Below are 43,898 nucleotides of genomic sequence, written 5' to 3' on the forward strand. Positions count from 1 at the left end.
GGGGGGACCCTGTGGGAGAGTAGGACGCCGCCGAACAATCATTGTGGGAAAGCCCCGCACCTTATGGTGCGGGGCTTTTCTGCGTTGCGGGTCCGTTCACCCCCTTCCATGTGCCTGTCGCCTGCGCCGGCTCTACGGGTTCATCTGTCGAGGCCGTCGAGGCCGTCGGGCACGAGCCGGACAGGAATTCTGGGCGCATAGAGGAGGTGGCGGTCTTCTTGTATCGGGTGGTGATGCTGTGGAAGCTCTTGAGCTGGTTGAAGACGGACCCTGGAGGGCTGCCGCCGTCGCGGCCCGACGGCGGCAGCCCTCCCCGCAGGTTTCAGCCCTTGCGGGGGTAGAAACCGCCGTCGGCGTCGCCGTGGGCCGTGCAGTCCATGGTGCGGTAGCGGTCGACGAAGGTGCCGGTGAGTCCGGTGAACGCGTCGTACGTCTGGTCCAGGGGGAGGTCTTTACTCACCCTGAACCGCAGCTGCGCGTGGACGGACTCGCGGGGCTTCAGCGTCTTCGGGCCGGGGATGGTGCCGCCGGCGTTTCCACCGGCCTGGCGCAGCGTTTTCCAGGTGCGCTGCGAGGTGTCCCAGTACTGCAGATCGCCGTACGGGCTCAGGTCGCGCTCGCCCTCGTTGTAGACATAACTGCCCAGCTTGGCGCTGAGTTCGAACGACTTCAGCTCCTTCGCCGAGGCGTTGGTGAGCGTGGCGGTGTAGGTCGTCCAGTGAGTGCCGAGAGTGATCGACTTGGGTATGCCGAACGAGCGGCCCACTAACGTGTTGTTGTGGGGCTGCCCGAGGTCGGAGCACGTCGGGATTTCCGCGGCAGGGGCGGCCTGGGAGGCGGGCGCGGCGGCCACCGCCACGGGGAGCAGGGCGGCGGTCGCGGCCGAGAGCGACAGGGCGCGGCGCAGTTTCATGAAGGTCTCTTTCCCGGTTCTTCGGACCCTTCGAGCCTCTGTTTCCAGTGCCATTGAGTTCTAAGGCCGTGGATCCTTGGGTTATCAGGTTCTTGGAGAAATGGTGGGGTTTACGCGGTGACGTCCGTGGCACCCGGACCGGCCACGCCCTTCCGGCGGCGCGCGCCGATGACCGCACCCGCGCCGACCATCATCGCGGCTCCGCCGGCGAGAGCGATCGCCGGGAGCGCGGACGAGGAGCCGGTCGTGGCGAGGTGGGCGCCGCCCTGCGGGCTGAGGCCACCGGTGGAATCGGAACCACCTGTACCGCCGCCGGACGCGGCGCTCTGGCTGGGCTCGACCGTGCCACCAGGCTTGCCCGGCTTGGTGGTCGGGGGCTGCGTCGGCTTCGCGCTCGCGGGGAGGATGGTGAAGTCGTACCAGGCTTCCTTGGCCGAACCACAGGAACCGTCGCGGTTGCGGTAGTCGCCAGCGGCGAGTGCGTACCCGGCTCCGGGCTTGGCGTCCTTGACCACGCGGGTGCGCAGTTGGAGCGTGATGGTGCTGCGCGGACCGACGGCGAAGAAGCCGAACAGGTCGTCGGGCGCCGCGTCATGGAAGGTCTTCCACCGCCCCGTCTTGGCGTCGCGGTACTCGGTCTCCAGCTCCCAGTACGGCCGGTCGACGTCTTCGGCGGAGGACACGAGCAGGAAGGGCTGGACCTCCCCCAGGGGCTTGGCGGTGGTGTTGGTGAGCGTCATGGAGAAGGGGGTCCAGGCGCCGCCCGCAGTCAGCTTGGGCGGCAGCCCGTGGACGGCTACCTGCAACTGGTCGGACTCGAACGCGCAGGAACCACCCGCACCATCGGAATCACCGGCGTTCTTGCTTCGACCGGTGGCACCACCCGCGCCGGTGGTCCCCTCAGTGGTTCCTTCGGCGGTCCCGGCGGCTCTCGGCGGCTTCCCTGGGGCGGGACGCGCGGCCCCGTCGCGGTCCTGGGATGCCGAGCCACCGGCAGCGGCCTTGCCCGGGCGCCGCGGCTCGTCCGGGTTACCCGTTCCGCCGCCACCTCTCGTTGCGGAATCCGCTGGCCGGTCCGCCGTTGTTGCGGCATCGGCGGAGTCGGGGGAGGCGGGCGTGCGGGGACCGGCCTCGGAGACCGATTCCGTTGCGAACGAGGCGGCAGGCGCGGCCAGTACGGCGGCGGGGGCTATCACGGCAGCCGCTGCGGCGGCCGTCAGGGCGCGGCGAATCTTCATCCAGCAGACCTCTCGGATTGTCCCAAGTGCCGCCTGGGCGACACAGGTTGACCTTCGTCACGTTCAGGCCGTGCATGACGCGTGGTGTGCGCATGCGGACATGCGTACACCTGTGCCCCATATAGGACCACTCGCACTGCGGAAGGGTTCCACGATCAAGCCACTGAAGTGGCGCATGGGTTGGGAAATATCCTGGGATTTCCGGTGGGGTCCGTCTTCAAAGGTCATCTAGTGGCGGATCACGGTGGGGAGATACGTCGCCATGAACTCAGCGACGATGAGGGGGAGTTACTCGCCCCGCTGATACCGCGGGCCGTCACCGGACGCCTCGGGTTTCCGCGGCACCGCCACCCGATACGAGAAGACCGCCACCTCCTACGAAGCAGCGGTCACACTCGCATCACTCCCGCTCTGGGCGAGATCCGTTGGAAGACGGACCTTAGTTGGCCCTCTCCGCTACCACGGCGACTTCGACGGTGAGGGCATCCGCATTGCCGTGTACGTCCTGGACACGACACCGGCGCGCCCCTGGCGTCTGACGGCAGCGGACCACCTTGCCGCGTCCGGCGGTCTGGCTTGCTGGGGCGCTCTCTGGAAGGTGCTACGGACCGCCTTGGGTCGTATTCGCCAGACGGTGGACCATGTGCATTCCGGTGCGTCGGGCTGCGGGTGCGTGTGCTGAGCGATCTTGGCCGGTGGCTGAAAGTCGGTGTCGGCTGCGGGGGGAGACCCCTGTATCCACGGGATGAGCAACTCGTGTCAGTGGCGGGCTCAGCAGTTTCAAATCCCCCTGTACCAGCGTACGTACTCCTGGTCGGAGAGACAGCTGGCGCAATTGTGGAACGACATCCTCGAACAGGCCGAACTGGTCGAGTCCGACGCGGCGGTGAGTACACACTTCCTCGGCTCGGTCGTGCTCGCCCCGTCCCCTCAGAACGAGGCCACATTCCCTCGTTGGCTCGTTGTCGACGGTCAGCAGCGGTTGACCACTCTGTCCCTCGCGCTGGTGGCGATACGCGACCATATTGCCGAGTGCCAGCCGGACGAGGCGGAGCGGATCGATGAGGAGTACCTCATCAACAAGCGTAAGAAGGGCGCCGATTACTTCCGCCTGCTGCCGACTCAGGCGGATCGGCCGCAGTATGCGGCACATATCCACTGCGTGCACTCGGAACAGGCCTCCGGGGACAGGGTCGCCGCTGCCTACCGATTCTTTCGCCGCAAGTTGGTCGAAGCGGATGATCCGGCGAGCCCGCAGGACGCGCTCCACATCGAGCAAGCGATCACCTCCCGGCTCACCCTGGTATCGGTGACGGCCGAACGCGGCGACAACGTCCACCGCATCTTCGAATCGCTCAACAACACCGGCTTGAAGCTCAGCCAGGCCGACCTGTTGCGCAACTACTTGTTCATGCGTCTGCCGACCCGCGGCGAGCACGTCTACGAGACCCTCTGGCTGCCGTTGCAGGCCAGCCTGAGCAACGACGAGCTCGAACAACTGATGTGGTTGCAACTGGTGCTCGACGGAGACGACCGGGTTCGCCGTCAGGACCTGTACGCCGCCCAGCAACAGCGCTTCGAGCGAAACGGGACGAGCGGGGCGCAGACCGAGGCGGACGTCGCCGCGCTCCCGCACGGCACTTGGACGTCGTACGGAGATCTGGCCGCATTCATCGGATCCGGCGCCCAGGCCGTGGGCAACCACCTCGCCAGGACGGAGGGAGTGGTCAATGCGTACCGGGTGCTCAACGCCGATGGCAAGATCGCCGAGGGCTTCCAATGGACCGGTCAGGACGGTGGCGACGTCCGGGCCCGGCTCAGAGCGGACGGTATCCGCTTCACCGCATCCGGGGCGGCCGATCCGGCCCAGCGCCTCACCAGCGACGACCTCGCTCTGCTGCTCGCCGACCCCAACGGGGAGGACGAGCAGGACGCGGCGGGGGAGGGGGTGGAGGGCGGTAGGCAGCGGGACGAGGAGAGCCGGGCGGCGAGGTTCCTCCGTCAGCTCGCGGCCGATGACGCTCCCGCGACGGTGGCTGCCGTGCAGGAGCTCTTCACGCGCTGGGAGAAGCTCGGAGGCTGGGTCGGCCACGGCGCCGGTGAGGTGACGACCAGTGCGTTCCTCATGCTCGGGCAAGCGGGCAGCCCAGGGCGGGGCGTCTGGCCGCTGACTCTCTATCCGGGCAGTGGGCGCGGTGGTGTGGCGGAGGTCGTGTTCCAGCACCTCGCGAACCGCGAGCCCTTCACGGACCGCGCCCTGCGTGCCGAACTGCTCGCCAAGGTGAACGAGTTGGAGGGTGTCTCGATCCCGGAGGGCAAGCTGGACCTGCGCCCCAGCTTCCGGCTGTCTGTGCTGGAGGACGACCGCAACCGAGAGCTTCTGTTCGAGCTGCTGGCCTGGTTCCGGGACCGCTGGGAGGGCAGGGACGCGGTGTGACGGGGTCTGACGCGGTCTGACGCGGTCTGACGCGTGCTGTTCCGGCCAGGGAGCAGGGAGCAGGGAGCAGGGAGGGGAGACCTCTTCGAGGTCCTACGGGCAGCTGACCAGCGTGCTTCTGAGGATGCGCGACTGCCACCGTCGTCTGGGCGCGGAGCGGGAGTTCACGGCCTGTGTGACCGCTCTGCGGACCGGTCGGAGGCGCAAACGGATGCGGATGCGGAGCCTGGACGCGCGCGGCCGGTGAGCGGGTGCAGCGTGGCGTACTCCAGGGGCGCCGACGGGTCGACGGACACGTCAAGCGGGGCAGGCTGCGCGCCGGACCGGACCAGGAGGTCGCCCACTGCGGCGATCATCGCGCCGTTGTCCGTGCACAGGCGCATCGGAGGCACCCGCAGGGTGATGCCGGCCGCCGCGCACCGCTCCTCCGCCAGCGCCCGGACCCGGGAGTTGGCCGCGACTCCGCCGACCACGACCAGCGTGCCGACGCCGTGTGCGGTACAGGCGGCGACCGCCTTGCGGGTGAGGACGTCGGCGATGGCCTCCTGGAGCGAAGCGGCGCCGTCGGCGACCGGAAGGGGCAGGTCCGCGGTGCGGTGCCGCTCTTCCCAACGCGCCGCCGCAGTCTTCAGACCTGAGAAGGAGAAGCCGTACGGGGCGTCCCGCCGTCCGGTGAGCGGGCGGGGAAAGAGGACAGCGCGCGGATCCCCCGCGCGCGCTGCCCGGTCGATGGCCGGACCGCCGGGGTAGGGCAGCCCGAAGACCCGGGCGACCTTGTCGAAGCACTCGCCGGCGGCGTCGTCCAGGGTGTCGCCGAGGTGGTCGATGCGGTCGCAGGCCAGGTCGCGGACGAGGAGCAGTGAGGTGTGGCCGCCGGAGACGATCAGTACGACGCAGGGGTTCGGCAACGGGCCGTGTGCGAGGGTGTCGGCCGCGACATGGCCGGCCAGGTGGTGCACGCCGTACAGCGGCACACCCAGCGCATACGCCAGCCCCTTCGCGCCGGCCAGCCCGACCTGTAGGGCACCGGACAGGCCCGGCCCGGTCGTCACCGCGATCGCGCCGATGTCGGACATCCGCAACCCGGCGTCGGCCAGCGCGCCGTGCACCACCGGGGTCAGGGCGTGTACATGGGCGCGGGCCGCGATCTCCGGGACCACGCCGCCGAACCGTGCGTGTTCGTCCATACTCGACGACAACGCGTGCCCCAGCAACCGGCCGCCCTGCACCAGACCCGCGCCCGTCTCGTCGCAGGACGACTCGATGCCCAGCACCACGGGTGTTCCAGATACCACGGGCGTTCCAGGCACTACGGGCGTTTCAGGCGCCACGGGAGCGTCAGGCGCCTCGGGTGTTCCAGGCAGCGTGGGCGCTTCCTGCATGGTGTTCCTTTCCTGCGGACGCTCCCGTTCCGCGTAGCACGCATCGCTGCCCTGGTCGGGTCTATTGCGTTGTGAGTGTAACTGCAAATCATATGCAATAAGGGTTGTGGTGGGTTGACCGGGGGTGGTGACGGCTGCTTCGTGAGTGCATTGCGCACCGGGTTGAACACTGGGTTGAACACCGAGTTGCGCACATGGTGCCGGCCCGCTGCCGGGAACAGCGGGCGGGGCTCCGGGCGGTGGCCCAGTTGGCCTGGGGTGGTTCTTCCCGGTCAGGCCGCGTGGGTGGGTTCCGAGGTCCAGGAACCCAGGGACATTTCGGCGGTGATGCCCGGCCCGAAGCCGGCCAGCAGGCCGCGGTGGCCGTCCTCGGGGGACGCCTCGTCGAACATGCGGGCCAGGGCGTCGAGGACCACCGCACTGGCGATGTTGCCGTACTCGGTGAGCGTGGCGCGGCTGAAGCGGAAGGCCTCGGGGGGCACTTCCAGGAAGCGGCTCAGGTCGTCGAGGATGCGGGGGCCGCCGGCATGGACGAGGTAGAAGTCCAGGTTGCCCGCGTCCCAGCGGTGTTCCTTGGCGACCGCGCGCAGTGCCGGGGCGAGCGGTTCCATGGTGCCGGGCACCCGCTTGTCCAGCAGGAAGTGGAAGCCGGTGGAGCGGACCGCGTAGGAGATCCAGTCCTCGGTGTGCGGGATGAGGTACGAACCGTTGCGTTCCAGTCGGACGCCGGTGCCGCCGTTGCCGCGGACCACGGCGGCCGCGACCGCGTCACCGAACAGGCCGTTGGACAGCAGCGATCCGACGCCCAGGTCGGTGGGCTGGTAGCACAGCGAGCAGAACTCGCAGGCCACGATGAGCACATTGGCGTCGGGGTACGCCGTGCAGAAGTCGTGCGCACGGTTGACCGCGGCACCGCCGGCCGCGCAGCCGAGCTGGGCGATCGGCATCTGCCGGGTCTCCGAGCGGAAGCCCAGGGTGTTGATCAGCCAGGCGGTCAGTGCCGGCATCATGAACCCGGTGCACGACACGTAGATGATCAGGTCGATCTGTCGTGCCTCCAGCTCCGCCTGGTCGAGTGCTTGGCGCACCACGGACGGAACGCGGGCCTTGGACTCCTCCTCGTAGATGGCGCTACGAGCGTCGAGCCCGGGGTGTTTGAGCACCTTGTCGATCGGCTGTATCAGGTGCCGGGTGAGGACACCGGTGTGCTCTATCAGCCGGAGGACCAAATTCAGTTGCGAATGGTCCTTGTGCAGTCTTCGTGCCAGTTCGAGGGTGTCTTCCTGGGTGATGACGTATTCAGGGACCGCGATTGCCGGTTTGCACAGAACCGCCATGGGATCCACTCCTTGCAGTCCGTGGTCCGCCCGCGAAACCCCTCGAAAGAGGACGTTGCCCCTGAGAAGGGATACGGGCGGGCCAGCCGACTAAGAAATGAGCTCTCCCCGTGCTGGTGGGTCAGTTGCCCGAAATAACGGTAAGCCAGTTGGGTGCGTTCCGCATGCCGTCGTGGCTTCCGCCCCGGGTTACCAGGCGACCGGCAGCTCCAGCGGATAACGCCAGATAGCCGTTTTGTTCCAGGGCACTTCGTCGGCCGGCTTCGCCAGCCTCAGGTCCGGGAAGCGCTCCAGGAGGGTGCTGAGGGCGACTTCGAGCTCCGTGATGGCGAGCGGGGCACCCAGGCAGTGGTGGCCGCCCCAGCCGAACGTCATGTGGTTGGGACCCTGGCGATCCAGATCCAGCTCATCGGGCCGCTCGAATTTCTCGCCGTCCCGATTTGCCGTCAGATAGGAGACGTGCACGATGTCTCCCGCCCGGATCTTCACCCCGCTCAATTCCACGTCCTCCAGGGCGACCCGGGGAATGCCGACGCCTTTGCGGAACGGAATGAGCCGCAACATCTCCTGGAGCGCCTGCGGCAGCATCTCGGGCCGGGAGCGCAGCTTTTCGAGCTCGGCGGGCCGGGTGAGCAGCGTGTACGCGATGTTGGCGATCTCGTACGTCGTGGTGTCCTGGCCGGTGATGAGCAGGACCATGGCCATCACGGTCAGTTCTTGGTCGTTGAGGATCTCGTCGCCATCGCGGGCCGTGGCCAGGGCGCTGATCAGGTCATCACCCGGATGGCGGCGTCGGTGGGCCGTCAGCTCCGCGAAGTACGCGCGCATGTCGGCCTTGGCGCGGACGGCGTTGTCGCGGTTGTCGAGGCTGGTGTTCATCATCGTCCGGGCGTGCGCACGCAGCTGGGCGCTCTCACCGTCGGGGATGTCGAGCACCTCGCAGATGGTCGTCAGGGGCAGCGGTGACGCCAGGCCCTCCACCAGGTCGGCCGGCGAGCCGCGCTCGGCCATCTCGTCGAGCAGTTCGTTCACGACGAGCTGGGTACGGGCCCGCATCCGCTCCACCTGACGGGGCGCGAACGCCTTGGAGACCAGGCTCCGCAGCCGGCTGCTGGCCGGCGGGTCCATCACGTTGATCGCTTCGTCCTGGACGATGGGCTCGGGCGTCATGCGGGGGAAGTCCCGGCCCACGATGGCGTGACGGCTGAAGCGCCGGTCGGTGGTCACGGTCCGCACGTCGTCGTACCGTGTGACGAGCCACGCCTCGCCCTCCCCGTACGGCAGCTTGATGCGGGCGACGGGTTCATCGGTCAGCAGGCGCTTGAGCGTCGGATCGAACTCAAGGGCCTCGGCGTAGTCGAACGGACAGTTCCAGACCTTGGGGCCGGATTCCATGATGAACTCCCGAAAATCGGAGGGTACGAGACCATTCCGACCCATTATCGGGTAATGGGAGATTCGGGGGTGGCGTAGAGTCCGGGGCATTGCGCCGAATGGGTGGCGCGGCCCGCCGTGTGCTGCGGTTTTCCATGGCGAGTTCCCGTCCACGGCGAGTTCTCATCCACGGCGAGTTCTCATCCACGGCGAGTTCCGGTCCACGGTGAGTTCCCGTCCACGGCGAGTTCCGGTGCGGACCGGAACTCGCCGTGGCGCGTCATACGGTGCCGGCCTGCTCCATTGCGCGGACGTCGGGTTCCGCCGAGTTGCGGATGGCGCCCCATCGTTTTGCGGTCTCCGCGTGGATGAACCAGATGTCGTCCTCGGTCAGCCGCCGCGAGACGACACCGGGAAAAGCCTCCTCGAAGAAGATGTACGGCGGCCGGTTGTCGACGTCGGGGGAGTGGTAGTCGAGTTTGTCGTGCATACCGTGGGCGCGGGTGATCTTCGTGGCCGGGTGGTAGGTCAGGATGTTCGGGCTGGCCAGCATGATGAGGTCGGAGTCGACCAGCTCGCCGACCTCGCGCACGGTCTCCTCGATGGTCGCGCGGGTCTCCCCTTCGAGGCCGAACAGCACCGAGCTGCCCACCGGAATTCCGGCCGCCCGGATGCGTTCCAGCGCCGTGCGGACCTTCGCCTTCCACGGGAATTCGGTGATCCGTCGGATGTTCTTGTGCACATGCTGCATCACCTCCGTCGACATGCTTTCGATGCCCATGTAGAGGTAGCTGCACCCGGCCTCCCGCAGCGCCTCCAGGACCTCGCGGACCTCCTGTTCCTTGTGAAGGGTCGTCAGGAGGTCGGCGGTCACCTGGCAGCCGAACTGGAGACCGCGCAACCGGTCCCAGTCGCCCTCGTCGGTGATCCACCGTCGACACGCCTCGGGGAGCTTCTCCGGTCCCCCGGCATGACGGGCGGCACGCAGCAGTGCGCAGAATTCCCGCATCAGCGGGAAGGACCCGGTCCAGAAGATCGAGTCGTCGAAGAAGACGGCCTGGGCCCCGTAGCTGACGTATTCGCAGATCCGCTCCAGGGCGGTCTCGGCCGGCGAACCCCGGAACCGCTTCAAGCCGCCGACGACCAGGGCGGATTCGGAGCAGAAATCGCAGTGGTAGGGGCAGGCGTTGGAGACGGTCATATGTGCCGTACGGGCCGGAGTTCCGTCCGGTAACGGAAAGACCGGGAAGCGGGAGCGTATGGCGAAACCCTGGTAGGGGGAGGGCAGTTCGGCGAGATCGAACTTCTCGCCGAGTATCGGGAACGCATGCACCGTCGTCGCGTCCAGGGCGCACAGCAGGGAATTACCGGGAACGCGGACGCCGGCCGCACCGAACGACTCCAACACCCGGACCACATCGCTCACCTCGGCTGGCGTGCGATCCAGGTCCATGGCCAGGGCTATCGCCTTCATCAGGAGGTCGAGCGCGAAATGACCCTCACCGCTGACACAGAAGTCGACCACCGCATCCGCGCGTCCGTCGTCGATGGCCCGCAAAGTGCTGCTGTATTCCAGGACAACGGTGCGTTTGGCCGCCGCATACGTCATCGTCTCGTCCATGTGCCGTCCGCCGAACACCACCAGGCAGCCGGGCATTTCGTCCTTGACGATCCGTGCCATGTCCAGCGCGTAGCGGTGGCCGGGGGAGACCGTACTGACCAGGAACACCCGCGGTCGGTGGCGGCGCACCTCGGCGCGCAGCGCCGCACGGGCCTCGGCGTCCCACACCCGGGGGTCGAAGACCGTGGCGTCGGACGTACCGGCGCTCGCCCGCTGTGCGGGCAGCCCGTGCTCCGCGGCCAGTCGGTGGCGCTTCGTCGGGGGGCGTCCCCAGTCGGGGCAGAGGTCACTGAACGGCGTGTCCCGGCCCACGCCGAGCCGTGCGGAGCGCAGCGCGCTGTCCACCGGGACACTGAGCGCGGCATAGAGACACATCGGGTCGCCCGGGTAGGTGATTTCCCCCTCGGGTGACGTCATGACGGGTGCGAGCGCCGCGAGCACCGGAAAGCTGCGGGCGCGCCACGACACCTCATCGGGCCGGGAACAGCCCTCCCGTGCGACCAGTTCGGCGATCCGGGAATCACGCAGGTGCGACAATTCCCGAGCGGAATCCACAGCCATGTCCGCGGCGGTGCGGAAGTAATCGTGAACGACCGTCTGGCGTATGAGCATGCGTAACTCCTGATGGGTGATCAACTCAACGGATGAGCCTTGCCGGCCTGCGCGGCTGTCCCCACGGAGATCTGTTCCGGAGGCCGGACGGACGGTCGGCTCGCTGGAGCGGCGCGCGGAGGAAACTAATCCATTGATCCCGAGGCAGAGCAACCTTTCTACGGTGGTGACCCGGCCGTCCGGTTGGTTATTCCGGGTGCCGGCTCAATCGACTTGTCCGCCATTTATGACCGGCCATACAGTCCGGGGATGGCCGGGAACACCTATCGCGCACTCATGACCCGTCCGGTGCTGAGCTGGGCAGCGGTCGCCGTGGCGGCGCGCATGCCGGTGGCGATGGCGCCGCTGGCCCTGGTCTTCCTCGTACGGGAACGACCCGGCGGCTATGCGCTGGGCGCCGAACTGGCGGCGGTATACGTGGTGGGCGAGGTTATCGGCGCGGCGCTGCTCGGCGCGAGGCTGCGGCCCGCGCGGGCGCGACGCCACCTGGCCGGCGGACTCGCAGCCGGCGCCGCGGCGTTCGCCGGCCTCGGCCTGCTGCCCGATGCCCCGGACCCGGTGCTGGGCGCGTTCGCCCTGCTGGCGGGCGCCGCACCGGCCGCGTCCCCGGGAGGACTGCGGGCGCTGCTGACCGAACACGTCCGCACCGGCCTGGTCGCCAAGGCGCTGAGCGCGGAGGCCACGCTCACCTACGCGGTCTGGGCCGCCGCGCCCGCCGCGGCCGGCGGTCTCGCGTTCGGCGTGGCCTCGTACGCGCCGCTGCTGTTGGCGGCGGCCCTGATGGCGCTGTCCGTCGCCGGGTTGTGGGCCCTGCCGGACGGCTGGGTGGCCGACGAGTCCGATCGCGCGGGTGCCTCGATGGTCCGTACGCTCGCCGCCGCCTGGCCGGTGTATGTATCGGGTGCGGCGGCCATGTCGCTGCTCGCGCTGGCGGAGCTGGTCCTGCCCGCGCTGTTGGAGCAGCGGGCCCTCGCGGTCAGTTGGGCGGGCCCGCTGCTGGCCGGGTACTCCCTGGCGGCGGCGGCCGGGGCGCTGCTGTACGGGTTGCGGAGCTGGCCGGGCCGGCTCCGTACGCAGAGCCTGATCCTGCTGCTGGGCGTCTCGGGCTGTGTGGCGGTGGCGGGCCTCGTCCCGGCGCTGGGTGCCATCGCGGCGGCGCTGGTCGTGGCGGGGCTGTTGCAGGCCGGGCTACAGGTGACCCGGGCGCTGGGGCTCCGCGCGGTGCTGCCGCAGAGCGCGCTGGCCGCCGGCTACTCGATGATGTACTCGGTGGTCGGCGTCGGCTACGCGGCCAGTGCCTCGCTCTCCGGCGCGGTGCTGAGCCTGGCCCCGCCCAGCACCGCGATCCTCGCCGGGGTGGCCCTGACCCTGTTGCTCACCGTCGCCAGCGCGTTCGGCGAGCTACGACTCGTCCGCGCGCGAGAGAGCGAGGAGGCCGTATGCGCCGGGGGCTCAGCGGCGGGGCAGGCCGAGCAAGCCGGTCAGGCCGGTCAGGCCGAGCAGGCGGATCAGGCGGTGGGGGAAGGGCCCTAGGTGTATTGCCCTGAGAGGTTCGGGCCGGGGGCGGTAGGGCGGAGCCCTAGGGGGCGGGGGAACACTTCCCGTAAGCGGAGCCATCCGGCATGGCCCCCGGCGCACCGAGCGCGGCGATCCGGTCCGGCAGGTGTTGCCATACCTCGGGGGTGTAGAAGTGGCCGCCGGGCAGCTCGTCGTGGCGGAAGGGTCCGGTCGCCAGCTTCCGCCACTGCTGGCCCGTCCGCGGGTCGATCACCTCGTCGGAGGCGCCGGTGAGGACCTGTAGCGGGGCGCTCACCGTCGCGCCCTCGCGGTGGTAGAAGGAGTCGCGGACGCGGATGTCGGCCCGCATCAGCTCCAGGGCGATTTCGCTCAGGTCCGGGTCGTCGAGCACATGCTCCGGCATCAGGCCGAACGTCGTCATCCAGTCCATGAGCGCGCCGTCGGAGTCGGCCTGCGCGGGGAACATGTCCTGAGGGGTGAGCCCCCGGCTGGGGGCGTTGGCCGAGGAGACCACGAGCGACGCGGGAGCCGGGCCGCCCCGTTCCTCGATCCGTGCCGCGACGTCGAAGGCCATCCAGCCGCCCATGCTGTGGCCGAAGAGGACGTACGGCAGGTCCGCGGCGGAGAGCACCGCGGAGACCGCGTCCTCGGCCAGCTCGTCCCAGTCGCGGGCGAACTCCTCGGCGAAACGGCCCTCCCGGCCCGGGTAGCAGACCGCTGCCAGCTCGGTGCCGGGCGGCATGACGTCCGTCCAGGCGAGGTACGAGCCGGCGCCGCCGCCGCAGAAGCCCAGGCAGACCAGCCGCTGTGACGCGGCGGGGACGGGGCGGGGGCGGACCACGACGGTGTCCTGCATGGGGTCCCTCTTCTCGGCGGTGGCGCGCGGGTGGGGGAGGCGGTCAACGGGGCTGTGCGGGGGCGGTGTTGTGGGACTCCACCCGGCGGGCCAGGTCTCTCAGCCGAGGGTGTCGGTAGACCTCCTTGACCGAGATCACCACCCCGAGCCTCCGCTTCAGGCGCGCCACCACCCGCAACGCCATCAGCGAGTGCCCGCCCAGCGCGAAGAAGTCGTCGTCGGCGCTGATCCGCCGCTGCCCCAGCACCTCCGACCACACCTCGGCGATCAGTTGCTCGTACGGGCCGTCCGGCTCGGCCCCGGTCCCCTCCGGGGCCTCTGCGGTGTCCGGGGGCTTCGGCAGCGCGGCGGTGTCGAGCTTGCCGTTGGGCGTCAACGGCAGTGCGTCGAGAGGCACATAGCGCGATGGGACCATGAACTCGGGGAGCGTCGCGGCGACATGATCCCGCAGTCGTTCGGCGGAGGGCGCCAGTCGTTCGGCGGAGGGCGCCGCTGCCGGCCCGCGGGCCGGGACGCAGTACGCCACCAGTTGCTCGCCGGCCGGGCCGTCGTCGCGGACCAGGACGACGGCGCCCGTGACGTCCGGGTGGGTGCAGAGCACGCTCTCGATCTCGCCGGGTTCCACCCGGAAGCCGCGGAACTTCATCTGGCGGTCGGCCCGGCCGAGGAACGTCAGGTTGCCGTCCGAGGTGCGTTCGACCAGATCGCCGGTGCGGTACATGCGCTCGCCGGGTCTGCCGAACGGGTCGGCGACGAAGCGGTCCGCCGTCAGGCCCGGTCGGCCGACGTAGCCGTGCGCGAGGCGCGGCCCCGCGAGGTACAACTCACCCGCCACGCCGTCGGGGACCGGGCGCAGCGCCTCGTCGAGGACGTACGGCCGGCTGCCGGGCAGCGCACCGCCCAGGCGCGGGGTGTCGCCGGCGAACCAGGCGGCGGTGGCGTCGACCGTGCATTCGGTCGGGCCGTAGAGGTTCAGCGCCTCCAGGCCGGGCGTCCCGACGATCTCCCGCCAGGTCCGTGCGGGCACCGGTTCGCCGCCCATGAAGAGCCGTAGCGTCCGTCCGTCGGCCCGCGGTGCGGTGAGCGGGCCGCGCAGCACCTCCCAGTGCGAGGGCGTCAGATCGAGGTCGGTGACGCCGTGCTCGTCCAGGACGGCGCCGAGGCGGGCCGGGTCCTGGCGGTCCTCGTCGGTGAGGACGACCACGGTGTCGCCTCGGCAGACCCGCGCCCACTGCTGGACGGACGCGTCGAAGGAGACGCTGGCGTTCCAGGCGACGACCCTCGGCGCGGACGGGTACGCGCCGAACTCCTCAAGTGCCGTGAGCAGGGCGGCCACTCCGCCACGGGTGGCCTCGACGCCCTTGGGGCGGCCGGTCGAACCCGAGGTGTAGATCACGTAGGCGGGGGACGGCGGGGAGACCGTTACGTCCCCGGCCGCGGCGGATCCTGCGAACCCGTGCCCGTCCTCGGCGTCTACCTCGGGCCCGTCCTGGGCGTCCACCCCGTTCCCGTCCTGCGGGCCTTCCCCTTCCCCTTCCCCTTCCCCTTCCCCTGCCCCTGCCCATGCCCCTGCCCATGCCCCTGGCCCCGCCCCGCCTGGGTCCGCCAGATCGATGCACGGGACCCCGGGCACCCGGAGCGGCGACGGCTCCTCGGCGACCAGTGCCCGTATGCCGGCGTCCTGGGCCATGAACTCCAGCCTGGCGTACGGGTAGTGCGGATCCAGCGGGACGTACGCGGCTCCCGCGCGCCACACCGCCAGCAGCGCCACGACGAGCCGTGTGCTGCGGCCGAGAGCGATGCCGACCCGGTCGCCGGCGGCCACCCCGCGGGCGGTCAGCGCGCGGGCCAGCCGGGCGGTACGGCGGTCGAGTTCGGCGAAGGTCAGGGCGCCGTCACTGCCCCGTACCGCGCACCGGTCCGGGTGGTCGGCGACGGCCCGGCGGAAGCGCGACAGCGCATCGACCGGCCGCCGACCGGGGGCAGCCTTGCCAGACTCCATCAAGAGGCTCCTTGTGGCCCGCGGGGACGAGGGGGTGGTGGTGCGGTGTCGGGTCCCGCGGGCCGTCAGGCGAAGGCGGCGGAGGGTTCGACGGTGGGGCGGCAGTCGGCCAGTTGGACGGGGGCGCCCATCGCCACCGCGATCCTGCGGTCGCCGTGGAAGGGGTCGCGGCCGTGCGCGGTGAGGATGTTGTCGACGAGCAGCAGATCGCCGGGCTGCCAGCGTTCGCGGACGGTCGCCGCGTCATAGGCGGCCTGGATGGTCGCCAGGTCCTCCTGGGTCAGCGGGCTGCCGTCGCCGAAGGCGGTGTTGAACGGGAGGCCGTCGCGGCCGAACTCGTCGAGCAGGGTCTCCCGGAGCTCCTCGTCCAGCGACCACTCGTTCCAGAAGACGAGGTGGTTGAACCAGACCTCCTGGCCCGTCGTCGGGTGGGTGATGATGCCGGGTCGCAGCTGGCCGGTCCGCAGGCTCCCTTCCTCCTGCCAGGCGTGGGCGATCAGGTTCTGCGCGCAGTAGCGCTCCACCGCGCCGCGGTCGTCGGAGCCGAACGCGCTCTGCCAGTCGGTGGAGATGTGGTCCGAGTAGCTGCGGCTGAGCAGCCACCCGGCGGTGCGCACCTTCGCCACCAGGTGCGCGGGGAGCAGGCTGAGCACCGTGCGGCAGTCGGCGACCGGCGTGGCTCCGCCCTCCTCCGGCGCGATCAGGCAGGCGAAGAGCAGCAGACCGGGGAAGGTCAGGGTGTAGCTGTTCTCGTTGTGCAGGTGGATCCGCTGGGACGCCGGCAGGTCGGTCGAGGAGTACACCCCCTGGCCGAAGTCGCTGCGGGGGGTGGCCTTTTCGCGGTACGGGGTGGCCTCGGGGATGAGGACGTCGCGGACCTCGGCGACGTCGCCGACCTCCGTGAGGGGCAGACCGCGCAGGTGGACGGCGCCATGGGTGTGCAGCGCCGCGGTGAGTCCGGGGCGGGCGGCGGTCAGCCAGGCGCGCGCCCCTGCCAGGTCGTCGACGCCCCGGACCGTTGCCAGGGCGGGTTTGCCGGGCGTGAGGTCCCAGTCGAGCGACAGGGGGTCCGGCAGGTGTGCGGGACACACGGTTCGATCAGCACCTTTCACTCAGCGCGGACGAGGGTGGTGCGGGATTGCGGGATTGCGGGAATGCGGGGTCGCGGGGTTGCGGGAATTGCTTGATCGGTCGTGATTCAGCCGCCGTAAGAGCCGAGCGCGGTGTTGGCCGCGAGGTCCAGCCGGTCCACCATCCAGGATTCGAGGCTGCTGTCGCTGCGCTCCGCGGCGGCGCGATAGCGGGCGATGCGCTCGGGGGTGAGCTGTATTCCGACCGAGGCCGTTTTGCGGGCGGCGGCCGGTTCGGTCCCCCGGACGGCCCTGACGTTCGCCCGTAACTGATTGCGTGACCAGCTGAATTCCTGGGCCCGGTTGAGCCAGTAGTCTTGCTCATGCGGGAGCAGCGACGCCACCTCTGCATGGTGGTTGAAGCTGAGGGTGTCCCGCCGGCGGGACACCTCGAACCTTCTGGCCACCCAGGCGTAATTGCGCAGCGTCTGGTAATCGAGGCCCACTGCGTCGACCGCCCTGCGATATCGGTCGGTGTAGCGCCATTGGCCGTAGACCAGCCAGTCGCCCAGGCACCAGGCCGAGGAGTTGGCGACGGCCGAGATCCGCCGGCCCGCGCTCTCCCAGACGTCGTAGCTGACCGCGGTCGGGATCTGGAGGCCGACCCGGGTCACCAGGACGCCCTTCGACGCCCCGCGTCGGGGCCGTGCTGAGGCTGGTGCGAGGGGTGAGGGGGGTGCCCCGGCCGGGCCTGCGGCGCGCGGTGCGCCACCGTCCAGGGCTGCGGACGATGTGCTCAAAGCTTCTCCTCGGTGCAGATGCTGCGAACCGGACGGCTCCGCGCAACGGCCGAACCGCTCCTCGGGGCCGCCCGTGGCGGAAGCGCGTCCGTGAGGTGCTCCAACGGGCCGGGAAGCGGCCCGGACTTCAGAGATTGCCGGGATTGCCGGGATTGCAGAGATCGGCGGGGTCAGCGGATCACCGGGATTACCAGGATTACTGAGACTCCCAGGACTCGCGAAACCAGTGGGATTGCAGAGACTGGTGGGAATGCTGAGAGTTTTGGAAATGCAGAGGCTGTCGGGATTGCCGTGACTGTCCTACCGGCCCTGAGGAGTGGCTCCCCTAGAGCGAACCGGGCTGCGACATGGTGGTGCGACCCCAGGCCGAGTCGGCGAGAACGGCGCCCGGGGAAAGGGAGTCACGGTGGCCCGCGCTGGTGACGGCCGGAGTGGAACAATCAATTCCGTATCCGGTGGTGGTGGCCAGGACGGCGGCGACGGTAAGAACGCGCAAGATGCGACGCATTGTGGTCCCCCATTGTGCGGCCATGGTTGTGGCTGGCGCCGCCATCCTCTTCGGCCTGGCCGGATCGTTGGTCTGCACAAGGGGTGCACAAATGTAACCTGCACACTTGTGAACGAAGAAGAACTGGGTCGATGTCAGTGCAATGGGGGTGATTTGCCCTCGGGTCGCGTATGCGGCGATGCGCTGGGTTTCTATCGGCGCATTCTGCGGGAGGGCGCGGCGAGCCGGGAGACCGCGCCACCGTGTCTGAACGCGCTCGGTCTCGTGGCCGATGACCCTCGGACGCCCGGTGCCGCCACCGCGGTTCCGCCCGAGGCGGCGGCGATCGCGGCGCTCCGTCCGATCGAGGAGGCCATCGCCGCGCAGCAGCGGACCTACCGCTCCCTTCAGGCCACCCTGTCGGTCTTCGGCCGTACCTATGACGACGCCAGGAAGGACGAGCAGCCGACGCTCACCGTGCTCACCGGCGCACAGGTCATCAGCAATGCGCTGGAGGCCGCCGTGGACGCCTGCCGTGAGGAGCTGCTGACCACCCAGCCGGGCGGGGGGCGCCCGGAACACCTGCTCGGTGAGGCGCTGGAGCGCGACGTCCGGATGCTCACCCGCGGCGTCCGGCAGCGGACGATCTACCAGCACACCGTGCGGACGCACCCGCCGACGCTGGGCTACATCGAGAAGGTCACCGCCGCCGGCGCCGAGGTGCACACCCTGGTCGAGGTGTTCGAGCGAATGATCATCTGTGACCGGGAGGTGGCGTTCATCCCCACCTCCGACGAGCGCAGCGACGGCGCGCTCCAGATCCGGCACCCCGCGCTGCTGCGCTTCCTGGCCGTGCTCTTCGACAATGCCTGGGCCCGGTCGGTGCCGGTCGAGCCGGGCGGCGTACCGGCCCGGTCCCCGCTGATCACCTCCGACGTCCAACGGGCGATACTTCAGGCCGTGGTGTCCGGGGAGACCGACGACTCCATCGCCCGCCGGATGGGGATGAGCCGCCGCAGCGTGGCCAAGCACATCAGCCGGGTCTCCCAGCAGCTGGGCAGCGGCAGTCGGGCCCAGCTCGGCTATCTGCTGGCGACCTCGGGGCTGCTGTGGCTGGGGCAGCCGCCCCGGTTCGCCCCGCCGGAGCGCGGCTTCTGACGGGGCGTGGGCGGCATCGGCGGCGGGGCGCCCGGACGGGCCGGCGGCGCGGCGGGTGCGCTCACCGTGCGGCACCCGACCGGTTCGCCTGCAACTCGACGGCCTCGTACAGCGCCTTGATGTTGCCGCTGCCGAAGGTACGGGCGCCGAGCCGCTCGATGACCTCGAAGAAGAGGGTGCCGCGCGGGTGCGCGGACCGGGTGAAGATCTGGAGCAGCTGTCCGTCCTGGTCGGCGTCGGCCAGGATGCCGAGGTCCCGCAGCTCCTCGACGGAGTGCCGGGCGAGCGTCAGCCGGCCGGGTATCAGGTCGTAGTAGGTGCTGGGGGTGTCCAGGAAGGCGACGCCCCGGGACGCCAGCAGCCGCACCGACCGCACGATGTCGTCCGAGGAGAAGGCGAGGTGCTGCACGCCCGCCCCGCCGTGGGCGCGGAGGAACCGGTCGATCTGGCCCGGCTCCCGTGTGGTGTCCGGCTCGATCAGGGTGAGCGTGACGGTGCCGGCCGGGTTCTGCACCACGATCGAGTCCATCGCCTGGGCGCCGACGACGATGCGCTCGGTGAACACCGCGGCGAAGCCCAGGGCGCGCACGTAGTACTCGACGGTGGGGCCGAGCCGGCCCGGCTCCAGGCACACCGCGAGGTGGTCGACCTCGTGCAGCCCGGGGTCCGGGTGACCGGGACGGCCGGGCACCGGCGACAGCCCCGGGAGCAGGGCGGGGTTCGACCCCTCCGGGCGCTGGACGAAGGTGTGCGCCACATCGCCGAACCCGACGACCGACGCGGTGACCACACCGTCCCGTTCGACCGGCCCGGCCAGCGGCGCTGCCCCGCGCCGCACCGCCTCGTGGAAGGCGGCCGCGGCATCGGACGTGCGCAGCGCGATGTCGCAGATCCCGTCGCCGTGGCGCTCGACGTAGCGGGCGACGGGGTGATCGGCGTGATCGGCGGAGGTCAGGACGCACCGGATGCGGTCGGTGCCCACGGTCAGGGCGTGCACGTCCGCCTCCGGCGGGCCGGGGGACCTGGCCAGCACGGTGAGTCCGTAGCGGTCGGTGAACGGTTCGGCGGCCTCGGCGAGGTCGCGCACCGCGAAGCCGATGTGGTCGATGGCGAGTCGGTCGAGCGGTCCGTCGGCGGCGTCGGTCACCGTGCGTCTCCTTGCCTGGGGGATGCGCTCTGTTCGCCGATGAAGGCCGCCAGCCGGTCCAGTCCCCGGTCGATCTCGTCCGGTGTCAGTTGGCTGAACGACAGCCGGATCTGGTGGCGGGCCACGCCGTCGCCGTAGAAGTGGTGGACCGGGGTCCACAGCACCTTGTGCTTGCGCGCGGACAGCGCGAGCAGGGCGTCGTCGGCGGGGAACGGCACGGTGAGGATGACGAAGAAGCCGCCGGTGGGCGCGTTCCAGCTCACCGACGGCGAGGAGCCCGCCGGGAACCGCTCGGCCAGGCCGTCCAGCACCCGCCGTAGGTTGTCCTGGTAGACGCGGGTCTCACGGGCGTTGGCGGCCCGTAGATCGCAGTCGTGCGCGAGCAGCTTGCCGCCGATGACGGCCTGCGCGAGGGGCGCGGTGTTCACCGTCAGCATGCTCTTGATCTTGGCGAGCTGATCGGCGAGCGTCTCGCTCCGGGCCGGCCGCCCACCCTCCGCAGGCACCGGATCCCCGGCTCCGACGTCGACGGTCTGGTCCGCGACCACGAAGCCGATCCGCGCCCCCGGGATGCCCGTCTTGGCGTACGACCCCAGGTACACCACGCGACGGGAACGGTCCAGGGCCTTGAGCGTCGGCGGCCGGGCGGCCGCCTGGTGGAACAGGCCGTACGGATTGTCCTCCAGCAGCAGGAAGTCGTGCTCCTCGGCCAGTTCCAACAGCCGCTCGCGGGTCGCGCGGGGCATGCTGGCCCCGGAGGGGTTGGCGAAGTCGGGGACCACGTAACAGGCGCGCGGCCGCCGACCGTCCGCCTTCGCCCGCTCGACGACCCGCACCAGGTCGTCCAGGTCGATGCCGGCCGCGGAGTTCTCCACCGGCAGCACCGGCAGCTCCGCGAGCTCCGCGGCGCCGGACAGCCCGACGTAGCAGGGGACGACGGCCAGTACGGCGTCCCGCTCGGTCCGGCGCAGTGCCCGCAGGGTGAGGAAGAGCGCCTCCTGGCAGCCGACCGTCACCACGATCGACTCCGGGTCGGCCTCGATGCCCTCGTCGACCGCCAGGTTCCGCGCCACCAGGTCGTGGATGATCCCCTTGGTCCGGCCGTACTGGAGGAGCGTGCGGCGGACCCGCGCCTCGTCGCCGCCGCTCGTGGCCCGCAGGTGGGCGACGAACCGGTCCAGGTAGCGGTGCACGTCCCCGAGGTCGAAGAAGCCCTCGTAGGGCCGCCCGGCCGCGAACGAGACGGCGTCCGGGTACTCCTGTGCCACGTCGTTGAGGAAGGTCATCGACGCGATGACCGGGGAGCCCAACGACGCGTGCAGTCCGGGCAGTTCCAGGTCCACCGCGGTCAGCTCCTGGCGTCCGGCGCCGCCGACATCGCGGCGACCAGGGAGGTCGGCCGCAGGTCCGTCCAGTGCTCCTCGATGTACGCGGTGCACTCCGCCCGGCTGCTGTCGTCGAGTCGCACCTCCCAGCCCCGCGGGACCTCGGCGAAGGACGGCCAGAGCGAGTACTGGCCCTCGGCGTTCACCAGGACCTTGAAGGTGCCGTGCGCGTCGTCGAAGGGGTTCATGGCGGGTCAACTCTCCTGGGGGTCGAGGGTGAAGGAGCCGAGCCGCCGGTCCGGTGCGGCGACCGCCTCGTGCAGCAGCCGGGTGTACCGGTCCGCCAGCCGTGCGACGCTCGCCCGGTCGAACAGGTCCGTGGCGTATTCGAGGCTGACGTCCAGCGCGCCGGGCGCTCCGTCGTCGTCGGTGCGGCTGATGAGGTCGAAGGCGAGGTCGAAGCGGGCCGCGCCGGTGGCCGCGAGCTGCCAACGGTGCGCGGCGCCGTCCAGTTCGAGCACCGGGTCGGCGGTGTTGAGCAGGCCGAAAGCGATCTGGAACACCGGGTGGTGGGCCAGGCTCCGCGGCGGGTTGACCGCCTCCACCAGCAGGTCGAACGGCACGTCCTGGTGGGCGTAGGCGGGGATCCACGCCGCCCGCACCCGCTGGAGCAGCTCGTGGAAGGTGGGGTCGCCGGAGGTGTCGGTGCGCAGGACGACGGTGTTGACGAAGAAGCCCACCAGGTCGTCCAGGGCCGCGTCGGAGCGCCCCGCGGTCGGGCTGCCGACGACGATGTCCTCGCCGCCGCCGAGGCGGGTCAGCAGGCCCGCCAGCGCCGCCTGGAGGACGAGGAAGAGGGTGCTGCCGCTCGCCCGGGCCAGCCCGTCGAGGGACCGGCGCAGCGCCGCCGGGATCACGAAGTCGACCACTCCGCCCACGCCGCTGGCGCACTCCGGCCGCGGTCGGTCGCCGGGCAGCGGAGTACAGGGGGGAATTCCGGCCAGTGTGCTGCGCCAGCGAGCGAGTTGCCGGGCCAGCAGGCTGTCCGGATCCTTGCGGTCGCCCAGCACCTCGCGCTGCCATGCGGCGAAGTCCCGGTACTGCACGGGCAGCGGTGCCAGTACGGGCGCCGAGCCCGCGCTGCGGGCGGCGTACGCCCGGGACAGATCGCGGAACAGCGGGGTGAAGGACCAGCCGTCGGCGGCGATGTGGTGCAGCACCACCAGCAGGACCTGCTCCCCGCCGGTGCGGAAGAGCGTGAGCCGCAGCGGGAGTTCGCGCTCCAGGTCGAAGGGGGCGCGGACCGCCTCCGTCAGCAGCGCGTCCAGCTCGGCCGGCCGGCAGTCGGTGACGGTCAGTCGGACATCGGCCCGGGACGGATCGAGGATCAACTGGTGAGGGGTCTCGCCGTCGGCCGGGAAGACCGTGCGCAAGGCTTCATGACGGGCCGTCACATCGGCGAGGGCCGCGTGGAGCGCGTCGGGGTCCACCGGTCCGGACAGCCGGAAGACCAGCGGGATGTGGTAGCCGGGGTCGGCGTCCGCCATCAGCTGGTAGAGCAGCCACAGCCGCCGCTGGGCGTGCGAGAGCTCCACCCGACCGCCGGGGGGAGCGGCGACCAGCGGGACGCCGCCCCGCCCCTCGCCGGGCTGCCGGCCCTCCAGTCGGGCCGCCAGCGCCGCGGCCGTCGGCGCCGCGAACAGGTCCTGGAGCCCCGGGCGCACGCCGAGCGCGGCCGCGATGCCGGACGCCGCGCGGGTCGCCGTCAGCGAATGCCCGCCGAGCCGGAAGAAGTCGTCGTCGATGCCGACCCGTGCCACCCCGAGGACGTCCGCGAACACCTGGCACAGCACCCGTTCGGTCGCGGTGCGCGGCGCCCGGCCGGCGCCCTCGAAGACCGGCGCGGGCAGCGCCCGTACGTCGAGCTTCCCGTTGTTGGTCAGCGGCAGCCGCTCCACCACCACCAACGCCGCGGGGACCATGTGCCCCGGCAGGGTGGTGCGCAGCGCGTCGAGGAGCTCGGCCGGCCAGTCGTCGCCGGGGCCACCGGCGGCGGTCGGGGCGGCCGGGGCGGCCGGGACGACGTAGCCGACCAGGTTCCGGTCGCCGTGCTTGTCCGGCACGGTGACCACCGCGGCCCGTGCCACATCGGCACGCCGGGTCAGCTGGTGCTCGATCTCGCCGAGCTCGATCCGGAAGCCCCGGAGCTTGATCTGGCTGTCCTCACGGCCGAAGTACTCCAGCAGCCCGTCCGCCCGGCGGCGCACCAGATCGCCGGTGCGGTACATCCGGCTGCCGTCGCCGGCGAACGGGTCCGCCGGGAAGCGGCTCGCGGTCAGCTCCGGCCGCCCCCAGTAGCCGCGGGCCACGCCGCGGCCGCCGAGGTACAGCTCGCCCACCACCCCCGGCCCGACCGGGCGCAGCCGCTCGTCCAGGACGTGGGCGCGCACCCCGGCCAGCTCGGAGCCGATCGGGATCGGCCCGTCGCCCACCTCCGTCACCAGGTGGCGGGTGGCGAAGACGGTCGCCTCGGTCGGGCCGTAGACGTTGACCACGGAGTGCGGCCCGGAGGCACGCAGGGTCCGCTCCACCGCGCTGGGGGAGGCCACCTCGCCGCCCATCCACACCTGGCAGCCGTGCGCGAAGGCGTCCGGGGACTCCTCCGTCAGCACGTTGAACATGGACGGCGTGATGAAGGTGGAGGTGATCCGCTCCTCGGCGATGGTCCGTACCAGCTGCGCCGGGTCCAGGCGCCCCGGGGGCGCCACGACCACCCGGCCGCCGCGCAGCAGCGGGACCAGGATCTGGTACACCGAGGCGTCGAACTCCAGCGGCGACTGGAGCAGCACGCGCCGGTCGATGCCGGTCCAACAGGCGTCGGCCGCGAACGCCACCACGTCCTGGTGGCTGATCGCCACGCCCTTGGGGCGGCCGGTCGACCCCGAGGTGTGGATGACATAGGCGAGTTGCTGCGGCAGTACCGGAGCGGCGGCGGCCTCCGGCGGCGCCTGGGACAGCAGCCCGTCGAGCGTCCGGACCTCCGGCCCGTCGCGGCCGTCGGCGGCGCGGCCCGCGAGGAGCGCGGCGGCGCGCTCCTCGGTGTCCACCAGGACCAGCCGGGTGCCGCACTCGGCGATGACGGTGTGCAGCCGGGCCGCGGGGGAGCGGACGTCCAGCGGTGCGTAGGCGCAGCCGGACTTGAGCGTGCCGAGCAGCGCGACGACGACCTCGACACCGCGCTCCATGAGGATGCCGATGCGGTCCTCGGGCGATACCCCCAGGCCGGCCAGCGCCCTGGCGAGGGCATCGCTCATTTCGTCGAGTTCGCCGTAGGTGAGCGCGACATCGCCTTGGCCGACCGCGGTGGAATCCTTGTTCTCGCCCACGCGCGCGGCGAATACCGAGGTGATGGTGCCCGGCGCTGGAGACAAGCCGAATCCCCTTTCGGCGCGGTGAGATGACCCTGTTCTGCATTCGACTTTCGCCGTCTTCGGGCGGCAGCGGACGGCAACGTAGGTGGGTGTCCGAATCAGTGTCAAGGAAGGGTTGATGTCCCGCCGGCGGGACAACGCCCGTGCTTGTGCGGATTCCCCCGGACGGGTTGAATGGCCGCCGAATCGCCTTTCCGTTAATTCCCCGCGTAATTCAGCAGAGCGCATTTGGGGGCGTCTGGAGTGCAGCGACGGGATGTGTCCGCGAGGAACGCCGAGGCCGCGGCCTGGACCGATCCGGACTCCCTCGACCTGGCCGCGCTGTCCCGGCGCGACGGGGAGAAATGGTCGGTCGCCAAGGACGGTGTGCTGCCGGCCTGGGTCGCCGACATGGACTTCCCCATCGCGCCGAGCATCCGGCAGGCGGTGCTCCACCGCATGGACACCGACCTCGGCTATCCGGCCTGGTACGACGAGTCCGAGGGCGGCCCGCTCGGCGCCGCCTTCGCCCACCGGGCACACCGGCGGCACGGCTTCGCCGCCGATCCCGCCCACGTCCGGCTGTTCACCGACATCAACCAGGCCATGCAGGTGGTCCTCCAGCTCGGCACCGCGCCCGGTGACGGCGTCGCCCTGCACACACCGGTGTGCCCGCCGTTCGAGGACACCATCGGCAAACTGGGCCGGGTGGCCCGTACGGTCCCGATCCGGATGCGCGACGGCGCATGGCGGCTCGACGTCGACCACCTCCGCGACACGGTCACCGGCCGGCGCGGCGGCCCGCCCTGCCGGGCCCTGTTCCTGGTCAACCCGCACAACCCGACCGGGCGGGTGCTGCGCCGCCGGGAGCTGCTCGACATCGCCGCGCTCGCGGTCGAGCACGACCTGCTCGTGGTCTCCGACGAGGTGCACGCCGACCTGGTCTACCCGGGCCACCAGCACATCCCGTTCGCCTCGCTCTCCGACGAGGTCGCCGAGCGGACGGTCACCCTCACCTCCGGCAGCAAGACCTTCAACCTGGCGGGTATCCGCTGCGCCGTCGCCCACATCGGCGTCAAGGCCGTCCGGGACGCCGTCGACGACCACCAGGGGCTGCTGTTCGGGCAGGTGAGCGCGCTCGCCGTCGATGCCCTGAAGGCCGCCTGGACCAGCGCCGACGGCTGGCTGGACCGGGTGATGACGGTGCTGCGGCACAACCGGGCCACGGTGGCCGAGCAACTGCCGCCCGGGGTGGCGTGTGTGCTCCCCGAGGCGACCTACCTGGCCTGGCTGGACTGTCGGGCGCTCGACCTGGGGGAGGAGCCCTCGGACTTCTTCGCACGGGAGGCCAGGGTGCTGCTGATGCCCGGCTCGCTGTTCGGGAGCGAGGGCGCGGGGTTCGTCCGACTGAACTTCGCCACCCCGCCCCGGATACTCGCCGAGCTGCTGCGCAGGATCCGCGGCGCCCTCGGGCACTGAGACCGAACCGACCCGCCCCGGCGACATCGGCCGACGCCGCTGCCCGGCAACCAGTCTGTTCTGCAACGGATGAGGTCACCCATGACACTGGACGGTCCCGGCGCCGCGCCGCGCGGTCCGCGCGAGGAGATCCTGAGCGGTCTCTTCGCCGAGATCCTCGACGTTCCCGAGGTGGCGGCCGACGACAACTTCTTCGCGCTGGGCGGCACGTCGATGCTCGCCGTCCGGCTGATCGGCAGGATCCGCACCGTCCTCGGCGTGACGATCGGGGTGCGGACGCTGTTCCGCTGCCAGACGGTGGCGCGGCTCGCCGCGCACCTCGACGCCGACGACCCGGTCCGCCGCCCGGTGGTCCGGGTGTCGCCGCGGCCGGCGTCGGTACCGCTCTCCGCGGGCCAGCGCGGCCTGTGGTTCCTGGACCGGCTGGTGGGGCCCAGCGCCACCTACAACGTGCCGGTGGTCACCCGGATCAGCGGACGGGTGCACGAGGGGGCGCTGGCCGTCGCACTCGGCGACGTGGTGGCACGGCACGAGGCGCTCCGGACGCTGTTCGGGACGCAGGACGGCGAGCCGACCCAGCACGTCCTGCCCCCTGAAGAGGCCCGACCCGGGCTGCCGGTGACCGACTGCGCCCCGTCCGAGCTGGCCGCCGCGGTGGCCGCCGCCAGCGCCCACGTCTTCGATCTCACCTCCGAACCACCGCTGCACGCCCGGCTGTTGCGGATTGGGCCGGAGCGTTGGACGCTGGTCCTGGTCGTCCACCACATCGCCTGCGACGGCTGGTCGGTGAGCCGGCTCGGCCGGGACCTGTCCCGGGCGTACGCCGCCCGACTGCACGGCCGGGCGCCGCAGTGGGAGCCGCTGCCGGTCCAGTACGCCGACTTCGCCCTGTGGCAGCGCGCCGCGCTCGACGAGGAGTCCGCGCCCGACAGCGCGGTCTCCCGGGCGCTGGCCCACTTCCGCGCCGCGCTCCGGGAGCTGCCCGAGGAACTGCCGCTGCCCACCGACCGCCCCCGGCCGCCCCGGGCGAACTCCGCCCACGGCACCCTGCGGCTGCCCGTCGACGCCGCTACCCGCGCGGGCGTCAAGCGGCTCGCCCGCGACGGCCGTGCCACCGAACTCATGGTCGCCCAGGCGGCGTTGGCCGCGCTGCTGACCCGGATGGGAGCCGGCACCGACGTCCCGCTCGGCACGGTGGTGTCCGGCCGCACCGACGGCGCCCTCGACGAGGTGATCGGCTTCTTCGTCAACACCCTGGTGCTGCGCACCGACACCTCCGGCGACCCCGCCTTCGGCGACCTGCTGGCACGGGTGCGGGAGGCCGACCTGGCCACTTTCCCGCACCAGGATCTGCCCTTCGACCGGCTCGTCGAGGAGTTGCAGCCGCCCCGCTCGCTCGCCCGGCACCCGCTGTTCCAGGTGATGCTCTCCTGGGCGTACGGCGGCGACCTGGGCCTGGAGCTGCCCGGCGCGGTCTGCACGACGGACCGGGCGCGGCCCCAAGGCGCCAAGTTCGACCTGGAGTTCGCCTTCGACGAGCGCGTGGACGACGGCCGGCTGGAGCTGTCCCTCACCTACCGGACCGCCCTGTTCGACCCGTCCACCGCGCGGGCGCTGGGCGAGCGGCTGCTCCGGCTGCTGGACCGGGCCGCGGCCGATCCCCACCGCCGGATCGGGGAGTTGGACCTGCTCTCCGACGCGGAGCAGGAGCGGGTGACGGGCCGGTGGCAGGGCGCCGAGCGACCGTCGGAACCGGGCTCGGTGGTCGCTGCCTTCGCGGCGCGATCCGCCGCCGCGCCCGAAGCGGTCGCCGTTGTCTGCGGCGAGACCACCCTCTCGTACGGCGAACTCGACCGCTGTGCCGAGGAGTTGGCGGCCCGACTGCGCAGGTCCGGGGTGACCGCCGACGTGCCTGTTCCGCTGCTGATGGCGCGCTCGGCGGACCTCCTGGTGGCGCAGCTCGCCGTCCTGAAGGCCGGCGCGGCGTACCTGCCGCTGCACCCGGCCCACCCGGTGACGCGGATCAGGGCGGCCGTCGAGGAGGCCGGCAGCCCGGTGCTCCTGGTCGACGAGGCGCATCGGGACCATCCGGCGACCACCGGGCGGCCCGCCGCCCTGACCGTCGGCGCCGGCCCGACCACGGCGGTCCGGACGCCGCCGGCCGGCCTGCCCGAGGTACGGCCGGACCAGCTCGCCTACGTCATGTACACCTCCGGGTCGACCGGTGAGCCGAAGGGCATCGGCACCACCCACCAGGGCGTACTGGACCTGGCCCGGGACGCGTGCTGGGGGCTGGGCCCCGGCGACCGGGTGCTCTTCCACGCCCCGCACGCCTTCGACGCGTCCACCTACGAGATCTGGGTGACGCTGCTCAACGGCGGCTGTGTGGTGGTGGCCCCGCCGGGCGGCGTCGACGCGGCGGCCCTGACCCGGCTGATCCGCCGGCACGGGGTGACCCATGTCCATCTGACCGCGGGCCACTTCCGCGCGGTGGCCGAGGACCGCGCCGGCTGCCTCGCGCCCGTGCGCGAGGTGCTGACCGGCGGCGACGCGGTGTCCGGGCAGGCCGTCGCCCGAGTGCTGGCGGCCTGCCCGGACACCGCGGTGCGGGCGCTGTACGGACCGACCGAGACCACCCTGTGCGTCACCCAGACCGCCTGGCAGCCCGGTGAACGGGCCGGCGGCACCGTCCCGTTGGGACGCCCGATGGACAACACCCGGACCTACGTGCTGGACGAGGCGCTGCGCCCGGTGCCCGCCGGAGTGGTGGGGGAGCTGTACCTGGCGGGCGCGGGCCTGGCGCGTGGGTACGTCGGGCGGGCCGCACTGACCGCGGAGCGGTTCGTGGCCTGCCTGTTCGACGGCCCGGGCGAGCGGATGTACCGCACCGGCGACCTGGTGCGCTGGGACGGCGAGGGCCGGCTGCACTTCCTCGGTCGGTCCGACGACCAGGTCAAGATCCGTGGCTTCCGGGTCGAACCCGCCGAGGTGGAGGTCGCGTTGACGGCGCTGCCCGGGGTCGGTCAGGCCGCGGTCGTGGTCCGCGAGGACCGGGCCGGGGAGAAGCTGCTGGTCGGCTATCTCGTGCCGCCACCGGACGGCCCGGCCCTGGACACCGCCGCGCTCCGCGACCGGCTCGCCGAGCTGCTGCCCGCATACCTGGTCCCCAGCGCACTGCTGGTGCTGGACGCCCTCCCGCTGACCGCGAACGGCAAGCTCGACCGCGGGGCGCTGCCGGCCCCGCGGTTCACCGCGGCGGACGGCGGCCGGGCGCCGCGCGGCCCCCGGGAATCGGTGCTGTGCCGCCTCTTCGGCGAGGTCCTGGGCGTCCCCGACGTGGGCATCGACGACGGGTTCTTCGAGCTCGGCGGGCACTCCCTGCTCGCCGCCCGCCTGGTCCACCGGGTGCGGTCCGTGCTCGGCGCGGAGATCGGCGTGCCGGCCGTCTTCCAGGCCCCGACCGTGGCCGGACTGAGCGCGCTCCTGGACTCCGGGACCGGCGGCGCCGACCTCGGCGAGGTGCTCACCCTCCGCGCCGAGGGCGACCTCGCCCCGGTCTTCCTGATCCCCGCGGCGAACGGTCTGAGCTGGTGCTACTCCGCGCTGCTGCGGCACCTCCCGGCCGGGCACCCGGTCCATGCGCTCCAGGACCCCCGGCTCGCCGAGGACCGGCCCGGCCCGCGCTCGGTCCGCGAACTGGCCGCCGGATACCTGGCGCGGATCCGCGAGATCCGTCCCAACGGCCCCTGCGTCCTGGTCGGTTGGTCGTTCGGCGGCACGGTCGCCCAGCAGATCGCCGTCGACCTTGCGGCCCGCGGCGACCGGCCGGCCCTGCTGGTGCTGCTCGACGCCTACCCCGGTGACCTGCTCGGCTGGGGTGCCGAACTCGCCACCGGCGAGTTGGTCGCGCTCGCGCTGGACGGCATCACCGTGCCGGCGCCGCGGGACGGCGGGCTGCCCGCGGCCGGGGCGCTGCGGACCGCGCTGCGAGCCGCCGGCAGCGTGCTCGACTCCCTCGACGACCGGACCGTCGGCAGCCTGCTCCGGATCGCGCGGCACAACGTGCAGGCGCTGGCGGAACACCGTCCGGGCAGGTTCCCGGGGCAGGCGCTCTGCCTCGACGCGGCGGATCAGGCACACCCCGCGGGACCCGCGTCGCGGGCGTGGCACCCGCTGCTCGACGGCCGGGTGGACGTCCACGCCGTCCCCTGCGATCACACCGGCATCGTCACCGCGGACGCCCTGGCGGCGGCCGGGCCGGTGATCGAGGCCGCGCTGAAGGCCACCCACATCCTGGAGTCCCCGTGAACGCTCAGCAGCCCTCCCTCTTCTGGGAGGACGGCGCGGTCGTCACCCTCGATCAGCGCGTCCTGCCCCACACCTGCCGCCGGCTCCGGCTGCGTACGGTGGACGAGGTCATCGAGGCGATCTCCACCCTGGCGGTCCGCGGCGCACCGGCCATCGGCCTCGCAGGTGCGCTCGGCGTGGCCCTGTCCGCGCTGCGGCACCGCGCGCCCGGAGGCGGCCTCGACGAGGCGGCGGTGCGGGCGGACGCCGAGCGGATCGTGTCGGCCCGCCCGACCGCGGTGAATCTGGAGTGGGCCGTCCGGCGCGTGCTCACCCGGCTCGGCGAGGGCGGCCGGGCCGTCCTGGCCGAGGGGCTCGCCATGCTCCGGGAGGACGCCGAGGCGAACGCGGCGATGGCGCGGCGCGGCGCGGACCTGCTCACCGGTCTGCTGCCGGACCGCCCGCTGCGGCTGCTGACCCACTGCAACACCGGCCGCCTGGCCACCACCGCGACCGGTACCGCCCTCGGCGTGATCCTCGAACTGGCCGCCCGGGGGCGGGTCGCCGAGGTCCTGGTGGACGAGACCCGCCCGCTGCTCCAAGGCGCCCGCCTCACCGCCTGGGAGCTGCGCGAGGCGGGCGTGCCCCACCGGGTGTGCGTCGACTCCGCGGCCGCGGCCGCGCTCGCCGCCGGCATGGTGGACTGCGTCCTGGTGGGCGCCGACCGGATAGCCGTCAACGGCGATGTGGCGAACAAGATCGGTACGTACGGCATCGCGGTCGCCGCGGCCCGCAGCCGGGTCCCCTTCCTGGTGATCGCACCGGAGTCCACCCGCGACCCGGCCCTGGCGACCGGCGCGGGCATCACCGTCGAGGAGCGCGGCGCCGCGGAGGTCACCGAGTTCGCCGGCGCCCCGCTGGCCCCGGCCGGCACCGCCGTCTTCAACCCCGCCTTCGACGTCACCCCCGCCGAGCTGATCACCGCGATCGTCTCCGAGGACCGGGTGCACCGGCCCCGGCAGGAGCCGGCCCGGCCCCCGGACGAGCGGCAGTTGGGCACCTCGGTCGCCGCCATGGCCCGCACCCTGTACGCGCGGGAATGGATGCCCGGCACCTCCGGCAACATCTCGGCCCGCTCGGCCGCCGACGGCACGCTCGCGCTGATCACCGCCAGCGGGCGGGACAAGGGCGAGCTGACGGACCGTGACGTGGTCGCCGTGCACGCCGGGACCGCGCGGCCGGTGGACCCGGACGGCCCCCGGGCCTCCGCGGAGACCGCCATCCATGCCGCGGTGTACCGGACCACCGACGCGCGGGCCGTCATCCACGTGCACGCCCCCCACGCGACGGCGGTCGCCGGCCGCTGGGCCCGCGAGGCGGCCGGCCCGGGGACCGCCCTGCTCCCGCTCCGGGACTTCGAACTCCTCAAGGGCCTCGGCCTGAAGGACGCGTCCACCACCGACGTACCCGTCTTCCCCAACCACGCGGATGTCGGGAGGATAGCCGGCGAGGTGGCGGCCCACCTCCAGGGCCGGCCGGAGGCACCGCCCGCGCTGCTCATCGCCGACCACGGCATCACGGTCTGGGGCGAGGACCTGGCGCAGGCCCGCAACCGGCTGGAGTGCCTGGAGGCGATCTGCCGGCTCATCCTGCTGGACACCGGCAACTGGCCGGCCCGGACCACCACTCCCGCCGCCGAGACGCTCCCGGAAGGGAAGACCGCATGACGCTCCTTCAGCTGATGCCGGACGACGCACCGGACACGGTGCTGCTGCGGACCACCGACCCCGCCACTATCGCCGGGGCGCTCGCCGAGCACGGCGTGGAGCTCGACCACTGGCCGGTCCGCGGCCCGGTCGGACCCGACGACGACAGCGCCGAGGTGCTGGGCCGCTACCGCGCGGAGGTCGACGAACTCCGCGCCCGCAAGGGCTTCCGGCTGGTGGACGTGGCCCGACTCCATCCGGCCCCTGGCCCGGAGTGGGCCGAGCGGGCGGCCACGGCCCGGTCCACGTTCCTGGAGGAGCACCGCCACGCCGAGAACGAGGTGCGCTACTTCGCGCACGGCCGCGGCTGCTTCTCCCTCCACCTCGACGACCGGGTCCACGCCGTCGTCTGCGAGGCGGGCGACCTGCTGTCGGTGCCGGCCGGCACCCGGCACTGGTTCGACATGGGAACCCGCCCCGACTTCGCCGCCATCCGCTTCTTCGAGGAAGAGGACGGCTGGGTCGGCGACTTCACCGCCGACCCCATCGCCCGCTCCTTCCCCTCCCTCGACGCCCTCCTGGCGGCCCCGCACCGGCCGGCGGCGCCGTGACCCCCGTGCCCCTCCCCGGCGCGGACCGGGCCCCGGTCCGCGCCGTCGTGTTGGACATCGAGGGCACCATCGGCTCCGCCGACCACGTGCACACGGTGCTCTTCCCCTACGCCCGCGCGCGGTTCGCCGCCTGGTTCGCCGCCCATCGGGGCGAGGACCGGTGGACGCGGGCGATCGAGGACATCCGGGAGGCGGCCGGCGCACCGGGCCTCGACGAGGCGGGCGCGGTCACCGCGCTCCACGCCTGGACCGACGCCGACGTCAAGGCGGCCCCGCTCAAGGCGTTGCAGGGCGAGATCTGGGCGGCCGGCTACGCCGACGGCAGCCTGCACGGCCACGTTTACGACGACGTACCGGAGGCTCTGGCCCGCTGGCGGGCCGCCGGAATCGCCCGCCACGTCTACTCCTCCGGTTCGGTGGCAGCCCAGCGCAACTGGTTCGCCCACAGCAACCACGGCGATCTGACCGGCCTGCTCGACGGCTACTTCGACCTGACCACCGCGGGACCCAAGCGGGCCCCGGACTCGTACCGGACGATCAGCCGGGCGCTGGCCGTGCCGCCCGGGCAGACCCTCTTCCTCAGCGATGTGCGGGCCGAACTGGACGCCGCGGCGGCGGCCGGCTGGCAGACCCTCGCGGTGCGCCGCCCCGACGACCCGCGCGGCCCGGTGGTCGACGGCCACCCCGTCCGCACCGGCCTCGCCGGGCTGGACCCCGCCCCCGCCGCACCCGCCTGCCCACCCCGGGCGCCCTGACGAGAACAGGAACCATGACCACCACCGCAAGCACCCCCACCGCCCCCGTCGCCGACCTCGCCGTCATCGGTGGCAGCGGCTTCTACGAACTCCTCGTCGACGCCGAGCGCCACACCGTGGACACCCCCTACGGCGCACCGTCCGACGCGATCACCGTGAGCGAGATCGGCGGCCGGCGGGTCGCCTTCCTGCCCCGCCACGGGCGCGGCCACGCCCTGCCCCCGCACCGGATCAACTACCGCGCCAACCTCTGGGCGTTGCGCGCACTCGGGGTCCGCCAGGTCCTCGCCCCCTGCGCGGTCGGCTCCCTCCGCCCCGAGCTGGGCCCCGGCGCCGTCGTCGTCCCCGACCAGCTGGTGGACCGTACGAGCGGCCGGGTGCAGACCTTCTACGAGGAGGGCGCGGTGCACGTCTCGTTCGCCGACCCCTACTGCCCGCACGGCCGCGCGGCGGTGCTGGAGGCGGCCGCGGAGACCGGGGCCGAGGCGACGGACGGCGGGACCATGGTCGTCATCCAGGGCCCGCGGTTCTCCACCCGCGCCGAGTCGCAGTGGTACGCCGCCGCGGGATGGTCGCTGGTGAACATGACCGGCCACCCCGAGGCGGTGCTCGCCCGCGAACTCGCCCTCTGCTACACGGCGGTGGCCCTGGTCACCGACCTCGACGCGGGCATCGACGCCGACCACAGCGTGTCGCAGGAGGAGGTCTTCGCGGTCTTCGCCCGGAACACCGTGCGGCTGCGCGGCCTCGTACTGGCCGCCCTCGACCGGCTCCCCAAGGAGCGCGCCTGCGGCTGCCCCGACGCGCTCGCCGGCATCACCCTCCCGTTCCCGCTGCCCTGAGGGATGCCGGGGCGGACGGACGCCGGCCCCGGACGCCGCCCCGGACACCGGGGTGGGGCGGCCTCCGCCCGTCCCGTCCGGCGACATGCCGCAGAAGGCCCAATGGCCCGGTGCGGCCGTTCGGGTGCGCGAGGCTGTGACTCCTGATCACGGTCGTACCAGGAGCCCGTGTGGACAGATCGGGTGAGTCGGTCTTCGAACAGACACGTCGCGATCACCGGTCGGGCAACGGGAGCCCGGCCGGGAACTCCGCGGCAATCGTGGAGAACAGCGGTTTCGAGGTGCCCCGCCCACCCGCGTGGATGCGCTGGCTGCCGGCCGCCTACGTCGTGACCGTCATGCTGGTGGAAATGGCGACGCCCACCACATGGGCGGTCAGCTTCCTGCTCATCGCGCTGCCGGTGGTCGCCGCCTACAGTCTCGGCCCGGTCAGTGTCGCCGCGGTCACGGCCGGCGCCCTCGTCCTGGAGGGCGTGGTGGCCGGCACGCCGTGCTGCACCGGCCACAACCTCCACCAACTGTGGGAGAACCACCACGTCGCCGCGTACCTCGCGACCGGCCTGGTGGGTCTGCTCGGGGTGGCGCTCGCCGCCCACCGGCAGCGCCAGGAACAGCATCTGGTGCGGGCCAACTCGGTGGCCGAGGCCCTGATGCGCACCCTGCTGCGCCCGGTGCCGCACCAGGTGGGGCAGGTGTCCGCGGCAGGGCTCTACCGGTCCGCCGAGGTCGGCACCATGGTCGGCGGCGACCTCTACGACATCCGTGCCACCGAGGCCGGTGAGCGGGCGATCATCGGCGATGTCCGCGGCAAGGGGCTGAAGGCGGTGCGCACCGTCGCCGACATCCTCGGCACCTTCCGTGAGGCCGCCTACGACCCGGGAACCCTGCTGACCGTCGCGGCCCGTATGGAGCGACGGATGGCCCGCGAGGCCCGGGAGATCCGCGACGACGAGCTGTTCGTCACCGCCGTCCTGGTCGAGTACGACGCCCCCGCCGGCCGGCTGACGATCGTCAACCACGGCCATATCGAACCGGTCCTGATCTCCGGCGGCGCGGTCACCGCCCTCACCGGCCCACCGGCCCTCCCGCTGGGCCTCGGCACCCTCGCCGACGAACCCCCCGTCGCCTACACCCACCCCTTCGGACCCGGCGACGTCCTGCTGCTCTGCACCGACGGCCTGATCGAGGCCCGCGATCAGCACGGTGCCTTCTACCCGCTCCTGGACCGGCTCCGGCACCGCTTCGCCGACCGGCCCGCCCCCGGCCCCGGGGACGTCGTCGACTTCCTCAACACGGACCTGCCCCGGCACACCCGGGTCTTCCACGACGACGTGGCCATCCTCGCCCTCGCACCGCATCCGCACGGCCAGGAGCCGGCCGGCGGGCCCGGAGCCGCGACGGACCGGTGAGCGCGTCGCGCCGCTGTGGAAAGATGGACCGCCCGCTGGACGTCCAGCCAGGAGGTGCGCTCGCGATGACCTGGCCCGCAACCGCCCGATACCGCCTGGACCCCGCGCCCGGCGGACTGGCCCTGGCACAGGACCTGCTCAACACCGTTGCCGCGGGCGCCCCGCGGCAGCCCGACCTCCTCGCCGGCCTCGACGACGCGCGGGCCTGGGCACGGGACGCGCTCGCCGCATGGTCGGCGGTGACCGGGCAGCCCGCACCCCAGGTGGCCCTGGACGCCCACGGACTTGAGGAGCTCCGGGCCTTCCGGGACGACCTGCACGGGCTGACCGCCACGGCACGGAACGTCGCAGCCGGGGCCACCGCGGCCGCCGCCCCCGTGCTGTACACCGCCACCGCCGCGCTCCGGCTGGGCGAGGACGGCTGCGTCCGCCTGGAGCCGCGCGGCACCGGCTGGCGCCGGCTGGTCTCGCTGACCCTGGCCGCCGTCTTCGAGGGACAGCACACGGACTCCCGTCGCCGCCTCAAGACCTGCCGCAATCCCCGTTGCCGGGTGGCCTTCTACGACCGCTCGCGCAACAACAGCGGCGTCTGGCACGACGTCAAGACCTGTGGCAACGCCGCCAACCTGCGGGCCTACCGCGCCCGCCGACGGCTCCAGAACGCCTGAGGCGACGCCGGACGGCACCGCCACCCGCTCCGGTCACTCCGACTGATGCGCCTCCCGCGCCGCGTCCACAAAGGCCTCCAGCGCAGCCCAGAAGGGGCGGTAGGCGGCGTCGAACTCCTCGCGCCGCCCGGTGTCGCCGGCCAGTTCGGCCGTGACGGCCGCGTAGAACGTCCCGGTGCGCTTCTGCACGGAGAGCGCCGCCGCGGCGGCCGAGGGCGGGCCCTCCAGCTCCACCACGCGCGCACAGCGCCGGATCCGCGCGTACTCGGCCACCTCCCGGTCGTGCAGCTCGCCGAGCGTGGCCGTACGAGCGTCGGAGGCGGGCAGTCGCAGCGCCGCGGAGATCTCCCAGTACAACTCGCCCATCCGGTGGGTCTGTTCGATCAGCTCCAGATAGGCGGTGCGCCGACTCTCCCGCAGCCGCTCGGCGCGCTGCGAGTGCGCGGCGATCTCGGCCTGTATCCGCGCGGCCCGGGTGCTGCCACGGCTGGTGACCCAACTGGCGAGCACGGCCGTGCCGCCGGTCACCGCCGCGATCGCCAGAGTCCACCACGCGCTGTCCCCCATGCCACCACCCTACGAGGGGAACTCGCCCGGCGGCACCTCACTCGTGGTCGCATTGCCGCCGAGCACCTTGTTCAGCGTGAAGGTCAGCACCGTGTACTGCGTGCCACCGGCCACCCGGACGGTCCGGAAGTCGGCCTCGTCGTCGAACTTCTCGAAGCGGCACCCGCGGGTGAAGGAGCTCTTCTTGCCGTTCCAGTCCTCGCCGGTGGTGAAGTACACCGTGTACGTGCCGCTGTTGACGCTGCGTATGGTGGTGTGCGCGTCCTTGCGGACGTACACGGAGAACGCCGTGCGCCCACCGCGGGTCAGCGTCACCACGGCGTCGGTGCTGGTGCCGTTGTTGATCGTCAGCCGGCCCAGCCCGCCCCGGCTGCCGTCCCGGAGGAACGTCCCGTTGGCGAGCCGCCGGTACTGGGCCTGCTCCGTGCGCGGCAGTCGTAACGTCGCGTCATAGCCGAGGGCGGTGAGCGCCCGGCCGGCTTCCCGGACGCTCCGCGGGCCCTGTGCCGTGCTGAGTTCGACGCGCGGCGACGTGGCGCAGCGTCCGCCGCCGCCCCGGGCACCCTTCAGATCCCGTCCCAACACGCGTAGCGCACCGGCGAGTTGGCCGTTGCGCGCGGTGGCGTCGTCCGGCGTGCGGGTCGTGTCCAGCGCGTTCGCGGCCACTTCGGCCCGGGTGCCGGCGGCGTCCAGGGCCGCGTCCAGGGCGCGGCCCTCCTGCGCCCCGTCGACCGCGCGCAGGGCGTTGTTGAGCGGCCGGAGCGCGCTGCCCAGCGCCCGGCGATAGGCGTCGGGGGCGACCGTCGGGGCCCGGCCGGACGACGGCGTCGCACCGGCCGCCGAGCCGCGGGCCCCCGCCCCGTTCCCGTTCCCGCTCCCGCCGTCCGACGAACAGCCCGCCAGCGACAGGGAGAGGGCGAGCAGCGCACCGCCGAGGCCGGCGGCCCGACGCCTCCCGCGCCCCGTTCGCGCCCCGTCCGGCGCAGGCACAGACACGTACGTCCGCATGATTCCCCCGAATCCCCGGATCCCCCCGGATACCCCCGACATCCGGCAACCGCCGAAAGAACCAGGTTTCTCCGACCGTCAGATACCTGTCAAGGCCGCCACCGCGGCCTGTGGACGACGGAGCCGGCCGCCGGATTTCCCCCTGGTTGCCGCATGCGGGGTGCGGGTATCAGGAGACGATCCTCAGGGAGGACTTCGCGCGCTCGTACACCTGGCGGGTACGTTCCTGGCCGCCGGGGTCCTTGCTGGCCACGCACAGCACGATGGTTCCCTTCGGTGTCACCACCGTGAGCTTCCGGATCTGCTCGTGCGGGATGTCGTCCGGCGGTTTGGTCTCGTAGGCCATTTCCGCCGCGGGCCGTCCGGCGACCGTCGACGTGCTGATGCTCTCGGGCGACGAGTACTGGTACTCGCCATAGCCGGCCAGGCCCACCCCGTCGTGGTCGCCCAGTACCTTGCGGGGGTTGGTGCCCTTCAGGTCGTCGACGTCGACCCAGAGGGCCACCTTCTCCTTACCCACCTTCAGGTCGAGATCACAGGCGCGGGAGAAGTGGAAGGATCTCTTCATCTCCGGGGGAAGGGGCTGTTCGGCAGGGTTCGTCTTCCAGGGCTTGTCCACCTCGAATGTCACCGGCAGCTTGCACACCGAATGCGGACCGCCCACCACCTCCACGGAGACGCGCTCCTCCCGCGCGCACCCGAGGGCTGCGCCGGCCAGCAGCGCGGCGCCAAGTACCCAGGACGCTGGTCTTCGTACGCGGCTCCGCATCAGGCCCCTCCCTCTGATTCCGTCGAACGGTAGCCGACGTCCGTCCGTCAAACGACTCAATCGTCCGATACCGGCGCTTCGCCTACAGCCGGCCCCGCTTCTCGAAGACGACGTACAGGCTCGTGCACACCGCTCTCATCGAGGTCAGTGGGCCTTGACCTCGTCGACGTCCAGGCCGCGGTCGACGCCGTGGGGGACGACGTTCTGCCCGGGTTCGAGATGCAGGCGTGTGCCGTCGAGACAGACCTCGACCTCGTCCGCTTCGAACGACACCAGGTCGCCGACGCGGTCGACCTCCCGGTAGGCGTTGCGGTACGACCAGGCGGCGCGCCGCACATCGCCGATGTCGTAGTAGTCGCACAGGCCTTTGTAGGGGCAGAAGGTCTGACCTTCGACGGGGCGTAGTCGGGTCTCGTCGATGTCGGCGCGCGGGACGTACCAGCGCGGGGCGAATCCGGACTCGTAGAGCGCGACCCCATGGCGGGTTCCTTCCGGGTGTGGGTGGGCGAGTGGCCGCACCCTGGGGCGGGATGGTGGTGGTTGCCGCTTCTGGGCGAGGTGCCTGCCTCGCCCTGGTTCCGCGTCCGCCGCAGCCGCCTCGACCCTTGGCGCGTCAGGCCAGGACGCGGCCGAGGAAGTCGCGGATGTGCTCGGTGATGGTTTCGAGGTGGCTCTCCAAGGCGAAGTGCCCGGACTCGAGCAGGTGGATCTCGGCATCAGGCAGATCCTGGTTGAACGCCTCCGCGCCCGCGGGGCCGAAGATCTCGTCGTTGGCTCCCCAGACCGCCAGCAGCGGAACCTGGGAGTCGCGGAAGTACCGGTGGACCTGCGGGTAGAGGTCCACGTTGGTCGGGTAGTCGCGGAAGAGCTTGAGCTGGATCTCGTCGTTGCCGGGCCGGTCCAGCAGCGCCTGGTCGTGGACCCAGTTGTCGGGGCTGACCAGGCTCTGGTCGGCGACTCCGGTCACGTACTGCCAGCGGGTGATCTCGGCGGTCAGAGCGCCGCGCATGGGGGCTTCGGTGTCCGGTCCCGGCGACTTGGCGTAGGCGAACACGCCGTCCCAGAAGGGCTTGACGAAGCCCTCTTCGTAGGCGTTGCCGTTCTGGGTGATGATCGCCGTGATGCGGTCCGGGGACTGGAGGGCGAGCCTCCAGCCGATGGGGGCGCCGTAGTCCTGCACGTACATCGCGAACCGGTCGATGCCCAGGTGCTGGAGCAGGCCGGAGGTGACCTCGGTGAGGGCGTCGAACGTGTAGGGGAAGTCCTGCGGGGTGGGCATCGCGGACTGGCCGAAGCCGATGTGGTCGGGGGCGATCACGTGGTAGCGGTCGGCGAGCGCCGGGATCAGGTGGCGGAACATGTGCGAGCTGGTCGGGAAGCCGTGAAGGAGGACCACGGCAGGTGCCTTCGGATCGCCGGCCTCCCGGTAGAAGACGTCGAGACCGTTGATGTTGGTGGTGCGGTGGTGGACTACGGGGGCCATTTCCTAACCTATCTGTCGGGCTTTAGTGGTTACACGTGCAGCCGAACATACTCGACCTAACCTGTCAAGACGGCTTAACTGGTTAGGGTTGCGGTTGTAGTGGGGGTGCCGCTACGTCCGGGCGGCAGGACGGTGCCTGCCTCAAGCCTCCGCCCGTGAAAGGTCGCCAGCCATCGCAACCGCCTTGACTGCCGACCGTCCGGCCGGTGCGGCGCCCGGTTGAGGGCGCGACTAACCAACTAAATCCATATCTATGGTTAGAGTGCGCCCGTTCGTGTAACCTGTCAAGCGACCCGATTAGGTTAGAAGGTGCGGTAGTGGTCGACCGAGAACAGCAAGACGCACTGCTGGAGCTCCTCAACAGCACGCCGGTGGTCAACGGCGTCGTCCAGGACCAGCTGGCAGATCCGGAAACGGCCAGGTCCTGGCAGCAGGCCCGCGGTGGCAGCGGAACCGCAGACGAGCTCCGCAGCCTCGTGCAGGCGCGCGATGCGCTCCAGGACGTGGTGCGCGGCAGCCGACCCGCCACGTCGCTGGCCCCGCTCCTGAAAGACGTCACCTCCTGCCCGCACCTCTTGCCTGCGGGGGTGTCGTGGGAGGTGGACGCCCCTGCGGAGCGCCGGATGGCGGTAGAAGCCGTGCTGGCGTGGAGCGCGGTGCAGCAGACGATCCCCGGCCGGCTGCGGCCGTGCGCCAACCCGGAGTGCCGGCGGTTCCTCATCGACCGCAGCAAGACCAACAAGGCCCGCTGGTGTTCGATGGCCGTCTGCGGCAACCGTATGAAGGCACGGCGCCACTACCAGCGCACCCGCGACGCCGCAGTCGAGTAACACCTGTCGATCACTCTGATGCCGCGATCCCAGGCTCGTCAGGGTGTTCACCGGCTGTCGGTGAGACCAACTCCGATCGAACGGCCCGCCCAGGAAGAACGAATGGACATGGGCCTTCCGTGTCGGTCCCTCCGTTCGAAGAATCTCCGCGGATGCACCAAGATTCATGATCAGGGAATCACGGCGGCACCGGCACAAGAACGGGGATCGGCCCCAGCGCACGGATCACAGCGCCATGAGGGGCTGTCCCCGGCCGGCCACCCCGCAGGAGGTCCGCAAATGGCGACGCTGCTGTCCGTCAACGTAGGCATGCCCCAAGACGTCTCCTGGCAGGGAAGGACCGTCCACACCGGAGCCTGGAAGGCCCCCGTCCAGGGCCCCCGAATGGTCCGGCGGCTGAACGTCGACGGAGACGGTCAAGGAGATCTGGCCGGGCACGGCGGCGACATTCGAGCCGTCCTCGTCTATCAGCTGGAGTCCTACCGGTACTGGCAAAAGCAGCTCGGTCGCGACGACCTGACCTTCGGGATCTTCGGGGAGAACTTCACCGTCGACGGCCTGCCCGACGACGAAGTATGCATCGGCGACCGGTACCGCATCGGCGAAGCCGAACTCGAAGTCACCCAGCCGCGCGTCACCTGCTACCGCGTCGGCATGCGCCTGGGCGAACCGACCATGGCCTCCCTGCTGGTCGCCCACCACCGCCCCGGTTTCTACCTGCGCGTCATCACCGAGGGGCGCGTCCAAGCCGGCGACGAGATCGCCCTCACCCGCAAAGGTCCGGAAGAACTCAGCGTTGCCGAGATCGACGCGCTGCTCTACCTCCCCGGCCGCGACCCCGCGAAGCTGCGCAGAGCACTGAACATCCCCGCCCTCAGCCCCGGATGGCAGCAGTCCTTCCGCGAACTCGCCGCCGCCCAGCAGCCCAAACAGGAACCGGGATGGCCAGGCGAACGCGCCAGCACTCAGCAGCCCAGGGAAGAGCCGGGATGGCCGGGCTTCAAGACGATGCGCGTCGCCCGCATCGTCCCCGAGACCCCCACCGTCTCGTCGATCTACCTCGACACCACCGACGACACACCCCTACCCGAGGCCCGCCCGGGCCAGTACCTCTCCATCCGCCTGGCCGTCGGCGATGGCGCCCCCGCAGTGCGCAGCTACTCACTCTCCTCCGCGCCCACAGCCGGCACCTACCGCATCAGCGTCAAACGCGAGCCCCACGGGAAAGTCAGCAGCCACATCCATGCGACGCTCCGCCCCGGGGACCTCGTGGACATCGCAAGCGCCCGCGGAACGTTCGTACTCGAAGAAGGCACCCGCCCGATCGTCCTCATCTCGGCAGGCATCGGTGCCACTCCCGTGCTCGCCATGCTCCACAGACTCGCCGACGCAAGAGACCCGCGCCCTGTCTGGTGGATCCACATCGCCCACGACCGCGCCCACCACGCTTTCGCGGACGAGACCCACGCCCTCCTGACGCAGCTCCCCCACGCCCACGAGCACATCTACTACACCTCCGAAACCCCACATCCCGACGAGCCCCACATCACCCAGGGCCGCCCGACCGCCCGATCACTCGCGGCCATGGGGATCCCCACCGACGCCGACGCCTACCTCTGTGGACCAGCCGCCTTCATGGACGACCTCGGCGGCTTCCTGCGCGATCACGGCCTGCGCCCCGAGCGGATCCATACGGAACAGTTCAGCGCCCTCCCCGCCATCAACCCAGGCGTCACAACCACCGCCGCGATCCAGCCGCACCAACCACCCGGCCCCACGGGCACCGGTCCCCTCATCACCTTCGCACGCAGCGGCATCACCACCCCCTGGTCATCCGCCCACGCTTCACTGCTCGATCTCGCCGAAGCCTGCGACATCCCCACCCGCTGGTCCTGCCGCACCGGCGTCTGCCACACCTGCATCACCCACCTCGTGGCAGGCGACATCACCTACACCACCCCACCCCTCGAACTCCCCGAGCCCGGCACCGTCCTCGTCTGCTGTAGCGAACCGATCACCGAAGTGGTCCTCGACCTCTAGCGCTGTGACCGCATAGGTTCGCCGGGGCGGTGGTCGTGGCGGTTGGCTGTGCGGTGACGTCCGATCCGATCGCTGGAGGTGCGGTGGCCGAGCCTGCCCGTGTGCGCAGACTGACCGACCAGGAGGGGCAGAAGCGGCAACAGATCGTGCGCCGGGGCAGCACCAGCTCGGTGCGATATCGGGGCGCGATGATGCTGCTGGCCGCCGCTGGCGGGAACCGGGTGCCGGCCACCTACCACCGCACCCACGGGATGCGGTACTTCCACGGCTGCTACTCGGTCGGCGACGACACCCTGTGGGGCGTCAACCGGCGCAAGAAGGGCTCCGGGAACACGCTGCCTACCTGCGCTGGCGCAACGCCAAAGCCCGCCACCGCGACGTCCTGGCCGCCGAGCGCAAGGAACGCGCCCGCATCCGCGGCGAGAGGGGCATCCACTGGGGTGGACGTCCCCTTGCCGCCGCGGCCTGAACGACCGGTGAACCTACGCGGTCAGGGCACCTAGAGTTGCGAAGCCCCTCCGTCGACAGGGAACTCCGCTCCCGTCGTGAAGGTCGCACCGAACGCCAAGTACGCCACCGCGGCGGCCACTTCCTCGGACATCCCCAGCCGCTGCATGGGGATGGTGCTCCGGTAGGTGTCCTTCATCGTCTCGACGACGTCCGCGGGCAAGGAGCGGTCCAGGATGCCGGTGTCGATCGGGCCGGGGCTCACGGCATTGACGCGCACCTTGCGCGGCAGCAACTCGCGGGCCAGGGT

Annotated in this window: 34 protein-coding genes and 2 pseudogenes; 15 read left to right on the plus strand and 21 right to left on the minus strand. The window is 71.6% G+C overall.

Going from position 1 to position 43,898, the window contains the following annotated elements:
• Positions 1-322: 322 nt before the first annotated feature.
• Complete coding sequence (locus AB0C96_RS37690) at positions 323-913, minus strand: hypothetical protein (protein ID WP_362924119.1); 591 nt, start codon at positions 911-913, stop codon at positions 323-325.
• Between the two features lie 110 nt (positions 914-1,023).
• Entirely contained in the window at positions 1,024-2,151 is a 1,128-nt protein-coding gene (locus AB0C96_RS37695) for an LPXTG cell wall anchor domain-containing protein (protein ID WP_362924121.1), read from the minus strand.
• A gap of 451 nt (positions 2,152-2,602) precedes the next feature.
• Here AB0C96_RS37695 and AB0C96_RS37700 point away from each other — a divergent pair.
• Together AB0C96_RS37700 and AB0C96_RS37705 are read left to right on the plus strand one after the other, a co-directional pair.
• Positions 2,603-2,713, plus strand: a pseudogene (locus AB0C96_RS37700) (DUF2399 domain-containing protein); the annotation flags it as partial.
• 183 nt (positions 2,714-2,896) lie between these two features.
• Positions 2,897-4,588, plus strand: a complete 1,692-nt coding sequence (locus AB0C96_RS37705) for a DUF262 domain-containing protein (protein ID WP_362924123.1) — start codon at positions 2,897-2,899, stop codon at positions 4,586-4,588.
• A 164-nt stretch (positions 4,589-4,752) separates the two neighbouring features.
• On the opposite strand, the gene tsaD is transcribed toward AB0C96_RS37705, so the two are convergent.
• The 4 genes from tsaD to AB0C96_RS37725 all read right to left on the minus strand — a co-directional run bounded on the left by tsaD (position 4,753) and on the right by AB0C96_RS37725 (position 10,914).
• On the minus strand, positions 4,753-5,865 hold the full coding sequence (gene tsaD, locus AB0C96_RS37710) for a tRNA (adenosine(37)-N6)-threonylcarbamoyltransferase complex transferase subunit TsaD (RefSeq protein ID WP_362924124.1): 1,113 nt from the start codon (positions 5,863-5,865) through the stop codon (positions 4,753-4,755).
• A gap of 377 nt (positions 5,866-6,242) precedes the next feature.
• Positions 6,243-7,307, minus strand: coding sequence for a type III polyketide synthase (locus AB0C96_RS37715; protein WP_362924126.1), 1,065 nt, complete (start codon positions 7,305-7,307; stop codon positions 6,243-6,245).
• 189 nt (positions 7,308-7,496) lie between these two features.
• A complete protein-coding gene (locus tag AB0C96_RS37720) occupies positions 7,497-8,702 on the minus strand; it encodes a cytochrome P450 (RefSeq protein WP_362924128.1) in 1,206 nt (401 codons plus the stop codon).
• A 259-nt stretch (positions 8,703-8,961) separates the two neighbouring features.
• On the minus strand, positions 8,962-10,914 hold the full coding sequence (locus AB0C96_RS37725) for a B12-binding domain-containing radical SAM protein (protein ID WP_362924130.1): 1,953 nt from the start codon (positions 10,912-10,914) through the stop codon (positions 8,962-8,964).
• A 249-nt stretch (positions 10,915-11,163) separates the two neighbouring features.
• On the opposite strand from AB0C96_RS37725, the gene AB0C96_RS37730 reads away from it, so the two are divergent.
• Positions 11,164-12,447 carry an MFS transporter gene (locus tag AB0C96_RS37730; RefSeq protein ID WP_362924131.1) on the plus strand — a complete coding sequence of 428 codons (1,284 nt, stop codon included), beginning with the start codon at positions 11,164-11,166 and terminating at the stop codon, positions 12,445-12,447.
• 46 nt (positions 12,448-12,493) lie between these two features.
• On the opposite strand, the gene AB0C96_RS37735 is transcribed toward AB0C96_RS37730, so the two are convergent.
• The 5 genes from AB0C96_RS37735 to AB0C96_RS37755 form a co-directional block, all read right to left on the minus strand.
• Positions 12,494-13,288, minus strand: coding sequence for an alpha/beta fold hydrolase (locus tag AB0C96_RS37735; RefSeq protein WP_362924132.1), 795 nt, complete (start codon positions 13,286-13,288; stop codon positions 12,494-12,496).
• Positions 13,289-13,331: 43 nt separating this feature from the next.
• On the minus strand, positions 13,332-15,290 hold the full coding sequence (locus AB0C96_RS37740) for a non-ribosomal peptide synthetase (RefSeq protein WP_362924133.1): 1,959 nt from the start codon (positions 15,288-15,290) through the stop codon (positions 13,332-13,334).
• Positions 15,291-15,355: 65 nt separating this feature from the next.
• Positions 15,356-16,381, minus strand: a complete 1,026-nt coding sequence (locus AB0C96_RS37745; protein WP_362924135.1) for a TauD/TfdA family dioxygenase — start codon at positions 16,379-16,381, stop codon at positions 15,356-15,358.
• Positions 16,382-16,488: 107 nt separating this feature from the next.
• Positions 16,489-17,034 (minus strand): LmbU family transcriptional regulator, encoded by a 546-nt coding sequence (locus tag AB0C96_RS37750; RefSeq protein ID WP_362924137.1) that lies wholly within the window; start codon positions 17,032-17,034, stop codon positions 16,489-16,491.
• A gap of 451 nt (positions 17,035-17,485) precedes the next feature.
• Positions 17,486-17,656 carry a hypothetical protein gene (locus tag AB0C96_RS37755; protein ID WP_362924139.1) on the minus strand — a complete coding sequence of 57 codons (171 nt, stop codon included), beginning with the start codon at positions 17,654-17,656 and terminating at the stop codon, positions 17,486-17,488.
• Positions 17,657-17,932: 276 nt separating this feature from the next.
• On the opposite strand from AB0C96_RS37755, the gene AB0C96_RS37760 reads away from it, so the two are divergent.
• Positions 17,933-18,805 (plus strand): LuxR C-terminal-related transcriptional regulator, encoded by an 873-nt coding sequence (locus AB0C96_RS37760; RefSeq protein ID WP_362924140.1) that lies wholly within the window; start codon positions 17,933-17,935, stop codon positions 18,803-18,805.
• A gap of 61 nt (positions 18,806-18,866) precedes the next feature.
• Here the strand turns inward: AB0C96_RS37760 and hppD are convergent, their stop codons facing one another.
• From hppD to AB0C96_RS37780, 4 genes are all read right to left on the minus strand, one after another.
• Positions 18,867-19,952, minus strand: a complete 1,086-nt coding sequence (hppD, locus tag AB0C96_RS37765; RefSeq protein ID WP_362924142.1) for a 4-hydroxyphenylpyruvate dioxygenase — start codon at positions 19,950-19,952, stop codon at positions 18,867-18,869.
• Positions 19,949-21,238: a PLP-dependent aminotransferase family protein gene (locus AB0C96_RS37770; RefSeq protein WP_362924172.1), complete on the minus strand. Its 1,290-nt coding sequence runs from the start codon at positions 21,236-21,238 to the stop codon at positions 19,949-19,951. The genes hppD and AB0C96_RS37770 overlap by 4 nt, the downstream gene beginning before the upstream one ends.
• Before the next feature lie 62 nt (positions 21,239-21,300).
• Entirely contained in the window at positions 21,301-21,525 is a 225-nt protein-coding gene (locus AB0C96_RS37775; RefSeq protein ID WP_362924143.1) for an MbtH family protein, read from the minus strand.
• A 6-nt stretch (positions 21,526-21,531) separates the two neighbouring features.
• A complete protein-coding gene (locus AB0C96_RS37780) occupies positions 21,532-24,708 on the minus strand; it encodes an amino acid adenylation domain-containing protein (RefSeq protein ID WP_362924145.1) in 3,177 nt (1,058 codons plus the stop codon).
• Between the two features lie 258 nt (positions 24,709-24,966).
• On the opposite strand from AB0C96_RS37780, the gene AB0C96_RS37785 reads away from it, so the two are divergent.
• From AB0C96_RS37785 to AB0C96_RS37820, 8 genes are all read left to right on the plus strand, one after another.
• Positions 24,967-26,166, plus strand: a complete 1,200-nt coding sequence (locus AB0C96_RS37785) for an aminotransferase class I/II-fold pyridoxal phosphate-dependent enzyme (RefSeq protein ID WP_362924147.1) — start codon at positions 24,967-24,969, stop codon at positions 26,164-26,166.
• 81 nt (positions 26,167-26,247) lie between these two features.
• Entirely contained in the window at positions 26,248-30,474 is a 4,227-nt protein-coding gene (locus tag AB0C96_RS37790) for an amino acid adenylation domain-containing protein (protein ID WP_362924148.1), read from the plus strand.
• Positions 30,471-32,180, plus strand: coding sequence for an S-methyl-5-thioribose-1-phosphate isomerase (mtnA, locus tag AB0C96_RS37795; protein WP_362924150.1), 1,710 nt, complete (start codon positions 30,471-30,473; stop codon positions 32,178-32,180). Before AB0C96_RS37790 ends, mtnA begins: the two co-directional genes overlap by 4 nt.
• Complete coding sequence (locus AB0C96_RS37800; protein ID WP_362924151.1) at positions 32,177-32,770, plus strand: cupin; 594 nt, start codon at positions 32,177-32,179, stop codon at positions 32,768-32,770. Before mtnA ends, AB0C96_RS37800 begins: the two co-directional genes overlap by 4 nt.
• Complete coding sequence (gene mtnC / locus AB0C96_RS37805; protein ID WP_362924153.1) at positions 32,767-33,525, plus strand: acireductone synthase; 759 nt, start codon at positions 32,767-32,769, stop codon at positions 33,523-33,525. The genes AB0C96_RS37800 and mtnC overlap by 4 nt, the downstream gene beginning before the upstream one ends.
• Before the next feature lie 14 nt (positions 33,526-33,539).
• The gene (locus tag AB0C96_RS37810; protein ID WP_362924154.1) at positions 33,540-34,367 is read left to right on the plus strand and encodes an S-methyl-5'-thioadenosine phosphorylase; all 828 of its coding nucleotides are present in this window, start codon (positions 33,540-33,542) and stop codon (positions 34,365-34,367) included.
• A gap of 170 nt (positions 34,368-34,537) precedes the next feature.
• On the plus strand, positions 34,538-35,776 hold the full coding sequence (locus tag AB0C96_RS37815; RefSeq protein ID WP_362924155.1) for a PP2C family protein-serine/threonine phosphatase: 1,239 nt from the start codon (positions 34,538-34,540) through the stop codon (positions 35,774-35,776).
• Between the two features lie 65 nt (positions 35,777-35,841).
• Entirely contained in the window at positions 35,842-36,444 is a 603-nt protein-coding gene (locus tag AB0C96_RS37820) for a CGNR zinc finger domain-containing protein (RefSeq protein WP_362924157.1), read from the plus strand.
• A gap of 33 nt (positions 36,445-36,477) precedes the next feature.
• Here the strand turns inward: AB0C96_RS37820 and AB0C96_RS37825 are convergent, their stop codons facing one another.
• The 5 genes from AB0C96_RS37825 to AB0C96_RS37845 all read right to left on the minus strand — a co-directional run bounded on the left by AB0C96_RS37825 (position 36,478) and on the right by AB0C96_RS37845 (position 40,271).
• Positions 36,478-37,011: a hypothetical protein gene (locus tag AB0C96_RS37825; RefSeq protein WP_362924159.1), complete on the minus strand. Its 534-nt coding sequence runs from the start codon at positions 37,009-37,011 to the stop codon at positions 36,478-36,480.
• A 9-nt stretch (positions 37,012-37,020) separates the two neighbouring features.
• Positions 37,021-38,007 carry a hypothetical protein gene (locus AB0C96_RS37830; RefSeq protein WP_362924161.1) on the minus strand — a complete coding sequence of 329 codons (987 nt, stop codon included), beginning with the start codon at positions 38,005-38,007 and terminating at the stop codon, positions 37,021-37,023.
• A gap of 181 nt (positions 38,008-38,188) precedes the next feature.
• A complete protein-coding gene (locus tag AB0C96_RS37835; protein WP_362924162.1) occupies positions 38,189-38,788 on the minus strand; it encodes a lipoprotein in 600 nt (199 codons plus the stop codon).
• A gap of 144 nt (positions 38,789-38,932) precedes the next feature.
• Positions 38,933-39,307, minus strand: coding sequence for a DUF427 domain-containing protein (locus tag AB0C96_RS37840; RefSeq protein WP_362924164.1), 375 nt, complete (start codon positions 39,305-39,307; stop codon positions 38,933-38,935).
• Positions 39,308-39,401: 94 nt separating this feature from the next.
• Entirely contained in the window at positions 39,402-40,271 is an 870-nt protein-coding gene (locus tag AB0C96_RS37845) for an alpha/beta hydrolase (protein ID WP_362924166.1), read from the minus strand.
• A gap of 317 nt (positions 40,272-40,588) precedes the next feature.
• Here AB0C96_RS37845 and AB0C96_RS37850 point away from each other — a divergent pair, with 317 nt between their 5' ends.
• The 3 genes and pseudogenes from AB0C96_RS37850 (at position 40,589) to AB0C96_RS37860 (ending at position 43,610) form a co-directional block, all read left to right on the plus strand.
• Positions 40,589-41,101, plus strand: coding sequence for a CGNR zinc finger domain-containing protein (locus tag AB0C96_RS37850; RefSeq protein WP_362924167.1), 513 nt, complete (start codon positions 40,589-40,591; stop codon positions 41,099-41,101).
• Positions 41,102-41,380: 279 nt separating this feature from the next.
• Positions 41,381-43,141 carry an MOSC and FAD-binding oxidoreductase domain-containing protein gene (locus AB0C96_RS37855; RefSeq protein WP_362924169.1) on the plus strand — a complete coding sequence of 587 codons (1,761 nt, stop codon included), beginning with the start codon at positions 41,381-41,383 and terminating at the stop codon, positions 43,139-43,141.
• A gap of 83 nt (positions 43,142-43,224) precedes the next feature.
• A pseudogene (locus tag AB0C96_RS37860) lies at positions 43,225-43,610 on the plus strand (hypothetical protein).
• A gap of 30 nt (positions 43,611-43,640) precedes the next feature.
• Here the strand turns inward: AB0C96_RS37860 and AB0C96_RS37865 are convergent.
• A partial coding sequence (locus AB0C96_RS37865; RefSeq protein WP_362924170.1) for an SDR family oxidoreductase occupies positions 43,641-43,898 on the minus strand: 258 nt, incomplete at its 5' end.

Origin of the sequence: Streptomyces sp. NPDC048506, from assembly GCF_040651315.1 — a bacterium.
GTDB lineage: Bacteria > Actinomycetota > Actinomycetes > Streptomycetales > Streptomycetaceae > Streptomyces.

What these genes read in the sequence shown, in the direction of transcription:
- AB0C96_RS37690 (WP_362924119.1), bottom strand. Translation starts at nt 913, where the DNA reads ATGAAACTGCGCCGCGCCCTGTCGCTCTCGGCCGCGACCGCCGCCCTG.
- AB0C96_RS37695 (WP_362924121.1), bottom strand. Translation starts at nt 2,151, where the DNA reads ATGAAGATTCGCCGCGCCCTGACGGCCGCCGCAGCGGCTGCCGTGATA.
- AB0C96_RS37705 (WP_362924123.1), top strand. Translation starts at nt 2,897, where the DNA reads ATGAGCAACTCGTGTCAGTGGCGGGCTCAGCAGTTTCAAATCCCCCTG.
- AB0C96_RS37715 (WP_362924126.1), bottom strand. Translation starts at nt 7,307, where the DNA reads ATGGCGGTTCTGTGCAAACCGGCAATCGCGGTCCCTGAATACGTCATC.
- AB0C96_RS37720 (WP_362924128.1), bottom strand. Translation starts at nt 8,702, where the DNA reads ATGGAATCCGGCCCCAAGGTCTGGAACTGTCCGTTCGACTACGCCGAG.
- AB0C96_RS37725 (WP_362924130.1), bottom strand. Translation starts at nt 10,914, where the DNA reads ATGCTCATACGCCAGACGGTCGTTCACGATTACTTCCGCACCGCCGCG.
- AB0C96_RS37730 (WP_362924131.1), top strand. Translation starts at nt 11,164, where the DNA reads ATGGCCGGGAACACCTATCGCGCACTCATGACCCGTCCGGTGCTGAGC.
- AB0C96_RS37735 (WP_362924132.1), bottom strand. Translation starts at nt 13,288, where the DNA reads ATGCAGGACACCGTCGTGGTCCGCCCCCGCCCCGTCCCCGCCGCGTCA.
- AB0C96_RS37740 (WP_362924133.1), bottom strand. Translation starts at nt 15,290, where the DNA reads ATGGAGTCTGGCAAGGCTGCCCCCGGTCGGCGGCCGGTCGATGCGCTG.
- AB0C96_RS37770 (WP_362924172.1), bottom strand. Translation starts at nt 21,238, where the DNA reads ATGACCTTCCTCAACGACGTGGCACAGGAGTACCCGGACGCCGTCTCG.
- AB0C96_RS37775 (WP_362924143.1), bottom strand. Translation starts at nt 21,525, where the DNA reads ATGAACCCCTTCGACGACGCGCACGGCACCTTCAAGGTCCTGGTGAAC.
- AB0C96_RS37790 (WP_362924148.1), top strand. Translation starts at nt 26,248, where the DNA reads ATGACACTGGACGGTCCCGGCGCCGCGCCGCGCGGTCCGCGCGAGGAG.
- AB0C96_RS37800 (WP_362924151.1), top strand. Translation starts at nt 32,177, where the DNA reads ATGACGCTCCTTCAGCTGATGCCGGACGACGCACCGGACACGGTGCTG.
- AB0C96_RS37810 (WP_362924154.1), top strand. Translation starts at nt 33,540, where the DNA reads ATGACCACCACCGCAAGCACCCCCACCGCCCCCGTCGCCGACCTCGCC.
- AB0C96_RS37820 (WP_362924157.1), top strand. Translation starts at nt 35,842, where the DNA reads ATGACCTGGCCCGCAACCGCCCGATACCGCCTGGACCCCGCGCCCGGC.
- AB0C96_RS37825 (WP_362924159.1), bottom strand. Translation starts at nt 37,011, where the DNA reads ATGGGGGACAGCGCGTGGTGGACTCTGGCGATCGCGGCGGTGACCGGC.
- AB0C96_RS37835 (WP_362924162.1), bottom strand. Translation starts at nt 38,788, where the DNA reads ATGCGGAGCCGCGTACGAAGACCAGCGTCCTGGGTACTTGGCGCCGCG.
- AB0C96_RS37845 (WP_362924166.1), bottom strand. Translation starts at nt 40,271, where the DNA reads ATGGCCCCCGTAGTCCACCACCGCACCACCAACATCAACGGTCTCGAC.
- AB0C96_RS37855 (WP_362924169.1), top strand. Translation starts at nt 41,381, where the DNA reads ATGGCGACGCTGCTGTCCGTCAACGTAGGCATGCCCCAAGACGTCTCC.